This window comes from Achromobacter sp. SIMBA_011, assembly GCF_046535435.1.
Taxonomy (GTDB): Bacteria; Pseudomonadota; Gammaproteobacteria; order Burkholderiales; family Burkholderiaceae_B; genus Achromobacter; species Achromobacter dolens.
On the sequence record NZ_JAWRWN010000004.1, the window covers coordinates 394,982 to 452,426 of the forward strand.

The 57,445-nt window shown below is 66.5% G+C and carries 47 protein-coding genes (1 of these 47 only partly in view); 33 read left to right on the top strand and 14 right to left on the bottom strand.

The window, feature by feature from the left end:
* From SB816_RS17550 to SB816_RS17585, 8 genes are all read left to right on the top strand, one after another.
* A protein-coding gene (locus tag SB816_RS17550; protein ID WP_035360087.1) for a GntR family transcriptional regulator crosses the window boundary here: on the top strand, positions 1-714 show its 3' portion. 66 nt of this gene lie to the left of the window's left edge; the window shows 714 of its 780 coding nt (coding positions 67-780); the start codon falls outside the window, past its left edge; the stop codon is at positions 712-714.
* A gap of 121 nt (positions 715-835) precedes the next feature.
* Positions 836-1,252, top strand: coding sequence for a succinate dehydrogenase, cytochrome b556 subunit (sdhC, locus tag SB816_RS17555; protein WP_054501499.1), 417 nt, complete (start codon positions 836-838; stop codon positions 1,250-1,252).
* Complete coding sequence (sdhD, locus tag SB816_RS17560; RefSeq protein ID WP_054501498.1) at positions 1,253-1,636, top strand: succinate dehydrogenase, hydrophobic membrane anchor protein; 384 nt, start codon at positions 1,253-1,255, stop codon at positions 1,634-1,636. It begins immediately after the preceding gene.
* A gap of 15 nt (positions 1,637-1,651) precedes the next feature.
* Positions 1,652-3,418 carry a succinate dehydrogenase flavoprotein subunit gene (sdhA, locus tag SB816_RS17565; protein WP_208025194.1) on the top strand — a complete coding sequence of 589 codons (1,767 nt, stop codon included), beginning with the start codon at positions 1,652-1,654 and terminating at the stop codon, positions 3,416-3,418.
* 18 nt (positions 3,419-3,436) lie between these two features.
* Entirely contained in the window at positions 3,437-4,153 is a 717-nt protein-coding gene (locus SB816_RS17570) for a succinate dehydrogenase iron-sulfur subunit (RefSeq protein WP_054501497.1), read from the top strand.
* 26 nt (positions 4,154-4,179) lie between these two features.
* Entirely contained in the window at positions 4,180-4,440 is a 261-nt protein-coding gene (locus SB816_RS17575) for a succinate dehydrogenase assembly factor 2 (RefSeq protein WP_049077540.1), read from the top strand.
* A gap of 19 nt (positions 4,441-4,459) precedes the next feature.
* On the top strand, positions 4,460-5,770 hold the full coding sequence (locus tag SB816_RS17580) for a citrate synthase (protein WP_047992235.1): 1,311 nt from the start codon (positions 4,460-4,462) through the stop codon (positions 5,768-5,770).
* A 128-nt stretch (positions 5,771-5,898) separates the two neighbouring features.
* Positions 5,899-7,008, top strand: coding sequence for a hypothetical protein (locus SB816_RS17585; protein ID WP_410547333.1), 1,110 nt, complete (start codon positions 5,899-5,901; stop codon positions 7,006-7,008).
* 31 nt (positions 7,009-7,039) lie between these two features.
* Here the strand turns inward: SB816_RS17585 and SB816_RS17590 are convergent, their stop codons facing one another.
* From SB816_RS17590 to mdeB, 3 genes are all read right to left on the bottom strand, one after another.
* The gene (locus SB816_RS17590; protein ID WP_175167602.1) at positions 7,040-7,492 is read right to left on the bottom strand and encodes a DUF2214 family protein; all 453 of its coding nucleotides are present in this window, start codon (positions 7,490-7,492) and stop codon (positions 7,040-7,042) included.
* 148 nt (positions 7,493-7,640) lie between these two features.
* The gene (locus SB816_RS17595) at positions 7,641-9,938 is read right to left on the bottom strand and encodes an NADP-dependent malic enzyme (protein ID WP_049072257.1); all 2,298 of its coding nucleotides are present in this window, start codon (positions 9,936-9,938) and stop codon (positions 7,641-7,643) included.
* A 255-nt stretch (positions 9,939-10,193) separates the two neighbouring features.
* On the bottom strand, positions 10,194-12,881 hold the full coding sequence (mdeB, locus tag SB816_RS17600; RefSeq protein ID WP_410547334.1) for an alpha-ketoglutarate dehydrogenase: 2,688 nt from the start codon (positions 12,879-12,881) through the stop codon (positions 10,194-10,196).
* A 298-nt stretch (positions 12,882-13,179) separates the two neighbouring features.
* Here mdeB and SB816_RS17605 point away from each other — a divergent pair, with 298 nt between their 5' ends.
* Positions 13,180-15,237: an OPT family oligopeptide transporter gene (locus SB816_RS17605; RefSeq protein ID WP_269872774.1), complete on the top strand. Its 2,058-nt coding sequence runs from the start codon at positions 13,180-13,182 to the stop codon at positions 15,235-15,237.
* 59 nt (positions 15,238-15,296) lie between these two features.
* Here the strand turns inward: SB816_RS17605 and SB816_RS17610 are convergent, their stop codons facing one another.
* The 4 genes from SB816_RS17610 to SB816_RS17625 all read right to left on the bottom strand — a co-directional run bounded on the left by SB816_RS17610 (position 15,297) and on the right by SB816_RS17625 (position 20,431).
* Complete coding sequence (locus SB816_RS17610; RefSeq protein WP_064524455.1) at positions 15,297-16,529, bottom strand: M20 family metallopeptidase; 1,233 nt, start codon at positions 16,527-16,529, stop codon at positions 15,297-15,299.
* 3 nt (positions 16,530-16,532) lie between these two features.
* A complete protein-coding gene (locus SB816_RS17615) occupies positions 16,533-18,233 on the bottom strand; it encodes a hydantoinase/carbamoylase family amidase (protein ID WP_410547335.1) in 1,701 nt (566 codons plus the stop codon).
* Between the two features lie 11 nt (positions 18,234-18,244).
* Positions 18,245-19,189: an allantoinase PuuE gene (gene puuE / locus SB816_RS17620; protein ID WP_054416814.1), complete on the bottom strand. Its 945-nt coding sequence runs from the start codon at positions 19,187-19,189 to the stop codon at positions 18,245-18,247.
* Positions 19,190-19,414: 225 nt separating this feature from the next.
* On the bottom strand, positions 19,415-20,431 hold the full coding sequence (locus tag SB816_RS17625; RefSeq protein ID WP_020924636.1) for a 1-aminocyclopropane-1-carboxylate deaminase: 1,017 nt from the start codon (positions 20,429-20,431) through the stop codon (positions 19,415-19,417).
* Between the two features lie 192 nt (positions 20,432-20,623).
* Between SB816_RS17625 and SB816_RS17630 the strand changes: the two genes are divergently transcribed.
* The 13 genes from SB816_RS17630 to SB816_RS17690 all read left to right on the top strand — a co-directional run bounded on the left by SB816_RS17630 (position 20,624) and on the right by SB816_RS17690 (position 37,071).
* Positions 20,624-21,094 (top strand): Lrp/AsnC family transcriptional regulator, encoded by a 471-nt coding sequence (locus SB816_RS17630; protein WP_049072267.1) that lies wholly within the window; start codon positions 20,624-20,626, stop codon positions 21,092-21,094.
* 329 nt (positions 21,095-21,423) lie between these two features.
* Positions 21,424-24,291, top strand: coding sequence for a 2-oxoglutarate dehydrogenase E1 component (locus tag SB816_RS17635; RefSeq protein WP_049072268.1), 2,868 nt, complete (start codon positions 21,424-21,426; stop codon positions 24,289-24,291).
* A 103-nt stretch (positions 24,292-24,394) separates the two neighbouring features.
* Entirely contained in the window at positions 24,395-25,627 is a 1,233-nt protein-coding gene (odhB, locus tag SB816_RS17640) for a 2-oxoglutarate dehydrogenase complex dihydrolipoyllysine-residue succinyltransferase (protein ID WP_144654986.1), read from the top strand.
* Positions 25,628-25,747: 120 nt separating this feature from the next.
* Positions 25,748-27,175 carry a dihydrolipoyl dehydrogenase gene (gene lpdA, locus SB816_RS17645; protein ID WP_006389383.1) on the top strand — a complete coding sequence of 476 codons (1,428 nt, stop codon included), beginning with the start codon at positions 25,748-25,750 and terminating at the stop codon, positions 27,173-27,175.
* A 76-nt stretch (positions 27,176-27,251) separates the two neighbouring features.
* Entirely contained in the window at positions 27,252-28,343 is a 1,092-nt protein-coding gene (gene zapE, locus SB816_RS17650; protein WP_054501489.1) for a cell division protein ZapE, read from the top strand.
* A gap of 120 nt (positions 28,344-28,463) precedes the next feature.
* The gene (locus SB816_RS17655) at positions 28,464-28,997 is read left to right on the top strand and encodes a sigma-70 family RNA polymerase sigma factor (RefSeq protein ID WP_020924631.1); all 534 of its coding nucleotides are present in this window, start codon (positions 28,464-28,466) and stop codon (positions 28,995-28,997) included.
* A complete protein-coding gene (locus SB816_RS17660) occupies positions 28,990-29,940 on the top strand; it encodes a DUF4880 domain-containing protein (protein WP_410547336.1) in 951 nt (316 codons plus the stop codon). Before SB816_RS17655 ends, SB816_RS17660 begins: the two co-directional genes overlap by 8 nt.
* A gap of 90 nt (positions 29,941-30,030) precedes the next feature.
* Positions 30,031-32,532, top strand: a complete 2,502-nt coding sequence (locus SB816_RS17665) for a TonB-dependent siderophore receptor (protein ID WP_410547337.1) — start codon at positions 30,031-30,033, stop codon at positions 32,530-32,532.
* Between the two features lie 148 nt (positions 32,533-32,680).
* Positions 32,681-33,313: a DUF4198 domain-containing protein gene (locus tag SB816_RS17670; protein WP_410547338.1), complete on the top strand. Its 633-nt coding sequence runs from the start codon at positions 32,681-32,683 to the stop codon at positions 33,311-33,313.
* 23 nt (positions 33,314-33,336) lie between these two features.
* Positions 33,337-33,618: a DUF3649 domain-containing protein gene (locus tag SB816_RS17675; RefSeq protein ID WP_006389389.1), complete on the top strand. Its 282-nt coding sequence runs from the start codon at positions 33,337-33,339 to the stop codon at positions 33,616-33,618.
* Positions 33,615-35,324 carry a PepSY-associated TM helix domain-containing protein gene (locus tag SB816_RS17680; RefSeq protein WP_410547339.1) on the top strand — a complete coding sequence of 570 codons (1,710 nt, stop codon included), beginning with the start codon at positions 33,615-33,617 and terminating at the stop codon, positions 35,322-35,324. The genes SB816_RS17675 and SB816_RS17680 overlap by 4 nt, the downstream gene beginning before the upstream one ends.
* A gap of 6 nt (positions 35,325-35,330) precedes the next feature.
* A complete protein-coding gene (locus tag SB816_RS17685) occupies positions 35,331-35,654 on the top strand; it encodes a DUF3325 domain-containing protein (protein ID WP_054501485.1) in 324 nt (107 codons plus the stop codon).
* 64 nt (positions 35,655-35,718) lie between these two features.
* A complete protein-coding gene (locus SB816_RS17690) occupies positions 35,719-37,071 on the top strand; it encodes a tryptophan--tRNA ligase (protein ID WP_410547340.1) in 1,353 nt (450 codons plus the stop codon).
* A gap of 90 nt (positions 37,072-37,161) precedes the next feature.
* Here the strand turns inward: SB816_RS17690 and SB816_RS17695 are convergent, their stop codons facing one another.
* Complete coding sequence (locus SB816_RS17695) at positions 37,162-37,665, bottom strand: hypothetical protein (protein ID WP_054501483.1); 504 nt, start codon at positions 37,663-37,665, stop codon at positions 37,162-37,164.
* Positions 37,666-37,989: 324 nt separating this feature from the next.
* Positions 37,990-40,368 (bottom strand): RNA-binding transcriptional accessory protein Tex, encoded by a 2,379-nt coding sequence (gene tex / locus SB816_RS17700; RefSeq protein ID WP_064528685.1) that lies wholly within the window; start codon positions 40,366-40,368, stop codon positions 37,990-37,992.
* A gap of 228 nt (positions 40,369-40,596) precedes the next feature.
* On the opposite strand from tex, the gene SB816_RS17705 reads away from it, so the two are divergent.
* Positions 40,597-42,684 carry an ATP-dependent DNA helicase gene (locus SB816_RS17705; protein WP_054501481.1) on the top strand — a complete coding sequence of 696 codons (2,088 nt, stop codon included), beginning with the start codon at positions 40,597-40,599 and terminating at the stop codon, positions 42,682-42,684.
* Positions 42,685-42,804: 120 nt separating this feature from the next.
* Here SB816_RS17705 and SB816_RS17710 read toward each other — a convergent pair whose 3' ends face one another.
* The gene (locus SB816_RS17710) at positions 42,805-43,593 is read right to left on the bottom strand and encodes an outer membrane protein assembly factor BamD (RefSeq protein WP_054501480.1); all 789 of its coding nucleotides are present in this window, start codon (positions 43,591-43,593) and stop codon (positions 42,805-42,807) included.
* A gap of 107 nt (positions 43,594-43,700) precedes the next feature.
* Between SB816_RS17710 and SB816_RS17715 the strand changes: the two genes are divergently transcribed.
* From SB816_RS17715 to SB816_RS17760, 10 genes are all read left to right on the top strand, one after another.
* Positions 43,701-44,699, top strand: a complete 999-nt coding sequence (locus tag SB816_RS17715) for an RluA family pseudouridine synthase (protein WP_054501479.1) — start codon at positions 43,701-43,703, stop codon at positions 44,697-44,699.
* The gene (gene pgeF, locus SB816_RS17720; RefSeq protein ID WP_372414981.1) at positions 44,687-45,451 is read left to right on the top strand and encodes a peptidoglycan editing factor PgeF; all 765 of its coding nucleotides are present in this window, start codon (positions 44,687-44,689) and stop codon (positions 45,449-45,451) included. The genes SB816_RS17715 and pgeF overlap by 13 nt, the downstream gene beginning before the upstream one ends.
* 123 nt (positions 45,452-45,574) lie before the next feature.
* Entirely contained in the window at positions 45,575-47,212 is a 1,638-nt protein-coding gene (gene phaC, locus SB816_RS17725; RefSeq protein ID WP_054501477.1) for a class I poly(R)-hydroxyalkanoic acid synthase, read from the top strand.
* A gap of 91 nt (positions 47,213-47,303) precedes the next feature.
* Entirely contained in the window at positions 47,304-48,041 is a 738-nt protein-coding gene (locus tag SB816_RS17730) for a 3-ketoacyl-ACP reductase (RefSeq protein ID WP_054501476.1), read from the top strand.
* A 119-nt stretch (positions 48,042-48,160) separates the two neighbouring features.
* Positions 48,161-48,730, top strand: coding sequence for a polyhydroxyalkanoate synthesis repressor PhaR (gene phaR, locus SB816_RS17735; RefSeq protein WP_006393587.1), 570 nt, complete (start codon positions 48,161-48,163; stop codon positions 48,728-48,730).
* A gap of 222 nt (positions 48,731-48,952) precedes the next feature.
* The gene (locus SB816_RS17740) at positions 48,953-49,489 is read left to right on the top strand and encodes an iron transporter (RefSeq protein ID WP_006393588.1); all 537 of its coding nucleotides are present in this window, start codon (positions 48,953-48,955) and stop codon (positions 49,487-49,489) included.
* A gap of 62 nt (positions 49,490-49,551) precedes the next feature.
* Positions 49,552-49,845, top strand: a complete 294-nt coding sequence (locus tag SB816_RS17745; RefSeq protein WP_054445482.1) for a cupredoxin domain-containing protein — start codon at positions 49,552-49,554, stop codon at positions 49,843-49,845.
* A gap of 13 nt (positions 49,846-49,858) precedes the next feature.
* Positions 49,859-50,707 (top strand): FTR1 family protein, encoded by an 849-nt coding sequence (locus tag SB816_RS17750; protein ID WP_054501475.1) that lies wholly within the window; start codon positions 49,859-49,861, stop codon positions 50,705-50,707.
* Between the two features lie 48 nt (positions 50,708-50,755).
* Positions 50,756-52,153, top strand: coding sequence for a 4Fe-4S binding protein (locus tag SB816_RS17755; protein WP_175167611.1), 1,398 nt, complete (start codon positions 50,756-50,758; stop codon positions 52,151-52,153).
* 151 nt (positions 52,154-52,304) lie between these two features.
* On the top strand, positions 52,305-53,177 hold the full coding sequence (locus SB816_RS17760; RefSeq protein ID WP_269872791.1) for a PhzF family phenazine biosynthesis protein: 873 nt from the start codon (positions 52,305-52,307) through the stop codon (positions 53,175-53,177).
* A gap of 179 nt (positions 53,178-53,356) precedes the next feature.
* Here the strand turns inward: SB816_RS17760 and SB816_RS17765 are convergent, their stop codons facing one another.
* The 4 genes from SB816_RS17765 to cphA all read right to left on the bottom strand — a co-directional run bounded on the left by SB816_RS17765 (position 53,357) and on the right by cphA (position 57,390).
* A complete protein-coding gene (locus SB816_RS17765; protein ID WP_024068163.1) occupies positions 53,357-53,695 on the bottom strand; it encodes a BON domain-containing protein in 339 nt (112 codons plus the stop codon).
* Positions 53,696-53,776: 81 nt separating this feature from the next.
* Positions 53,777-53,941 (bottom strand): DUF1328 domain-containing protein, encoded by a 165-nt coding sequence (locus tag SB816_RS17770; protein ID WP_006389411.1) that lies wholly within the window; start codon positions 53,939-53,941, stop codon positions 53,777-53,779.
* Between the two features lie 25 nt (positions 53,942-53,966).
* Positions 53,967-54,167, bottom strand: a complete 201-nt coding sequence (locus SB816_RS17775; protein WP_006389412.1) for a CsbD family protein — start codon at positions 54,165-54,167, stop codon at positions 53,967-53,969.
* Between the two features lie 652 nt (positions 54,168-54,819).
* Positions 54,820-57,390 carry a cyanophycin synthetase gene (gene cphA / locus SB816_RS17780; protein WP_054501472.1) on the bottom strand — a complete coding sequence of 857 codons (2,571 nt, stop codon included), beginning with the start codon at positions 57,388-57,390 and terminating at the stop codon, positions 54,820-54,822.
* Positions 57,391-57,445: the final 55 nt, after the last annotated feature.

Sequence of the window (57,445 nt, forward strand, 5' to 3'; positions counted from 1 at the left end):
GCTTTCAGTCCGCTGTACCGCCAGATCAAGGACCTGCTCGTGCAGAGCCTGGACCGCGGCGAATGGAAGCCCGGCGAACTCATCCCCAGCGAAATCGATCTGGCCGCCCGTTTCCAGGTGAGCCAGGGCACGGTGCGCAAGGCGGTCGACGAGCTTGCGGCCGAGCATCTGCTGCTGCGCCGCCAGGGCAAGGGCACCTTCGTCGCCACCCATCATGAAGCCCGCGTGCGCTATCGTTTCCTGCGCCTGGCCCCCGACGAAGAGGGCGAGGCCGTGCGGGCGGAAAGCCGCATCCTCGAATGCCGCCGCTTGCGCGCGCCGGCCGAGATCGCCCGCGCGCTCGACCTGCGGGCCGGCGAAACCGTGATCTCGATCCGCCGGCTGCTGTGCATGGGGCAGGTGCCCACCGTGCTTGACGACATCTGGCTGCCCGGATCCATCTTCCGTGGCCTCACCCAGGAGCTGCTGACCGCCAACAAGGCGCCGCTCTATGGCCTGTTCGAATCCGAGTTCGGCGTCAGCATGGTGCGCGCGGACGAAAAGCTGCGTGCCGTGGCGGCGCCGGCCGAAGTCTGTACGTTGCTTAATGTTGCCGCCGGCGCGCCGTTGTTGCAGGTGGATCGCGTGTCGTACACGTATGGTGACCGCCCCATGGAAATCCGACGGGGTTTGTACTTGACCGATCGATACCACTACCGCAATAGTCTGAATTGATGAGCTTTTTACCTACGATTTGATACCGACCCGTTCTCTGGGCGAAAATACTGTGTTTGCCCGCAAGGGCCACGGCATTAGCGCCGTCACGATTCCCTAGTTCCGAAACACCGAGGCCGTCATGTCCGACACCGCTGCCAAGCCACGTCCGCAGTTTCGCAATATTGGGCTTGCCCAAGTTGCGTTCTCCTATCGCCTGCCCCTGGCCGGCAAGCTGTCCATCCTGCACCGCATCAGCGGCATATTGCTGTTCCTCTGTTTGCCCTTGGTCATCGTTCCGCTGTTCGCAGCGAGCGTGGCCGCGCCGCAGTCGTTCGCATGGATCGCTTCCTTCGCGGCCAACCCGATCGTCAAGCTTGTCTTCCTGGTCCTGATCTGGGGCTACCTGCACCATTTCTGTGCCGGCATCCGCTACCTGCTGCTGGATCTGCACCTGGGCATCGACAAGCTGTCGGCCAAGAAAAGCGCCGGCGTGGTCTTCGGTGTCAGCCTGGCGCTGACGCTGGTGTTCGGTCTCAAACTGTTCGGAGTGCTGTAAATGGCCGCCGCTAAAAACTACGGACCCAAGCGCCTGGTCGTCGGCGCCCATTATGGCGTCATGGACTTCATCATTCAGCGCGTCACCGCCGTCGTCATGGCCGTGTACACGCTGGTGCTGCTCATCGGCATCCTGACGATGCCCGCCTTCACGTACGAACACTGGGTCAAGCTGTTCAATTTCTACGTGGGCTTCATTCCGGTTGGCCAGATCCTGGCCTCCCTTGCCTTCTTTGCGTTGGCCTGGCATGCCTGGATCGGCGTGCGCGACATCTGGATGGACTACGTCAAGCCGGTGGGCCTGCGCCTGCTGTTGCAAGTGCTGACGATCCTCTGGTTGATCGGTACGGTCGTTTACTTCGCGCAAATCCTCTGGAGCATCTAAGCCGTGGTCTCTGTCATGAAATCCTTGCCGCGCCGCCAGTTTGATGTGGTGGTCGTTGGCGCCGGCGGAGCCGGCATGCGTTGTTCGCTGCAACTGTCCCAAGCGGGCCTGTCCGTTGCGGTGCTGTCCAAAGTGTTCCCCACGCGCTCGCACACCGTTGCCGCGCAGGGCGGCGTGAGCGCCTCGCTGGGCAACATGAGCGAAGACAACTGGTACTGGCACATGTACGACACCGTCAAGGGGTCTGACTGGCTGGGCGACCAGGACGCCATCGAGTTCATGTGCCGCGAAGCCCCCAACGCCGTGTACGAGCTCGAGCACTTCGGCATGCCGTTCGACCGCAACCCCGACGGCACCATCTACCAGCGTCCGTTCGGCGGCCACACCGCCAACTTCGGTGAAAAGCCGGTCCAGCGCGCCTGTGCCGCTGCCGACCGTACCGGCCACGCGCTGCTGCACACCTTGTACCAGCGCAACGTCGCCGCCCGCACCCAGTTCTTCGTCGAATGGATGGCGCTGGACCTGCTGCGCAACGAAGCCGGCGACGTCGTGGGCGTGACCGCCCTCGAAATGGAAACCGGCGAGATCTACATCCTGGAAGCCAAGACCACGGTGCTGGCCACCGGCGGCGCCGGCCGCATCTGGGCCGCTTCCACCAACGCCTTCATCAACACCGGTGACGGCCTGGGCATGGCCGCCCGCGCGGGCATCCCGCTGCAGGACATGGAATTCTGGCAATTCCACCCGACCGGCGTGGCCGGCGCCGGCGTGCTGATCACCGAAGGCGTGCGCGGCGAAGGCGGCATCCTGCTGAACAAGGATGGCGAGCGCTTCATGGAGCGCTATGCGCCCACGCTGAAGGACCTGGCCCCGCGTGACTTCGTGTCGCGCTCGATGGACCAGGAAATCAAGGAAGGCCGCGGCTGCGGTCCGGACGGCAGCTACGTGGTGCTCAAGCTCGATCACCTCGGCGCCGACGTCATCAACAAGCGCCTGCCCTCGATCCGCGAAATCGCCATCAAGTTCGGCAACGTCGACCCGATCAAGGAACCGATCCCCGTCGTCCCGACCATCCACTACCAGATGGGCGGCATCCCGGCCAACTATCACGGCCAGGTGCTGACGCGCGAAAACGGCGAGAACAAGATCGTCAACGGCCTGTACGCCATCGGCGAATGCGCCGCGGTGTCGGTGCACGGCGCCAACCGCCTGGGCACCAACTCGCTGCTGGACCTGATCGTGTTCGGCCGCGCCACCGGCAACCACATCGTCAATTCGCATCCGGAACGCCAGCACGCGCACCAGCCCGTGCCGCAGCAGGCCGTCGAATTCTCGATGGACCGCATCAACAAGCTGGAATCGCGCACCTCGGGCGAGAAGACCCAGGATATCGGCAACGCCATCCGCTTCTCGATGCAGCGCCACTGCGGCGTGTTCCGCACGCTGGAGTTGCTGAACGAAGGCGTGACCCAGATCGAAGACCTGGCAAAGCAAGCCGACAACATCTACTTCAAGGACAAGTCCAAGGTGTTCAACACCGCGCGCGTCGAGGCGCTGGAACTGGCCAACATGACCGAAGTGGCCCGCGCCACCATCAAGTCGGCCGCCAACCGCACCGAAAGCCGGGGCGCCCACGCGCTGGACGACCACCCGACCCGCGACGACGAGAACTGGCTCAAGCACACGCTGTGGTACTCCGAAGGCAGCCGCCTGGATTACAAGCCTGTGCAGATGAAGCCGCTGACGGTCGAGTCCTTCCCGCCCAAGGCGCGTACCTTCTAAGTCCGGATAGAGCCTACTATGAGCACCAAGAGAATCGTCAAGTTCGAAATCTACCGCTACGATCCGGACAAGGACGAGCGCCCGTACATGCAGAAGCTGGAGGTCGAACTCCAGCCGACCGACAAGATGCTGCTCGATGCGCTGGTGCGCATCAAGAACGACGTCGACGACAGCCTGGCCCTGCGCCGCTCGTGCCGTGAAGGCGTGTGCGGTTCGGACGCCATGAACATCAACGGCAAGAACGGCCTGGCCTGCACGACCAACCTGCGCGAGCTGAAGGAACCGATCGTGCTGCGCCCGCTGCCGGGCCTGCCGGTGATCCGCGACCTGATCGTGGACATGACGCACTTCTTCAACCAGTACCACTCGATCCGCCCGTACCTCATCAACGACACGCCGCCGCCCGAGAAAGAGCGCCTGCAGTCGCCCGAGGCGCGCGAAGAGCTGGACGGCCTGTACGAGTGCATCCTGTGCGCGTGCTGTTCCACTTCCTGCCCGTCCTTCTGGTGGAATCCGGACAAGTTCGTCGGCCCGGCCGGCCTGCTGCAAGCCTACCGCTTCATCGCCGACAGCCGCGACGAAGCCACCGGCAGCCGTCTGGACAACCTGGAAGATCCGTACCGCCTGTTCCGTTGCCACACCATCATGAACTGCGTCGACGTCTGTCCCAAGGGGCTGAACCCGACCAAGGCCATTGGCAAGATCAAGGAACTGATGGTCCGTCGCGCGGTCTAGTAGTTTGGTGTATTTAAGGTGTAATGATGAGCAGGCTTACTGAACTGGAACGGGCGCGTCTGCGTTGGCGGGCGCGCCGGGGCCTGCTCGAAAACGACTTGATCATCACCCGGTATCTCGACGCCTACGAGGCCGAGCTTACCGACGATGACGTGACGGCATTGACGCAGCTCTTCGAGTTGGGAGACAACGATCTTCTCGACCTGCTGCTGGCCCGCAAGGAGCTCGAGGGCGCGCTCGACACGCCCCGGCTCCGCGGCATCATCGGCCAGATGCGGTCGCTCTGATTAATTGAGAGGAAAAAACATGAACCTGTCTGACAAAAAAGCCACTCTGTCCTTCTCGGACGGCAGCGCACCCATTGAGTTCCCTGTCTACAAGGGCACGGTCGGTCCGGATGTGATCGACATTCGCAAGCTGTACGGCCAGACGGGCATGTTCACGTTCGACCCCGGCTTCATGTCGACCGCGGCCTGCGAATCGGGCATCACGTACATCGACGGCGACAAGGGCGAGCTGCTGTACCGCGGCTACCCCATCGAGCAACTGGCCGTCAATTGCGACTTCATGGACATCTGCTACCTGATCCTGAACGGCGAACTGCCGAACCAGGAACAGAAGGCCGACTTCGATTCGCAAGTGACCCATCACACGATGGTCAACGAACAGCTGCACTTCTTCCTGCGCGGCTTCCGTCGCGACGCCCACCCGATGGCCGTCCTGACGGGCCTGGTGGGCGCGCTGTCGGCGTTCTACCACGACTCGACCGACATCACGAACCCGCAGCATCGTCACATCTCGGCCATCCGCCTGATCGCCAAGATGCCGACGCTGGTCGCGATGGCGTACAAGTACTCGCAAGGCCAACCGTTCATCTATCCGCAGAACGACCTGTCCTACACGGGCAACTTCCTGCGCATGATGTTCGCCACGCCGTGCGAAGAGTACAAGGTCAACGAAGTCGTCGAGCGCGCGCTCGACCGCATTTTCATCCTGCACGCCGACCACGAGCAGAACGCCTCGACCTCCACGGTCCGCCTGTGCGGTTCGTCGGGCACCAACCCGTTCGCCGCCATCTCGGCCGGCGTGGCTTGCCTGTGGGGCCCGGCTCACGGCGGCGCCAACGAAGCTTGCCTGCAGATGCTCGAAGAGCTGCAAGCCAACGGCGGCATCGCCAAGGTCGGCGAGTTCATGGAGAAGGTCAAGGACAAGAACTCGGGCGTGCGCCTGATGGGCTTTGGCCACCGCGTCTACAAGAACTACGACCCGCGCGCCAAGCTGATGCAGGAAACGTGCAAGGAAGTGCTCTCGGCCCTGGGCCTGGAAAACGACCCGCTGTTCAAGCTGGCCATGGAACTGGAACGCATCGCCCTGGAAGATCCGTACTTCGTGCAGCGCAAGCTGTACCCGAACGTGGACTTCTACTCGGGTATCGTCCAGCGCGCCATCGGCATCCCGACCTCGCTGTTCACGGCCATCTTCGCGCTGGCCCGCACGGTCGGCTGGATCGCCCAGTGGAACGAAATGCTGTCGGATCCCGATTACAAGATCGGCCGTCCGCGCCAGTTGTTCACCGGTTCGGTCACGCGCGACGTGCCGCCGATGGACAAGCGTTGATACGCCGCCACGCTTGACCAGGAAACCGCCTTCGGGCGGTTTTTTGTTGTCCGCTCGCTCCTCGTCGTGCTCCGCCGATGGCCGCCCCGCCGTCGCGGTAATGCGGTTTGGCGTTTATCATCCCTGCCATGATTCCAATAGCGCTGCCCTCAGCGGGCTTCTACATTTTCGTTTCCCTGGGTTTTCTTGCCGGCCTGGTGCTGCTTGGCTGGGCGCTGGTGCTGGTCGCCAGCGGCGGCGCGCGCCGCACGGTTCGCAAATACTGGAAGACCTCCGGACTGCTGTTCGTGGTGCTGCTGGTCCCCTTTGCCTTCTATGCCTGGGTCCAGACGGTCATCTGGCAGATCGAGCGCGAAGGCGCGCGCCGCGAGGCCGCCCGCAACGTCACCCTGGAAGCGCCGACGACGGTAGGCGGCACCGCCATGCCCGCGGGCACGCGCCTCAAGCTGCAGGACGAGGGCAAGCTGGAAACCTACGTCGAAGCCGAGTTTCCGCAGCCCGTGGCCATGTACGGCGTGCAGGCGTCGCGGGCGCAACGCTATCTGGACGCCGAGTACGACAGCGAAACCTACGCCCTGCGCGGCCGGCATCCGCGCAGCGTCCTGCTGCGAGGCGCTGGCAGCCAGACGGTGCTGGGCTGGCAATGCGACGCCACCCAGGACATTGAATTCGACGTGGCGAAGGATGGCGCGATGATGGCGCTGAACAAGTGCGTGCTGGGGCCGGGCAACCGGGTCGACACGCTGGATCTTGCGCCCGGCTCCATCGTGTATGGATCGAGCGGCACCGTCTACACGGATGGCTCGCGCGATCCGGATCAATGGCGTATCGAGGTCAAGGACCCGGTGGCGGTCAAGGTGTTCGGGCTGCCGTTGAGCGAGCCCCGGCTCTACCTGGATGGCGAGCGGCGCCTGTTGCGCGTCAGCGATGCCGAGCTGGCCTGCCCGACGACGTTCGGCGGCGTCCGTTATGCCGCCGGCACCCAGGTGCAGTCGATGCGGCGCGGCCGCGGCGATGCCCGCGAGCCGTTTCCGGGTGTGCTGGTGCTGAGTCCCTGGAACGGCGATGTCGCCCGGCGCGATGGCCAGCCCGATGTGCCCGAAGGCATGTCGGTGAGGCAGACGCTGTCCGGCGAAGTGATCGACGTGGTCCGGAACGACGCCGTGGGCGTGTTCCACTTCGCGACCATCACCGTCGGCGACGACACGCCACGGCCGACCCGCGCGCGCTGTCCCTGAGACGGGCGGGCCGCGTGGATCGCGGCGCGCCCTACGCGCCGATGCCGCGCGCCATCAGCACCGCGAACAGCGGCAGCAAGATGAACAGGTGCGATTCGATCATCACCCACCGGCGCGCGCGCTTGATCTGCGCGGCGTCCGGCACGAAAGCGGGCTGCTGGCGCGCCTGTTTGGCCCAGCGCAGGAAGGCCAGCGTGGGCGGGATCGAACAGAGGCCGATGATGACGAACAGCGTGATCTTGGCGTGGAACCAAGGGTTGCCCATGTAGAACGCGGCCCCCTTGACCCCCAGTGTCAGGCGCAGCGCGCCGGTGGCCAGCACCAGGATCGCGCTCAGCAGATACAGGCGGTCATAGACCACCAGGCGCTTGAGCGTGGCCGGTGTCAGGTCGGGGCGCAGCAGCACCGCTTCGGCGGTCAGCACCACCACCAGGACGAATATGGCCAGGAAGTGAAACCAGGCCAGGAAGGCGTCGAGCAACATAGGGTCGGGCTCCGGTAGGGAAGGGTAGAGGGGAGTCGCTGCCCCGTTTTACCATTCGCCCGGCGCGGCGCACTATCGCGGCATCAAGCGGCCCAAAAAAAAGGACGCCCCGTGGGGCGTCCCTTGCGTGCCGATCAGCGCAGCGCGATCAACGGCGCTTCTTGGCGGCCTCGGCGGCTTCCTGCTGCGCATCGACCACGGCCAAGGCGGTCATGTTGACGATGCGGCGCACGGTGGCGCTTGTCGTCAGGATGTGCACCGGACGCGCGGCGCCCAGCAGGATCGGGCCCATCGCGACGCCATTGCTGCCCGTCATCTTCAGCATGTTGTACGTGATGTTGCCGGTGTCCAGCGTCGGCATGACCAGCAGGTTGGCGCGACCCTTCAGGGTGCTGTCCGGGTAGGCCAGCACGCGGATCTTTTCCGACAGGGCGGCGTCGGCGTGCATTTCGCCATCCACTTCCAGGTCGGGCGCGCGGTCCTGCACCAACTGGCGCGCGGCGGCCATCTTGCGCGACGACTCCGTGACGCGGCTGCCGAAGTTCGAGTGCGACAGCAGGGCGATCTTGGGCACCACGCCGAAACGCAGCATCTCGTCGGCGGCCTGGATGGTGATGTTGGCGACTTCCTCGGCCGACGGGTTCTCGTTGACGTGGGTGTCGGTGACGAACAGCGTCTGGTCGGGCAGCATCAGCACGTTCAGGGCGGCGTAGGTCTGGCCTTCCTTCCTGCCGATGATTTCGTCGATGTACTTGAGCTGGTTGTCGTACTTGCTGGCCACGCCGCACAGCAGCGCGTCGGCGTCGCCGCGGCGCAGCAGCATCGCGCCGATCAGCGTGTTGTGCTTGCGGATCATCGCCTTGGCGATGGCCGGGGTCACGCCTTCGCGGCCCTTGAGCTGGTAGTACGCGTTCCAGGTTTCGTTGAAGCGGCTGTCGTCTTCGGGATCGACGATCTCGAAATGCTGGCCGGCGACCAGGCGCAGGCCGAACTTCTTGATGCGCATCTCGATCACGGACGGACGGCCGATCAGGATCGGGAACGCCAGCTTTTCATCGGCCACGGTCTGCACCGCGCGCAGCACGCGCTCGTCTTCGCCGTCGGCGTAGATGACGCGCTTGGGCGCCTTCTTGGCCTGGGCGAACAGCGGGCGCATCAGTTGGCCCGAGTGGTAGACGAAGCCCATCAGCTTCTGGCGGTAGGCCTCAATGTCCTCGATCGGACGGGCGGCCACGCCGGAGTCGGCGGCGGCCTGGGCCACGGCCGGGGCGATCTGCACGATCAGGCGCGGGTCGAACGGCTTCGGGATGATGTAGTCGGGACCGAACGACAGCTCCTGGCCGGCGTAGGCGCGGGCCACTTCATCGTTCTGCTCGGCCTGGGCCAGCTCGGCGATGGCCTTGACGCACGCCAGCTTCATTTCCTCGGTGATGCGCGAGGCCCCGGCATCCATGGCGCCGCGGAAGATGAAGGGGAAGCACAGCACGTTGTTGACCTGGTTCGGGTAGTCCGAACGGCCGGTGGCGATGATGCAGTCGGGGCGCGCGGCCTTGGCGACTTCCGGGCGGATCTCCGGCTCCGGGTTGGCCAGCGCCAGGATCAGCGGACGGTCGGCCATGGTCTTGACCATGTCGGCGGTCAGCACGCCGGCGGTCGAGCAGCCCAGGAACACGTCGGCGCCGTTGACCACGTCGGCCAGCGTGCGCGCGTCGGTCTTCTGCGCGTAGCGCTTCTTGTTGGCTTCCATGTTTTCATCGCGGCCGTCCCAGATCACGCCGCGCGAGTCCACCACGTAGATGTTCTCGCGCTTGACGCCCAGGTGCACCAGCAGGTCCAGGCAGGCGATGGCGGCGGCGCCGGCGCCCGAGCAGGCCAGCTTGACCGTGCCGATGTCCTTGCCCACGACCTTCAGGCCGTTCAGGATGGCGGCCGACGAGATGATGGCGGTGCCGTGCTGGTCGTCGTGGAAGACGGGGATCTTCATGCGTTCGCGCAGCTTCTTCTCGATGTAGAAGCACTCGGGCGCCTTGATGTCCTCGAGGTTGACGCCGCCGAGCGTGGGCTCGAGCGCGGCGATGATGTCGACCAGCTTGTCGGGGTCGTTCTCGGCCAGTTCGATGTCGAACACGTCGATGCCGGCGAACTTCTTGAACAGGCAGCCCTTGCCTTCCATGACCGGCTTGGCGGCCAGCGGGCCGATGTTGCCCAGGCCCAGCACGGCGGTGCCGTTGGTGATCACGCCCACCAGGTTGCCGCGCGAGGTGTACTTGGACGCGGCGTCGTCGCCCTGGTCGAAGATGGCCATGCACGCGGCGGCCACGCCGGGCGAGTACGCCAGCGACAGGTCGTCCTGGTTGGCGAGGGTCTTGGTCGGGGTGACCGAGATCTTTCCGGGGGTGGGATAGGCGTGGTAATCCAACGCCAGTTTGGTGAGGGTTTCGTCCATGGGATACAGCCTTTTCGGCGCTAACTGGAGATAAAAGCGAGAAGGTAAATCGGAAAGCAAAAAGCGGGCTCGCGGCCCGCCGTATTCTTTGGGAAATGCTTAGGGAACACCCGTATTTCAACAGAAAGCGGCGCGAATTGGTTGCTGCAGCGCAGCGATCGTCCGATTTTGATCAAGCCGGCGTACTTTCACGCCGCCTGTGCGCAAAAGGAAAAATCCCCGGCCGTCGGGGCTTTTTCCTTTCCTTTCAGTGCGTTATTGCGCCCAGGGTGGCGTGGCGCGGGTCGCGGCGCCGAGCTTCTGGCGCAAGGTGTCGGCTTGCTCCTGCCGGCCCAGGCTGTCCAGGGCGTGCAGCACGATCCAGTCGGCGCTGACTTCGAAGAAGTCGCGCAGGCGAGCGCGGGTGTCGCTGCGGCCGAAGCCGTCGGTGCCCAGCGTGCGGTAGGGCGCGGGCACCCAGGCGCGGATCTGTTCGGGCACGGCGCGCACGTAGTCGGTGGCGGCCACCACCGGCGCATCGCTGCCGCCCAGGCAGGCGCGCACCCAGTCCGCGTCCGGCGCGGAGGGCAGGCCGAGCGCGCGCGCGCGTTCGGCCTCGCGGCCATCGCGCGCCAGTTCGGAGAAGCTGGTCACGCTCCAGACCTCGGCATCCACGCCGTATTCCGCGTGCAGGCGCTCGGCGGCGATTTCCGCTTCGCGCAGCATGGGGCCGGCGCCCAACAGGCGCACCGCCGCCTGCTGGCGCGCCGGGCGCAGGCGGTACATGCCGCGCAGGATGCCTTCGGCCGCCGCGCCGTCCTGCGGCAGGTCGGGCTGCGCCAGGTTCTCGTTGGTGACGGTCAGGTAGAAGAACTCGTCGCGCTGCTCGTCCAGCATGCGGCGCATGCCGTACTCGACGATCACCGCGACTTCGTAGGCGTAGGCGGGATCGTAGGCGCGGCAGTTGGGCACGGCCGCGGCCATGATGTGGCTGGAGCCGTCCTGGTGCTGCAGGCCTTCGCCGCCCAGCGTGGTGCGGCCGGAGGTGGCGCCGATGAGGAAGCCGCGCGTGCGCTGGTCGGCCGCGGCCCAGATCAGGTCGCCGATGCGCTGGAAACCGAACATCGAGTAATAGATATAGAAAGGCAGCATCGGCAGGCCGTTGACCGAGTAGCTGGTGCCGGCCGCCGTCCACGACGAGATCGCGCCCGCCTCGGTGATGCCTTCTTCCAGGATCTGGCCGTCGCGCGCCTCGCGGTAGTACAGCACCGACCCAATGTCCTCGGGTTCGTACAGTTGGCCTTGCGCCGAATAGATGCCGATCTGGCGGAACAGGTTGGCCATGCCGAAGGTGCGCGCTTCGTCGGCCACGATGGGTACGATGCGCGGGCCGACCTGCGGGTCTTTCAGCAGCGCCGTCAGCATGCGCACGATGGCCATGGTGGACGACATCTCCTTGCCGTCGGCGCTGAGCGCGAAGCGCGCCCATTGGTCCACCGCCGGCGGCGCCAGGCGCGGCGCCTGGGTCTGGCGGCGCGGGATGTGGCCGCCCAGCGCGGCGCGGCGCGCCTGCAGGTGGCGCAGCTCGGCGCTGTCTTCGGCTGGGCGATAGAACTTGAGCGCCAGGCAATCGGCATCGGAGATCGGCAGGGCGAAGCGGTCGCGGAACGCCAGCAGCGCCTCGTCGTCCAGCTTCTTCTGCTGGTGGGTGGTCATCTTGCCCTGGCCGGCCGTGCCCATGCCAAAGCCCTTCTTGGTCTGCGCCAGGATCACGGTGGGCTGGCCGCGATGGTGCGCGGCGCGGTGGTACGCGGCATGGATCTTGACCATGTCGTGGCCGCCGCGGTGCAGGCGGTCGATGGCCTCGTCGGTCCAGTCGGCCACCAGCGCCGCCAGTTCCGGATTCTGGTTGAAGAAGTGGGCGCGGTTGAAGGCGCCGTCGTTGGCGGCGAAGGTCTGGAACTGGCCGTCCACCGTGTTGGCGAAGGCGCGCGCCAGGGCGCCGTTGGTGTCACGGCGCAGCAGGGCGTCCCAGTCGCTGCCCCAGACCAGCTTGATGACGTTCCAGCCGGCGCCCGCGTACAGGGTTTCGAGTTCGTCGATGATGCGGCCGTTGCCGCGCACCGGGCCGTCCAGGCGCTGCAGGTTGCAGTTGACGACGAACACCAGGTTGTCGAGCTTTTCGCGCGCGGCCAGGGTCAGCGCGGCGATCGACTCCGGTTCGTCCATCTCGCCGTCGCCGAAGATGCCCCAGACCTTGCGGTCGCTCGCGGGCACCAGCGAGCGGTGTTCCAGGTAGCGCATGAAGCGCGCCTGGTAGATCGCGTTGATGGGACCGATGCCCATCGAGCCGGTGGGGAACTGCCAGAAGTCGGGCATCAGCCAGGGATGCGGATACGACGACAGCCCGCGCAGGCCGCGCGCGGTGGCGGTGATTTCCTGGCGGAAGTGGGCCAGGTCGTCGTCGCTGAGGAAACCCTCCAGGTAGGCGCGGGCATAGACGCCGGGCGCCGAGTGCGGCTGCATGTAGACCAGGTCGCCCGGGCCGTCGGCCGTGGCTGCGCGGAAGAAGTGATTGAAGCCGACCTCGAACAGGTCGGCGGCCGAGGCGTAGCTGGCGATGTGGCCGCCCAGTTCGCCATGGGCCTGGTTGGCGCGCACCACCATGGCCAGGGCGTTCCAGCGGTTGATGCGGGCGATGCGTTCCTCGACCGCCAGGTTGCCGGGAAAGGGCGGTTCCTGGTCGGCGGGGATGGTGTTCAGGTAGGCGGTGCGCGTCTGGCTGTTGGCGCGCAAGCCCAGGGCGGCGGCGTGCCCCAGCAGGTTGTCCAGCACATAGCCCGCCCGTTCGGCGCCCGAGGCCTCGACCAGGGATTGCAGGCCGTCGCGCCATTCGGCGGTTTCGGCGGGATCGGCATCATGCCGGGGGGCGGTCCCGGCGGGGGAATGGCTGGCGTCGCACATGATGGTTTTGTCTCCTTTGTAAGCGCCATGCTAGTCCTGTCGCTGGGGCATGGGTAATCAAAATGCCGGGAGGAAATCGTGGTTTTCAGCATAATCATTTGACGATTGGCGTGTCGGCGGCAGGATCTGCCGCCTTCGGCCGCTTACCGGTGGTGACCACCTGCTGGACGCCAAGGCGCTAGAATTCGCGCTTCACAAAAAACAAACCGGCAACCAGACAGGGCGGCAACGCCCTGATAGCCGGGGCCGTCCCGCCCCAGCGGCGGGCTCGTGTCCCGGCCAGTAAAGGGAGACTTCAATGACTCAACCTACCAGCGTCCCGGCAGAGGTCACGCTACCGGAACTGACATTCCGCGGCGTGCTGCTGGGCGCAGTCATCACCATTATCTTCACCGCCTCCAACGTGTTCCTGGGGCTCAAGGTCGGCCTGACCTTCTCGTCGGCGATCCCGGCGGCGGTCATTTCCATGTCGGTGTTGCGCCTGTTCAAGGACGCCAACATCCTCGAGAACAACATGGTGCAGACGCAGGCCTCGGCTGCCGGCACGCTGTCGGCCATCATCTTCATCCTGCCCGCGCTGGTCATGATGGGCCACTGGCAGGGCTTTCCGTTCTGGCAGACCCTGGGCATCTGCGCGGCCGGCGGCATGTTGGGCGTGATGTTCACGATTCCGCTGCGCCACGTGATGGTGGTGCAGAGCGACCTGCCGTACCCGGAGGGCGTGGCGGCCGCCGAGATCCTGCGGGTGGGCAGCGCCGAGCGCGCCCAGGACGCGGCCGAGGATTCCGCTCGGGCGCCGGCCAGGCCGGCGGCCACCGGCATGGGCGACATCGTCAGCGGCGGCGTGGTGGCGGCGGCAGTCAGCTTCGCGGCCAGCGGCCTGCGGGTGTTGGGCGACGGCGTCAGCGGCTGGTTTTCGTTGGGCGGCGCGGTGTTCCGGCTGCCGATGGGTTTTTCGCTGGCGCTGCTGGGCGCGGGTTACCTGATCGGCATCGTGGCGGGCCTGGCCATGCTGACGGGGCTGGTGATCTCGTGGGGCATCGCGGTGCCGATCCTGACTTCGGTGGCCCAGATTCCCGCGGACATGTCGCTGGCGAAATTCGCCACCGGGCTGTGGTCGTCGCAGGTGCGGTTCATTGGAGCAGGCGTCATCGGCGTGGGCGCCATCTGGACGCTGGCGACGCTTTTCATGCCGATGGCGCGTGGCGTCAAGGCCTCGTTCTCGGCGTTGACGCGCACCGGCGCGGCGCGCGCGGGCAAGGCGCCGCGCACCGAGCGCGACCTGTCGGCGGGCTGGATCTCGGTCGTCACGCTGGTGCTGGTGGCGGTGCTGGTGATCACGTTCCAGGTGTTCCTGGCGGACGCGCCGCTGACGGCCGCCGCGGTCTGGAAACTGGTGGCCTACGCCGTGCTGTTTGCTTTCGTCTTCGGTTTCCTGGTGGCGGCGGCCTGCGGCTACATGGCGGGTCTGGTGGGCACCTCGACCAGCCCGATCTCGGGCGTGGGCATCGTTGCCATCGTGCTGGTGTCGCTGTTGCTGCTGGCGCTGGGCGGCGACCTGCTGGCGGTGCAGAACGGCGTGCAGATGACCATCGCGCTGGCGATCTTCAGCACGTCGGCGGTGGTGGCGGTGGCCTCGATCTCCAATGACAATCTGCAGGATCTGAAGACCGGCTGGCTGGTCGGCGCGACCCCGTGGCGCCAGCAGGTTGCGCTATTGATCGGTTGCGTCCTTGGCGCGGCGGTGATCTCGCCGGTGCTGGACCTGCTGTACAACGCCTACGGCTTCGCCGATGCGATGCCGCGCGCAGGCATGGACCCGTCCCAGGCGTTGTCGGCGCCGCAGGCCACGCTGATGCTGGCGATCGCGCGCGGCATCTTCACGCATCAACTGAACTGGACCATGATCCTGATCGGCATGGCGGTGGGCGTGGGCCTGATCGTGGTGGACGAGATCCTCAAGCGCACCTGCAAGGTCGCCCGCATCCCGGTGCTGGCGGTGGGCATCGGCATCTACCTGCCGCCGACGGTGGCGGCGCCGATCGTGGTCGGCGCGCTGCTGGCCTGGCTGCTGGAGCGCGCGCTGCGCCGCCGCGCCGCGGCCGCCGGCAAGGACTATGAATCGTTCGCCGACGCCGCCAACCGGCGCGGCGTGCTGATCGCCTCGGGCCTGATCGTGGGCGAGAGCCTGGTGGGCGTGGTGATGGCCGCCATCATCGGCGCCGCCGGCACCGATGCGCCGCTGGCGATCGCGGGCGAGGAATTCGCGCGCACCGCCTCGTTCCTGGGGCTGGCGGTGTTCGCGCTGGTGGCGGTGCTGTTCTGGCGCCGCGTGACGCGGCTGGCGCGGCCATAGGCCAGGCGTTGCGCCAGGCACGGATCGAAAGGGCATGACGCGTGCGTCATGCCCTTTTTTCATGCCGGCCGCAGCAGGTCGGCCAGGGTTCGGGCGATGACCTTGGTGGCCCGCCGCAGGTCTTCCAGCACCACGCGTTCGTCGTTGCGCTTGGCGTGCGACTCCAGCACGGTGCGCGGGCCGGCTCCGTAGATCACGCCGGGAATGCCGGCCTCGGCGTACAGGCGCACGTCGGTGTAGAGCGGCGTGCCCATGGCGGGGATCGGCTCGCCGAACAGGTCCTGGCCATGCTTGCGGATGGCGTCGACCAGCGGCTGGTTGCCGGGCAGCGGCCGCATGGCGTTGGCCAGCAGCAGGCGCTTGATCTCGACCCGCAGGCCGGGCGTGGCGGCCGCGCCTTCTTCGATGATGCGGCGGATGTCGGCCTCGACCTCGGCCGCGTTCTCTTCCGGGATCATGCGGCGATCCAGCTTGAACACCACCTTGCCGGGCACCACGTTGGTGTTGGTGCCGCCTTCGATGCGGCCGATGTTCAGATAGGGGTGGCTGATGCCCTCGACCCGCGAAGTGATCTCGCGATAGCGCGCGTTCTGCGCGTACAGCGCGTTCATGATCGCGACCGCGCCCTGCAGCGCATCCACGCCGGTGGCGGGAATAGCGGCGTGCGCCATCTTGCCGTGCACCGTGACCTCCATTTGCAGGCAGCCATTGTGGGCCGTCACGACTTCATAGCTGAAGCCGGCTGCGATCAGCAGGTCGGGTTTCGTCAGGCCCTGGCGCAGCAGCCAGCCGGGACCGAGCAGGCCGCCGAATTCCTCGTCGTAGGTGAAGTGCAGTTCGACCGCGCCATGGCTCGGGCGCGCCACCGCTTCCAGCGCGCGCAGCGCGAAGGTGAAGCTGGCGAAATCGCTCTTGCTGACCGCGGCGGCGCGCCCGTAGAGGCAGCCGTCCTCGATCTCGGCGCCATACGGATCGTGCTCCCAGCCGTCGCCCGGCGGCACCACGTCGCCGTGGGCGTTGAGGGCGATGCGCCGGCCGCCAGCGCCGTATTCGCGGCGCACGATCAGGTTGGTGATGGACTCCATGCCGTAGGCGCGCACTTCGTCGGCGGGCACGGGATGGGACTCGGCCGGCAGGCCGAAACCTTGCAGCAGTTCGGCGGTGCGGACGGCGTGCGGGGCGTTGTTGCCCGGCGGCGTGTCGGTCGGCACGCGCACCAGTTCCTGCAGGAAGCGCACTTCTTCATCGAAGTGGGCGTCCACCCAGGCGTCGAGTCGGGCGTAATCGGTCATGGTTCAGCTCGTTGCTTCGTTGGCGAGATCGTCGAGCAGCCGCTGCATTGCCTGCGCGGCCAGCTGCATGTCGTGGTTGGTGGTGGATTCGAGCGGGTTGTGGCTGATGCCGGCGTTCTGGCCGCGCACGAACAGCATGGCCTGCGGCATGATCTCGTGCAGCTTCATGGCATCGTGGCCGGCGCCGCTCGGCATGCAATGGACCGGCACGCCCAGGGCCTGCACCGCGCGTTCCCAGCGCTGCTGCCAGGCCGGCGCGCTGGGTGCGGCGGCGGCGCGCATGGTTTCCTCGAGCGTGTAGCGCAGGCCGCGGCGCTGGCAGATCGCCTCCAGTTCGGCCAGCACGTCCTTGGCCAGCGCATCGCGCTGCGGATCGCTGGGCGCGCGCAGGTCGAGGCTGAAGCGGCATTCGCCGGGCACCACGTTGATCGAGCCATTGGGCACTTCCAGCATGCCGACGGTGCCGACCGAATCGCCGTCGCGCGCGGCGCGGCCTTCGACGAACACGATCAGCTCGGCCGCGGCCACGGCGGCGTCGCGGCGCCGGTCCATCGGCGTGGTGCCGGCATGGCAAGCGGTGCCGTGGATCTGAACGCGGTAGCGCACGCAGCCGTTGATCGACGTGACCACGCCGAGCGGCAGGCCGATTTCGTTCAGCACGGGGCCCTGTTCGATATGCACTTCGATGAAGCCCAGATAGCGGGCCGGGTCGCGCTTGAGCTTGGGAATGTCGTCCACGCACAGCCCCGCGTGCGCCATGGCGTCGCGCATGCTGATGCCGTCAGCGTCCCGCTGTTCGAGCCAGCGCGGCTGGAAGTCGCCGATCAGCGCGCCGGAGCCGAGGAAGGTGGCCGGATAGCGCTGGCCTTCCTCTTCGGAAAAAGCGACGACTTCGATCGCGTAGGGCAGGCGCCGACCCTGGCGGTGCAGCGCGCGCACGCAGGCCATCGGCACGAAGATGCCGAGGCGGCCGTCGTATTTGCCGGCGTTGCGCACCGTGTCGTAATGGCTGCCGCTCATCAGGATGGGCGCGTCGGCGCGGTTGGCGTGATAGCGGCCGACCACGTTGCCGACTGCGTCAATGCCGACTTCGTCGAAGCCGCAATCGCGCATCCAGTGCGAGATGCGCTGGGCGCAGGCGCGGTGCGCGTCGGTCAGGTAGGTGACGGTGAGCTGGCCGTTCTCGGCGTAGCCCGGATCGCTGTGCGCGCTGAGCTTTTCCTGCCAGTCCCAGATGTCGTTGCCCAGGTCCGGTTCGACGCCGAAACGGTCGTAGAGCCGCACTTCGGCGTCGCGGTGCAATTGGCGCAGGGCCTCGCGACGTTCGTCGTCCGGCGCGTTGTGGCGGCGGCGTTCGAGCGCCTGGCGCCATTGCCCGTCTTGCGGGCCGGCGCCGCGCGGGCCGTATTGGGACAGGATGAAGGGAAAACCGAAACGCGCGGCATAGTCGGCGGCCAGCGCGGCGGCGTCCGCCGCCGCGTCGAGCATGGCGACGGGCTGAGCGCGCAGCAGCGCCAATTGCGCGGCGGCGTCAGTGTCGTCCACCGCGCGCTGCAGGGCCAACTGCAACTGCGCCACGCTGTGCACCGGGCGCGCCCGCACCGCCTGTTCGGCGGCCCAGGGCGCGTGGGGATACAGGTCGGCCAGCATGGCGGCGGCGTCTTGCGGCGCGGCGTCGTTGAATCGGGCGAGGGTAGGGGCCATGGTTGCGCGGTTCAGGCAGCGGGTTGATAGGGATGGCGCGCCTGCCAGTGCCGGGCGATGTCCAGGCGGCGGCAGACCCACACGCGGTCATGGCGCGCGATGTGATCCAGGAAGCGTTGCAGGGCGACGATGCGGCCGGGCCGGCCCAGCAGGCGGCAATGCATGCCGATACTGAGCATCTTGGGCGCCTCGTCGCCTTCCGCGTAGAGCGCGTCGAAGCTGTCCTTCAGGTATTGGAAGAACGGATCGGCGTGCGAATAGCCCTGCGGCAGCGCGAAGCGCATGTCGTTGCAGTCCAGCGTGTAGGGCACGATCAGTTGCGGCGCCACGCTGCCGTCGCTCTTTTGCACGCGCATCCAGAACGGCAGGTCGTCGCCGTAGTAGTCGCTGTCGTATTCGAAGCCGCCGTAGTCCGCCACCAGGCGGCGCGTGCGCGGGCTGTCGCGGCCGGTGTACCAGCCCAGCGGGCGGGCGCCGGTCAGTTGCGTGATGGCCTCCATGCCCAGGCGCATGTGCTCGCGTTCGGTGGCTTCGTCCACGTTCTGGTAGTGCACCCAGCGCCAGCCGTGACAGGCGATCTCGTGGTCCAGCTCGACCAGCGCCGCGGCCAGCTCGGGGTGGCGTTGCAGCGCCATGCCGACGGCGAACACCGTCAGCGGCAGGCCGCGCTTTTCGAATTCACGCAGGATGCGCCAGACGCCCACGCGCGAGCCGTACTCGTAGATGCCTTCCATGCTCAGGTGGCGTTCCGGGTAGCTGGCCGGGTTGAACATCTCGGACAGGAATTGTTCGGATCCCGCGTCGCCATGCAAGACGCAGTTTTCGCCGCCTTCCTCGTAATTGAGCACGAACTGCACCGCGATGCGGGCGTTGCCGGGCCATTGCGCATGCGGCGGGTTGCGGCCGTAGCCGATCAGGTCACGCGGGTAGGGCTGGGTTGAGTCGTAGGTGCTCATGACAAGGCGGGCGTGGACATCGTGTTCGACACGATAAGGTAAACCGCATTGTCTGTATACAATTTATGTACATCATTAGTGATGACCCTAATACGTCAGGCAAATCCGATCGCCATGAAGCGAACCACCCGCCGGCGTGCGCCGCCGGCGGGTGGTTCCTGGGTATCGGCAAGAGCGGTTCAGCGCAGGTCGCCGCAGGGCCACCCGCTGGCGCCATAGCCGCCGTCAGCCGTTGCGGTAGAGAAAGCTGTAGGCGTTGATCGCCGGCACCCCCCCAAGATGCGCATACAGCACCCGGGAACCGGCGGGGATTTCCCCGCGCCGCACGATGTCCATCATGCCCTGCATCGATTTGCCCTCGTAGACCGGGTCGGTCATCATCCCTTCGAGCCGCGCGCACAGGCGGATCGCCTCGTTGGTCTCGGCCGATGGCAGCCCATAGGCCGGGTAGGCATAGCGCGTATCCAGCACCACGTCGCCGTCCGTGATGGGGCGCTCCAGGCCCACCATGTCGGCGGTGCGGCGCGCGATGCGCAGGATCTGCGCGCGGGTCTGGTCCGGCGTGGCCGAGGCGTCGATGCCGATGACGCGGTCGGCGCGGCCGTCGGCGGCAAAGCCCACCACCATGCCGGCCTGCGTGCTGCCAGTGACGGCGCAGACCACGATGTAGTCGAACTTGAAGCCCAGCTCGGCCTCCTGCCGCCGCACTTCCTCGGCGAAGCCGACATAGCCCAGCCCGCCCAGCTCATGGTCGGAGGCGCCGGCCGGAATCGCGTACGGCTTGCCGCCGCGCTTGCGCACGTCCTCCAGCGCCTCTTCCCAACTGCGGCGGAAACCGATGTCGAAGCCCTGGTCCACCAGGCGCACGTCGGCGCCCATCAGCCGGCTCATCATGATGTTGCCGACCCGGTCATAGACCGCATCCGAGTAGTCCACCCAGTTTTCCTGCACCAGCACGCAGGCCAGGCCGAGCTTGGCGGCCACGGCCGCCACCATGCGGGTGTGGTTGGACTGGATGCCGCCGATGGTGACGAGCGTGTCGCAACCCTGTTCCAGCGCCTGGGGAATCAGGTATTCCAGCTTGCGAAGCTTGTTGCCGCCGAACGCCAGGCCGCTGTTGCAGTCCTCGCGCTTGGCGTAGATCTCGACCTTGCCGCCGAGGTGGGCGGACAGGCGCTCGAGCTTTTCGATGGGGGTGTCGCCGAAGGTCAGGCGGTGGCGGGGAAAGCGTTGCAGATCCATGCGGGCTCCTGGGGGAAGGGGGATCCGGGCGGGCCGCCGCGGATGGAAAAATCATAGGAATCCGCCAGATTGTTGGTCAATTGTGTATTTTCTTGGTTTCTTCCTTTTAAATTTTTAGGAAATTCGATTTTTGGATTTAATATTTATGAATAAAAAATAAAAACCAAATTAAATTTTATAGGGACATATTAGATGGCCGCCATCGCCGGGCTGGATCGCATCGACCGCCAGATCCTGCGCCTGCTGCAGCAGGACGCCCAGATCACCAACCTTGATCTGAGCGCGCGCGTGCATCTCAGTCCCGCCGCCTGCCTGCGGCGGGTGGAAAAGCTCAAGGCCGAGGGCATCATCAGAAAGACGGTGGCGCTGCTCGAACCGGCCGAGGTCGAGATGGCCACGCTGGTGATCGTCGGCGTGGTGCTGGATCGCTCCACGCCGGAGTCCTTCACCGACTTCGAGCAGGCCGCGCGCGGCATCAGCGGCTGCCTCGAGTGCCATCTGGTGGCGGGCGAGTTCGACTACTTCCTGATGCTGCGCATCCGCGACCTGGAGCGCTTCAACAAGCTGCACGCGGGCGAGATCATCAAGCTGCCCGGCGTGCGCCAGATCCGCACTTTTTTCGTGCTGAAAGAGATCCTGTCGACCACCGAACTGCCGCTCTGACGAGGCAATTGCGCAACACCTCGCGCACGGATCGAAAAAAATGCCGCAATGCGGCATTTTTCGTTCGCGGAATTTGCGGGCGCGTAGACGGCGTAATTGCAGGGGTTGCATGGACATTCCAACGCCGCATGAAACCATTCCTGGCGCGCTTTTGCGTCACGCAATCGCAAAAAGACGCCCGTAAACTCAAAGGGTTATACTTTCATGCATACGGCTTTCAAGGCTTGTACGCGCCTTCTGCCCCTGCTATCCGCTAAACGGGAAGCCCGTGTCGCGGAAGGTTTTCCTGCATCGTAATCGAGTGAAGCACTCGTAAAGGTGAAGCGATTATGTCTTCGGAAATAGAATCCCTATCCACGTCTTACTTGTTTGGGGGAAACGCCCCCTACGTTGAGGAGCTTTACGAAGCCTACCTCGACAACCCCGGTTCGGTACCTGACAACTGGCGCGAATACTTCGACCAGCTGCAGCACGCTCCCGCCACCGACGGCCAGGAATCCACCCGCGACCAGGCCCACGCTCCCATCGTCGAATCGTTCGCCCAGCGCGCCAAGGCCAATGCCTTCGTGCAACGCGCCGCCGAACCCGACCTGAGCGTCGCCTCCAAGCAAGTCTCGGTGCAATCGCTGATCGCCGCCTACCGCTCGCTCGGTTCGCGCTGGGCCGACCTGGATCCGCTCAAGCGCCAGGAACGTCCGCCGATCCCCGAACTCGATCCGGCCTTCTACGGCCTGACCGAAGCCGACCTGGACCAGACCTACTCGGCCACCAACACCTACTTCACGACCGCCAGCACCATGACGCTGCGCGACATCCTGAAGGCGCTGCGCGACACCTACTGCCGCAGCATCGGTGCCGAATTCACGCACATCTCCGACCCCGCCGCCAAGCGCTGGATCCAGGAACGCCTGGAAACCACGCTGGGTGCGCCGACCTACACGGCCGAAGAAAAGCGCCACATCCTGCAGCAACTGACCGAGTCCGAAGGCCTCGAGCGTTTCCTGCACACCAAGTACGTCGGCCAGAAGCGCTTCTCGCTGGAAGGCGGCGAAAGCTTCATCGCCTCGATGGACGAAGTGGTGAACCACGCCGGTGAAAACGGCGTCCAGGAAATCGTGGTCGGCATGGCCCACCGCGGCCGCCTGAACCTGCTCGTGAACATCATGGGCAAGATGCCCGGCGACCTGTTCGCCGAGTTCGAAGGCAAGCACGCCGAAGGCCTGACCGACGGCGACGTGAAGTACCACAACGGCTTCTCGAGCGACCTGTCGACCCGTGGCGGTCCGGTGCACCTGTCGCTGGCGTTCAACCCGTCCCACCTGGAAATCGTCAACCCCGTGGTCGAAGGCAGCGCGCGCGCTCGCCAGGAACGCCGCGGCGACGCCGAAGGCAAGCAAGTGCTGCCGGTGCTGGTGCACGGCGACGCGGCCTTCGCCGGCCAGGGCGTGGTGATGGAAACCCTGAACCTGGCCCAGACCCGCGGCTACGGCACGGGCGGCACGCTGCACATCGTCATCAACAACCAGATCGGCTTCACCACGTCGGATCCGCGCGACTCGCGTTCCACGCTGTATTGCACCGACGTCGTCAAGATGATCGAAGCGCCGGTGTTCCACGTCAACGGCGACGATCCCGAAGCCGTCGTGTTCGTGACCAAGCTGGCCCTGGACTACCGCCTGCAGTTCCGCCACGACGTCGTGGTCGACATCGTCTGCTTCCGCAAGCTGGGCCACAACGAGCAGGACACCCCGTCGCTGACGCAGCCGCTGATGTACAAGCGCATCGGCCATCACCCCGGCACGCGCAAGCTGTACGCCGACAAGCTGACCACGCAGGGCGTGCTGTCCGAGGGCGAAGCCGACCAACTGGTCAAGGACTACCGCCAACTGATGGAAGACGGCCAGCGCACCATCGAACCGGTGCTGACCGACTACAAGAGCAAGTACGCGATCGACTGGTCGCCGTTCCTGGGCGCCAAGTGGACCGACCAGGCCGACACCGCCGTGCCGCTGGCCGAGCTCAAGCGCATCGGCGAGCGCATCACCACCGTGCCGGAAGGCTTCACGGTGCACCCGCTGGTCGCCAAGCTGCTGAACGACCGCCGCACCATGGCCAAGGGCGAAATGAACCTGGACTGGGGCATGGGCGAACACCTCGCCTTCGCCACGCTGGTGTCCTCGGGCTACGCCATCCGCATCACCGGCCAGGACTCGGGCCGTGGCACGTTCACGCACCGCCATGCCGTGCTGCACGACCAGAACCGCGAGCGCTGGAACGACGGCACCTACATTCCGCTGCAGAACGTCTCGGAAGGCCAGGCCCCGTTCACCGTGATCGATTCGGTGCTGTCCGAAGAGGCCGTGCTGGGCTTCGAATACGGCTACTCGAGCGCCGAACCCAACACGCTGACCATCTGGGAAGGCCAGTTCGGTGACTTCGTCAACGGCGCCCAGGTCGTGATCGACCAGTTCATCAGCTCCGGCGAAGCCAAGTGGGGCCGCCAGTCGGGCCTGACCCTGATGCTGCCGCACGGCTACGAAGGCCAGGGCCCCGAGCACTCGTCGGGCCGCATCGAGCGCTTCCTGCAGCTTTGCGCCGACAACAACATGCAAGTGATCCAGCCGACCTCGGCCTCGCAGATCTTCCATGTGCTGCGCCGCCAGATGATCCGTCCGTTCCGCAAGCCCCTGGTGCTGTTCACGCCCAAGTCGCTGCTGCGCAACAAGGACGCCGGCTCGCCCCTGACCGAACTGGCCGGCGGCAGCTTCCGCCCGGTGATCGGCGAGGTCGACGAGGCCATCGACGCCGCCAAGGTCAAGCGCGTGCTGGCTTGCTCGGGCAAGGTCTACTACGATCTGGTCAATGCCCGCCGTGAACGTGGCGCCGACAACGTCGCCATCGTCCGCGTCGAGCAGTTGTACCCGTTCGCGCACAAGTCGTTCGAAGCCGAACTGCGCAAGTACCCGAAGGCCACCGAAGTGATCTGGGTCCAGGACGAGCCGCAGAACCAGGGCCCGTGGTTCTACGTTCAGCATCACGTGTACGAGAACATGGTCGAAGGCCAGAAGCTGGGCTACGCCGGTCGCGCCGCGTCGGCTTCGCCGGCCGTGGGCTACCTGGCCAAGCACCAGGAGCAGCAGAAGGCGCTGATCGAAGCGGCTTTCGCGCCCAAGTTCAAGGCCATGCTGACCAAGTAACCCAACCCGATGCACGCGCGGCGTGCGGCAAGTTGCAGAAATCCAATTTCGAACTTTGCCCGCGCCGCGCGGTCCAGAACACACACTCTACGGAATAAACAAAATGGCTATCACCGACGTCGTCGTCCCCCAACTCTCCGAATCCGTTTCCGAAGCGACCCTGCTGACCTGGAAGAAGCAGCCCGGCGCTGCCGTCGAAGCGGACGAAATCCTGATCGAAGTCGAGACCGACAAGGTCGTGCTGGAAGTGCCGGCCCCCGCCTCGGGCGTGCTGGCTGAAATCGTCAAGGGCGATGGCAGCACCGTGACCTCGGGCGAAGTCCTGGCCCGTATCGACACCGCCGGCAAGGCCGCCGCCACCCCGGCCACCGCCCCCGCCGCCGAAGCGCCCAAGGCCGCCGCGCAAGCCGCCGCCGCCCCGGCCGCTCCCGCCTCGACCGCCGCCGCCGGCGTGGCTTCGCCCGCCGCCGCCAAGATCCTCGCCGAAAAGGGCGTGGACGCCGCCAGCGTCGCCGGCACCGGCCGTGACGGCCGCGTCACCAAGGGCGACGCCCTGAACGCCAGCGCCCCCGCCGCCAAGGCCGCCCCGGCCAAGGCCCCGGCCGCCCCCGCCCCGACCACGCTGTCGCTGGACGGCCGTCCGGAACAGCGCGTGCCGATGAGCCGCCTGCGCGCCCGCATCGCCGAGCGCCTGCTGCAATCGCAACAGGAAAACGCGATCCTGACCACGTTCAACGAAGTGAACATGCAAGCGGTCATCGATCTGCGCAACAAGTACAAGGACAAGTTCGAGAAGGAGCACGGCATCAAGCTGGGCTTCATGTCGTTCTTCGTCAAGGCCGCCGTTGCCGCGCTCAAGAAGTTCCCGCTGATCAACGCCTCGATCGACGGCAAGGACATCATCTACCACGGCTACTTCGACATCGGTATCGCTGTCGGCAGCCCGCGTGGCCTGGTGGTGCCGATCCTGCGCAACGCCGACCAACTGTCGATCGCTGAAATCGAAAAGACCATCGCCGACTTCGGCCGCCGCGCCGCCGACGGCAAGCTGGGCATCGAAGAGATGACCGGCGGCACGTTCTCGATCTCCAACGGTGGCGTGTTCGGCTCGATGCTGTCGACCCCGATCATCAACCCGCCGCAATCGGCCATCCTGGGCGTGCACGCCACCAAGGATCGCGCCGTGGTGGAAAACGGCCAGATCGTCATCCGTCCGATGAACTACCTGGCCCTGTCCTACGACCACCGCATCATCGACGGCCGCGAAGCCGTGTTGGGCCTGGTCGCCATGAAGGACGCCCTGGAAGATCCGCAGCGCCTGTTGCTGGACCTGTAATCTCGGCGCCCTGAGCCCGGCGCCCGCGCGACCTGTGTGTCGGCGGCGCCCGGCCGGCCCCACGGGCCGGCTTGCGCGGGCCGGGGCGAGTTTCACTCCCTCCTCATTCGCGAGAACACTATGTCCAAACAATTCGACGTCGTCGTCATCGGCGCGGGCCCCGGCGGCTACATCGCCGCCATCCGCGCCGCGCAGCTCGGCATGTCGGTGGCTTGCATCGACGCCTGGCAGAATGGCCAAGGCGGCCCGGCTCCCGGCGGCACCTGCACCAACGTCGGTTGCATCCCGTCCAAGGCGCTGCTGCAATCGTCCGAACACTTCGAGCAGGCCAACCACCACTTCGCCGAGCACGGCATCGAAGTCAAGGGCGTCAGCCTGAAGCTCGACACGCTGATCGGCCGCAAGAACTCGGTGGTCAAGCAGAACAACGACGGCATCCTGTACCTGTTCAAGAAGAACAAGGTCACCTTCTTCCATGGCAAGGGCGCGTTCGCCGGCCAGGTCGAGGGCGGCTGGGCCATCAAGGTCACCGGCACCGCCGAGGAAGACCTGGTTGCCAAGCACGTGGTGGTCGCCACCGGTTCGTCGGCGCGCGAGCTGCCCGGCCTGCCGTTCGATGAAAAGGTCGTGCTGTCCAACGACGGCGCGCTGAACATCGGCGCCGTGCCGAAGACGCTGGGCGTGATCGGCGCCGGCGTGATCGGCCTGGAAATGGGCAGCGTGTGGCGCCGCCTGGGCGCGGAAGTCACCATCCTGGAAGCGATGCCGGAGTTCCTGGCCGCCGCCGACCAGCAAGTGGCCAAGGAAGCCCTGAAGGCCTTCACCAAGCAAGGCCTGAACATCCAGATGGGCGTCAAGATCGGCGAGATCAAGGCGACCGCCAAGTCGGTGACCGTGCCCTACGTCGACGCCAAGGGCGCCGAGCAGAAGCTGGTGGTGGACAAGCTGATCGTCTCGATCGGCCGCGTGCCCTACACCGGCGGCCTGAACGCCGATGCCGTGGGCCTGAAGCTCGACGAGCGCGGCTTCATCGCCGTGGACGGCGACTGCAAGACCAACCTGCCTAACGTCTGGGCGGTGGGCGACGTGGTGCGCGGCCCGATGCTGGCGCACAAGGCCGAGGAAGAGGGCGTGGCGGTTGCCGAGCGCATCGCCGGCCAGCACGGCCACGTCAACTTCGACACCGTGCCGTGGGTGATCTACACCTCGCCGGAAATCGCCTGGGTCGGCAAGACCGAGCAGCAGCTCAAGGCCGAAGGCCGCGAGTACAAGGCCGGCAGCTTCCCGTTCCTGGCCAACGGCCGCGCCCGCGCGCTGGGCGACACCACCGGCTTTGCCAAGGTGATCGCCGACGCCAAGACCGACGAGGTCCTGGGCGTGCACATCGTCGGTCCGATGGCCTCGGAACTGATCTCGGAAGCCGTGACCATCATGGAATTCCGCGGCGCCGCCGAAGACATCGCCCGCATCTGCCACGCGCATCCGACGCTGTCGGAAGCCGTGAAGGAAGCCGCCCTGGCCGTCGACAAGCGCGCCTTGAACTTCTGATCCGCCACGCTGCGGCTCTGCCAAAGGGGGCGGGTTTTCGGACCCGCCCTTTTTTTCTTTTGCCTGTGTCATCTCCATGAACGTCCGCGAATACTACGAACACGCCCTGGCCGAACGCGGCTACAAGCCCGATGAAGCCCAGAAGAAGGCGATCGACCGGCTGCAGCGCTATTACGACGAGTGGGTCAAGTTCAAGGCGATGCGCTCGAACGCCCTGAAGAAGCTGCTGAACCGTCCCGATGTGCCGCGTGGCGTCTATCTGTGGGGCGGGGTGGGGCGCGGCAAGAGCTTCCTGATGGACGCCTTCTATGCCACCGTGCCGGTGGTGCGCAAGACGCGCCTGCACTTTCACGAATTCATGCGCGGCGTGCATCGCGAACTGGAGGAGGTGAAGGGCATGCAGGATCCGCTGGACGAAGTGGCCAGGCGCGTGGCCAAGCGCTACCGCCTGATCTGTTTCGACGAGTTCCACGTGTCGGACGTGGCGGATGCGATGATCCTGCACCGCCTGCTGTTCAAGCTGTTCGAGTACGGCACTTCGTTCGTGATGACCTCCAACTACGAGCCGTCGACGCTGTATCCCGACGGCCTGCACCGCGACCGCGTGCTGCCGGCGATCGAGCTGATCCAGGCGCGCATGGACGTGATGAACGTGGACGCCGGCGTCGACTATCGCCGCCGCTCGCTCGAGCAGGTGCAGTGCTACCACACGCCGCTGGACGAGAGCGCGCAACAGGCCTTGCAGCAGGCCTTCGACAGCCTGGCCGACACGCCACCGCAGGAGCCGCTGCTGCATATCGAGCATCGCGAGATCCGCGCGCTGGCGCTGGCCGGTTCGGTGGTGTGGTTCGACTTCGCCACGCTTTGCGGCGGTCCGCGTTCGCAGAACGATTACCTGGAGCTGGCCAATCGCTTCCATGCGGTGATCCTGTCCGGCGTGCCGCGCATGGGGCCGCGCCAGGCTTCCGAGGCGCGCCGCTTCACCTGGCTGATCGACGTGTTCTACGACCATCGCGTCAAGCTGATCATGTCGGCCGAATGCGAACCGGAAGAGATCTACACCGAGGGCGCGCTCGCCAACGAGTTCCATCGCACGGTATCGCGCATCCTGGAAATGCAGTCGCGCGAATACCTCGAGTCGGAACGCCGCCTGACCGCAACGTTGTAGTTATGCCGCAAGCGTCCGCGCGCGGGGCGGACGTGGCGCAATTTGCGGCATTTGCGTTGGTAATGCAAGTCATTATCAATTAACATCCGAAGACTTCTGGTCCCGCGCCGCAGTCTTCCCGTGTCCTCCCCCCTCCTTTCGTCTCCGGCCTCCTGCGCCGATGCGCCCGCCACGCAGGTCGACGGCCTGTACCGGGACCATCGGCCCTGGCTGTTCGGCTGGCTGCGCCGCAAGCTCGGTTGCGCGCATCGCGCGGAGGACCTGGCGCAGGACGTGTTCGTGCGCGTGATCCAGGGCCGCAAGACGGTGCGGGCCGGCGAGGCTCGGGCGCTGCTGACCACCATCGCCAAGGGGCTGGTGATCGATCATCAGCGCCACGCGGCGCTGGAACATGCCTACCTGGCCTATCTGGCCGACCTGCCCGAGGCCCATGCGCCGTCGCCCGAGACACAGGCCGAGCAGATGCAGGCCCTGATGCAACTTGACCGCCTGCTCGACAGCCTTCCGCCCAAGGCGCGCTCGGCGTTCCTGCTGTCGCAGCTGGACGGCCTGACCTATCCCGAAATCGCCCAGAGGCTGGGCGTGTCGCTCAGTTCCGTGCAGCAGTACATGGTGCGCGCCATGTCGGCCTGTTATGCCGCGCTTTATGACTAGCGCCGCCACGCAGCCCGATGCCGTGGTGCGCCAGGCCATCGCCTGGTGGGCGCGCCTGCAGTCGGGCATAGCCGATGCCGGCGAGCGCGAGGCCTGTCAGGCCTGGCTGGCGCAGGATCCGGCGCATCGCAAGGCCTGGGAGCGGTTGGAAACGATCGGCCGCGATGCGCGCCGCGTGCCGGCGGCGCTGGCGCATACGGCGCTGGACGGCCCGGCGACGCCCGACCGCCGCGTGGCCCTGCGCAATTTGCTGACGCTGGCTGGGGTGGGCGTGGCGGGTTGGGCTGGCTACCGGCATGCGCCGTGGCAGCGCCTGGCCGCCGATGTCAGCACCGGCATCGGCGAACGGCGCGCGGTGGCGGTGGCCGACGGCCTGCACGTCACCCTGAACAGCGACAGCGCGCTGCGGCTGGCAAGCGGCGCGCGCGGCATCCACCTGTTGCGCGGCGAGATCCTGGTGAGCGCGCAGGCGCGACCAGGCGCCGCCCCGGTGCGCGTGGACACCGGCCATGGTGTGCTGCTGGCGGACAACGCGCGTTTCGACGTGCGCCGCACGCCGGGTGGCGCACAGTTGGGTGTCTACGAGGGCAGTGTCGCCTTGCTGCGCGATGGCGCGTCGACGCAGGCTGCCGAAGCGGGCGAACGCCTGAGCTACGACGACCTGGGCGGGGTCGAGCGGCAGGCGGCCGATCCGGATCGCCTGGCCTGGGTCGACGGTCTGGTGGTGGCCAAGGACTGGCGCCTGGACCATTTCGCCGACTACCTGGCGCGCCAGCGAGTCGGCGTGATACGGGTGGACCCGGCAGTGGCGGGCCTGCGGCTGTCGGGCGTGTTCCCGCTGGACGACGCCGAGCGCGCGCTCCGGGCGCTGGAGCCGGCGCTGCCCATCGTGGTGACGCGCCACACACAGTACTGGCTGCAGGTCGGGCCACGCGCGGCCTGAGCGTTACAAATTTCCTGATCGATGCATTGCAGGTTTTCCTTCCTGGTACGGAAAGGCAGAGATAGAGACCTACGTACAAGGGAGTTTTTCGTGTCCGCTTCATCTTGCCCGCGCCTGGGCGCATCCTTGACCGCCGGCCGTCTGGCCGTGCTCGCCGCCACTTGCGCCGGCGCCTGGCTGGCCGCCGCGCCCGCCGCCTGGGCGCAAGCCTCGCCCGCCGCGGCCCAGGCGCCGCGCACCTATCAGATCGCCGCTGGCCCGCTGGGCGATGCGCTGACCCAATTCGCGCGCAGCGCGGGCGTGGTGCTGTCGTTCGATCCGGCGCAGGTGCGCGGCTTGCGGTCCGAAGGCCTGAACGGCGCCTATCCGGTGGGCGCCGGCTTCGCCCGCATCCTGGCTGGCAGTGGTCTGCAGGCGCGGGCCCAGGCCGGCAATTCCTGGACGCTGGTGGCGGCGCCCTCCGGCGACACGCTGACGTTGGCGCCGGTGACGGTGTCGGCCAGTTCCCTGAGCGCCTTTGCGCCGACCGCGGGCTACGTGGCCGGCGCCAGCGTCAGCGCCACCAAGACCGACACCCCGCTGATCGAGACGCCGCAATCGGTGTCCGTGGTCACGCGCGAGCAGATTGCGGAGCAGGGCGCGCAGACGCTGAACCAGGTGTTGCGCTACACGCCCGGCGTGGCGACCGAAACGCGCGGCGCGACCGCCACGCGGCTGGACCAGTTCAGCGTGCGCGGCTTCTCCGCATCGACCTACCTGGACGGCCTGCGTGTGTTCGGCGGGCGCGATGCCTTGCCGCAGGTGGACGCCTATCGTCTGGAGCGGGTCGACGTGCTGAAAGGGCCGGCCTCGGTGATGTACGGGCAGGGCGGCCCCGGCGGCGTGGTCAACCAGGTCAGCAAGCGGCCGCTGGAAGAAGCGCTGCATGAAGTCGAGCTTCAGGTTGGCAACTACGATTACCGGCGCGCCAACTTCGACTTCGGCGGCCCGCTGGACGCAGAGGGCAAGTACCTGTACCGCCTGGTGGGATCGGGCTACATGTCAGACGGCCAGATCGACCACACCAAGGAGCGCCGCTACTTCGTCTCGCCGGCCTTCACCTGGAAGCCCAACGGCGACACCTCGCTCACCGTGCTGACGAACTTCCAACGCGATCCCGACATGGGGTCGTATGGCGCCGCGCCGCCGATGCGCACGCTGCTGTCGGCGCCGGACGGCATCCGCCTGTCGCCACGCTACTACGACGGCGACGCCAATTTCGAGAAGAGCGACCGCAAGAGCTATTCGCTCGGCTACGTGCTGGACCACCGCTTCAGCGATGCCCTGAAGGCGACGCAGAGCCTGCGCTGGACCCATTCCGACGCCAAATACCGCAGCATCTATGGCGCGTCCAGTCGCTTCTACGGCTACACCGACAGCCGTTACCTGTACCAGCAGCGTGCCGCGATCGCGACCGACGTCGAGGTCGGCGCGCTGACCATCGACAACAACCTGCAGGCGCGCTTCGATACCGGCGCCTTCGGCCACACGGTGCTGCTGGGCTTCGACTACCAGCATGTCAAGACCGACACGCTGTCCGGCTTTGGCAGCGCGCCCGCGCTGAACGTGATGAACCCGGACAACCACCAGGACATCCCGGTGCCGGCGTTCTCCACCGACGCCACCACCAAGCAGTACCAGACCGGCCTGTACTTCCAGGACCAGATCAAGATCGACCGCCTTTCGGTGCTGCTGGGCGGACGCTACGACTGGTCGCGCAACGTCGGCGAGAGCACCGCCATCGCCACCGGCCGCACCACGCCCTCGTCGTTGCGCGCGGAGGCCTTCACCGGCCGTTTCGGCGTGATCTACAACTTCGACAACGGCGTGGCGCCGTACTTCAGCTACTCCGAATCGTTCGAACCGCAGTCGGGCACGGGCTGGAACAACGCGCCCTTCAAGCCGATCGAGGGCAACCAGTACGAGGTCGGCATCAAGTACCAGCCGCCGGGCAGCGCGACGTTGCTGTCGGTGGCCGCGTTCGACATCCGCCGCGAAAACATGCTGACCACCGATCCGGACCCGACGCATCTGTGCGGCACGTCCAACGCGCGCTGCCAGATCCAGTCCGGTGAGTTGCGTACGCAGGGCATCGAGCTGGAAGCCAAGACCGAACCGCTGCGCGGGCTGACACTGATGGCGGGCTATTCGCTGCTCGATAACGCCTATTCCAAGGCCAATCCAAGCACCTCCGGGCTGAACCTGAAGGGCAAGGCGCCGGTGGGCGTGCCCTCGCAGCAGGCTTCGGCCTGGGCCCGCTACCAGTTGCAGGGCGGTGCGCTGGCCGGCCTGGGCGTGGGCGGCGGCGTGCGCTACATCGGGTCGTCGTACGGCGACGAGGCCAACACCATGAAGGTGCCGTCAGTCACGTTGTTCGACCTGATGCTGGACTACGACCTGGGCCGCGTGTCGCCGTCGCTCAAGGGCATGCAGGTGGCGCTGAACGTGCAGAACCTGTTCGACAAGGAATACATCGCTTCTTGCTCGGGCGATTCCTGGTGCTGGTACGGCTACCAGCGCTCGATCAAGGCCAGCCTGCGTTATCGCTGGTAGGCCGGACGGCCCGTTCGCGGCGTAGCCGTGGACGGGCAGGCACGCAAAGCCTCACATCGTAGTGAGAATGGTTATAATTCAGACCCTTGCCGAGAGAGAGTCGTCGCGGGGCGGTTCCAGACCGGCATTCACAACAGGAAGATCGACAATGAAATTCGCAAGGACTTTGGCAGCCATCGCGCTGCTGGGCAGCGCCGGCGCGGCGCAGGCGCACTTCGTCTGGCTCGAGCGGGCCGACCAGGGGGCGGCAAAGGCGTACTTCGGCGAATGGGCGGACGACCTGCGTGAAAAGCGCGACGGCCTGCTGGGCAAGGTCCTGGTGGCGCCGGTGGTGACCGGTGCCGACGGCAAGGCGCTCAAGGCGTCGGCCGAGGGCGCGGATTTCGTCGAGTTCGCCGCCAGCGGCAAGGGCGACGTGCGCCTGTCGCAGCCGATCCAGTTCAAGGACACGCTGATGCAGTACGGCGCCAAGGCCGGCCGCGAAGACACCCAGGGCAAGCTCGACCTGGAACTGGTGCCGGCCGCCGCGGGCAGCAACACCTTCGTGCTGCAGTTCAAGGGCAAGCCGCTGGCCAAGACCGAGGTCACCGTGTTCGGCCCGCCCAAGTGGGAAAAGCGCTTGCGCAGCGACGAGAACGGCCGCATCGAGATCACCACGCCGTGGCCGGGCCAGTACGTGCTGGAAGCCGCCCACGTCGAGGACAAGGCCGGCGAGGCCGATGGCAAGGCCTACGCCAAGATCCGCTACGTTTCCACCCTGACCTTCAACGTGACCAAGTGAAAGCTCCCGCAGCCGGCGCAGGCATGATGCGCTACCGTCTGGCCGTGGCCTCGCGGGCCCTGGCCGCCATCCTCGGCGGCTACGGCCTGGCCTCGGCGGCCGCGGCCTGCCTGGCCGTCTGGCTGCCCATGCAGCGCGCCGACGCCGTCGTCACGGCGCAGATGTCGGCCTTCGTGGTCTACACCTGTGGCGTCATCTGGGTGTTCGCCACTCGCAACGCCTGGCGCGCCTGGGCCGGCATCCTGTTGCCGGCGGCGCTGTTCGGCGGCCTGTTCCTGATCGGTCGCATGGTGGGGGGCGCATGAAACCCAGCACCGGAAAAGCGCAAGGCGAAGAGGGCCTGCGCCAATCCATGTCGTGGCTGCACACCTGGTCGGGCCTGATCTTCGGCTGGGTGCTGTTCCCGATGTTCCTGACCGGCACGCTGTCATTCTTCCGTCCCGAGATCACCCGCTGGATGCAGCCCGAGATCCAGGCGCAGGCCGCGCCCACGCTCGAATCCGTGGCCATGGCGCAGCGCTACCTGGCCGAGCACGCGCCCGACGCCAAGCGCTGGTTCATCACGCCGCCAACCGATCGCGAACCGCTGATCCAGCTGCTGTACCAGGTGCCCAAGCCCAAGCCGGGCGAACGCGGCTTCGTGCGCGCCAAGCTTGATCCGCGGACCGGGCTGGCCGTCAGCGGGCGCGAAACGCGCGGCGGCGACTTCTTCTACCGCTTCCATTTCGAACTCGAGATGGCGTTCCCGTGGGGACGCTGGCTTGCCAGCATCGCCGGCATGTTCATGCTGGTGGCCATCATCAGCGGCATCATCACGCACAAGAAGATCTTCGCCGACTTCTTCACCTTCCGCCCCAAGAAGGGCGGCCAGCGGGCCTGGATGGACGGCCACAATGCGCTGTCGGTGCTGGGGTTGCCGTTTCACCTGATGATCACCTTCAGCGGCCTGGTGCTGTTCATGGCCATGCTGATGCCCGCCGGCATCATGGCGGTCTATGAAAACCCGCGGCAATATTCGGATGACGTGTTCGCGGCATTCAAGGTCACGCCGCCGCGCAACGAGGCGGCGCCCCTGACGGCGCTCGCACCGTTGGTGGAGCAGGCGCAGCAGCGCTGGCATGGCCGCGTGGGCCGCGTCACGGTCAACAATCCCGGCGATGCCGGCGCCACGGTCACCGTCACCCGCGATGCGGCCGATGGCGTGTCCTACGGCCGCCTGGCGCCCTACATGCGATTCGATGGCGTCAGCGGCGCCTACCAGGAAGGGCAGGACGAACTGAGCCCCACCGTGCGCACCGCCGGCGTGGTCGTCGGCCTGCACCTGGGCCTGTTCGCCGAGCCGCTGCTGCGCTGGTTCTATTTCCTGGTCAGCCTGGCGGGCACGGGCATGGTCGGTTCCGGCCTGGTGCTATGGATCGCCAAGCGCCGCCAGAAGGCGCGCCCCGGTGCGCGCGAGGCCTTCTCGCTGCGCCTGGTGGACGGTTTGAATGCCGGCACCATCGCCGGCCTGTTCATCGCGGTCGCCGCGTTCTTCTGGGCCAACCGGCTGGTGCCGGCCGAGCTCCCGGGTCGCCAGTTGTGGGAAGTGCGCGCGTTCTTCGCCGCCTGGGGCCTGTCGCTGGCATACGCGTTCCTGTTCCCGAAGCGCAAGTGGGTGGATCTGCTGAGACTGGCCGCCGTTTCGCTGGCGCTGGTGCCGGTGGTCAATGCCTTGACCACTTCGCGTCACCTTGGCGTGTCGCTGGCGGCGGGCGACTGGGTCATGGCGGGATTCGACCTGACCTGCCTGGCGGGCGCGTTGCTGCTGGGCTGGATAGCGCGCAAGGCTGCCCGGGCGCGCAAGGCGCCGGCCAGGGGCGCTGCCAAGACGCCCGTCCGTGCTCGCGCCGCCACGGCCGCTGAAGCGTCCGCGCCCGCCGCGGCGCAAGTGCAGGCCCGGACCCGTCCCGCCGAGTCATCCGTCCCGACGCCGCCGCATTCCCCTTCCGAAGCCGCCTATGAATCGAGGTGATACGCCATGACGCTCGCCGCCTTCTGCCTGGCCTATGCGGGGTTCTCCGCCCTGTGCCTGGGCATGGACCGTCACTACGAAGACCTGTTCGACCGCGCTTTGCCACGCCGCCATCGCGTGCCGTTGCGGGTCTTCGGCTGGCTGGCGCTGGCCCTGTCGCTGTGCGCCTCGGCCGCAGTCTGGGGTTGGAGCTATGGCACGGTCGAATGGATCGGCATCCTCAGCATCGCCGGCCTGCTGCTGATCTGGTTCCTGACCTTCCGGCCGCGCGCCGCGCTGACGGCCGGCGGGGTGTGCGCGCTGGCCGCGCCGCTGCTGGCCGTCCTGTAACCACGGCGTCGCCCGCGCGGCACGTTACACTGGGCGTTTCACCAAGCAAACGCCTGCATCGTCCATGAACACCCGCGTCCTTACTGGCATCACCACCTCCGGTACCCCCCACCTCGGCAACTACGCTGGCGCGATCCGCCCGGCGGTCCAGGCGAGCACGCAACCGGGCGTCGACGCGTTTTTCTTCCTGGCCGATTACCACGCCCTGATCAAGTGCGACGACCCGGCCCGCGTGGCCCGTTCGCGGCTTGAAATCGCCGCCACCTGGCTGGCGGTCGGGCTCGATCCCGAGCGCGTGACCTTCTACCGCCAGTCGGACATCCCGGAGATCCCCGAGCTGAGCTGGCTGCTGACCTGCGTCACGGCCAAGGGCCTGATGAACCGCGCGCACGCCTACAAGGCCTCGGTCGACCAGAACGTGGCCAAGGGTGTGGATCCCGATGACGGCGTGACCATGGGCCTGTTCTCGTATCCGGTGCTGATGGCGGCGGACATCGTCATGTTCAACGCCAACAAGGTGCCGGTGGGCCGCGACCAGATCCAGCACCTGGAAATGGCGCGCGACATCGCCCAGCGCTTCAACCACCTGTACGGCCGCGAATACTTCACGCTGCCCGAGGTCGCCATCGAAGAGGACGTGGCCACGTTGCCGGGCCTGGACGGCCGCAAGATGTCCAAGAGCTACAACAACACCATCCCGCTGTTCGAGGGCGGCGCCAAGGCGCTGCGCGCCTCGATCATGCGCATCGTCACCGACTCGCGCGAACCGGGCGAACCCAAGGACGCCGAAGGCTCGCACCTGTACACCATCTACCGCGCCTTCGCCACGCACGAACAGGCCGCGGCCTTCCGCAAGCAACTCGAGGAAGGCCTGGGCTGGGGCGAGGCCAAGCAGGCGCTCTACGATCACCTGGAGAACCTGCTGGCGCCGATGCGCGAGCGTTACTTCGACCTGATGGCCAACCCCGGCCGCATCGAGGACGTGCTGCAGGCCGGCGCCGCCAAGGCGCGCAAGCTGGCGGTGCCGATGATGCGCGAGCTGCGCGAGGCCGTGGGCCTGCGCAACCTGAACGCGCAGGCGCCGGGCAAGGACGCGCCGGCCAGGAAGGAAAAAGGCAAGGGCGCGCGTTTCGTCAGTTTCCGTGACGAGGACGGCGGCTTCCGTTTCCGCTTCCTGGCCGCCGATGGCGAGGAGCTGCTGTTGTCGCAACGCTTTGCCGATCCGAAGCAAGCCGGCGTGCTGATGCGCCGCCTGCAGGCGGAGTCTCCCGAGGCTCTGTTGCAAGCCACGGCTGAGGGCCTGACTGCGGTACTGGACGGCGTCACCGTGGCGACGGCGCCGGCCGGCGCCGTCGGCGACGCCCAGGCGCAATTGGCGAAGACGCGCGACGCGTTACGCTCGATGGCTCAGGAATAACGCCGCGCAGGCGGCAAGACGAGGGCGGCGCCATTGCGCCGCCCTTGTCGTTTTTGTTCTCCAGGAAAGGCTTGCCGCGCGTCGTCGCCGTTAGCGCGCGTTGGCGGAAACGATGCGGCCGTCGCGCACCTGGAATCGTTGCGCGCTGCCCTGGCCCGCGATTTCCAGCATGTCGCCTTCGGAATAGCCTGTCACGTTGGGGCAGTCGAGCCACTCGGGGTTGATGAACGGAAAATACTTGAGCGTGCCGCTGCCCTGGCTGACGAAATCGAACGTGGTGTTGGCCACGACTTCCGGATCCCATTGGCTGGCATCGAAGGTCAGCGCACAGCCGGCGCCGATGCGGTAGGTGATGCTGGCGCCCATGCTGGCGAATCCCAGCGCGCCCACGTGCAGTTGCGCGCCGTTGGCCAGCTCGATGACCCGGTTGCCCAGGCGTTCCAGCGTGATGTGTTTGAAGGTGACTTCGGCGCCATCCACGGTCAGGTGGGCATATTGGCCGAGAGTGACCTCGTTGTAGGCGCCGCTCGGGCTGGCTTCCTTCTTGGTGATGATTGCCGTTTCGTTGGCGGCAAGCGTAATTGTGTTGCGCATGGCGGGACGGATCTCCGGTGTCTCTGGTATGGCGCTGTTTTTCTTGTGCTTCGACCTGATAGACGTTTGCGCCGCAGCTCGCCTGATCATGGGTTTGCTTCCGCCGTGCGTGCCCGATCCGCCGGCTTATTATTTAGACACAATTCGATATTTTCTCTTATTTTTGTTGCGTCCGGCTTGAGACAACGCAAGGAGGGGCGGACTCTGAGGGAAAGTCCTTAGTTGAATGACAACCGTGAATGACAACCGGCGCATGTGCGCCGGTTGGTGAGACTTGGGCAGGCCGCCTGGCCGGCTCCTGCGGGGAGCGGCCAGGGGAGGGGCTCAACGCTTGAGCTTGGCGAATGCGTCGGCCATGGCGCTGTTCATTGCGCCGCTGCCGCCGGCGTTGCCGCGGCCGCCGTCGCCCTGCGGGCGGCGGCCGCCACGATCGCCGCCCTTGGGGGCGTCAGCGCCGCGCCGGGCGGGCACGGCGGCGTCGTTCATGCGCATGGTCAGGGCCACGCGCTTGCGCGCCACGTCCACTTCCAGCACCTTCACGCTGACGGTCTGGCCCACGCGCACCACGTCGCGCGGATCCTTCACGAACTTCTCGGCCAGCGCCGAGATGTGGACCAGCCCGTCCTGGTGCACGCCGATGTCGACGAACGCGCCGAAGTTGGCGACGTTGGTCACCACGCCTTCGAGCACCATGCCGGGATACAGGTCATTGAGCGTCTCGACGCCTTCCTTGAACTGGGCGGTCTTGAACTCGGGACGCGGATCGCGGCCGGGCTTTTCCAGTTCGGCGAAGATGTCGCGCACCGTCGGCAGCCCGAAGCGCTCGTCCGTGAAATCAGAGGGCGACACGCCCTTGAGCGCGTCGCGCTGGCCGATGATCTGCTTCACCTCGGCCTTGATCTTGGCCACGATGCGCTCGACCACCGGATACGCCTCCGGGTGCACCGACGAGGCATCCAGCGGATTGTCGCCGTTGGGAATGCGCAGGAAGCCCGCGGCCTGCTCGAAAGCCTTGTCGCCGAAGCGCGGCACCTTGCGCAGTTGTTCGCGGGTGGGGAAGGCGCCGTTCTCGTCGCGCCAGGCCACAATGTTCTTGGCCAGCAGCGAGTTCAGGCCCGACACGCGCGCCAGCAGCGCGGCGGAGGCCGTGTTGACGTCCACGCCGACCGCGTTCACGCAGTCCTCGACCACCGCGTCCAGCGAACGCGCCAGCTCGCGCTGGTTGACGTCGTGCTGGTATTGGCCGACGCCGATGGCCTTGGGATCGATCTTGACCAGCTCGGCCAGCGGATCCTGCAGGCGGCGCGCGATCGACACGGCACCGCGCAGCGTCACGTCGAGATCGGGGAATTCCTGCGCGGCGGTTTCCGATGCCGAGTACACCGAGGCGCCGGCCTCGGATACCACCACACGCGTGACCTTCAGGTCGGGGAAGCGTTCCTGCATGTCGCCCACCAGCTTCTCGCTTTCGCGCGATGCCGTGCCGTTGCCGATCGCGATCAGGTCGACCTTGTGGCGCGCGACCAGCGCGGCCAGGGTGTTGATGGTGCCCTCGCGGTCGCGGCGCGGCTCGAACGGGTAGACAGTGGTGGTGTCGACCACCTTGCCGGTACGGTCGATCACGGCCACCTTGCAACCGGTGCGGATGCCAGGGTCCAGGCCCAGCACGGCCTTGGGGCCGGCCGGCGCGGCCAGCAGCAGGTCTTTCAGGTTGGCGGCGAATACGCGGATGGCCTCGGCCTCGGCGGTCTCGCGCAGGCGGCCGATCAGTTCGCTTTCGAAAGCCGTCACCAGCTTGACGCGCCAGGTCCAGCGGCAGACTTCGCCCAGCCAGCGCGCGCGCGGCGAGGCGTCGAGGGCGAACAGGCCATTGCCCAGCTTCAGGAAGCTGGCGATGCGCGCCACGCAGGGATGCGGGGTTTGCGCTTCGAGTTCTGCTTCCAGTCCCAGGCGGATTTCCAGCACGCCTTGCTGGCGGCCGCGCAACAGCGCCAGGATGCGATGGGACGGCAGCGTGCGCAGCGGCTCGTTGAAGTCGAACCAGTCGCGGAAGTTGGCGCCTTCGGTTTCCTTGCCGTCGACCATCTTGGAATACAGATAGCCGGTGGACCAGAGGTGCTCGCGCATGTCGGCCAGCAGGTCGGCGTTCTCGGCGTAGCGCTCGGCCAGGATGTCGCGGGCGCCGTCCAGCGCCGCCTTGGTGTCGTTGATCGAGGCTTCGGGATTCAGGTACTGCGCGGCCAGCGCGGCCGGGTCGCAGGCCGGGTCGGCCAGGATGGCGTCGGCCAGCGGCTCCAGGCCGGCCTCGCGGGCGATCTGGGCGCGCGTGCGGCGCTTGGGCTTGTACGGCGCGTACAAGTCTTCCAGGCGCTGCTTGGTGTCGGCGCTGGCGATTTCCTGCTGCAGTTCGGGCGTCAGCTTGCCTTGCTGCGAGATCGATTCGAGGATCGCGCCGCGGCGTTCTTCGAGTTCGCGCAGGTAGCCCAGGCGCACTTCCAGGTTGCGCAGGACGGTGTCATCCAGGCCGCCGGTGGCTTCCTTGCGGTAGCGCGCGATGAACGGCACGGTGGCGCCGTCGTCAAGCAGTTCCACCGCCGCGGCGATCTGGGAGGCGCGTGCGCCGAGCTCGGTGGCGAGCTGGGCAACGATGCGGGCATTGTCGACGCCGGCGGCGACGTTCGTGATAACGGAAGTTTCAGACATCTCGATACGACGGCAAAAAAGGAAAAACAAGGGGCGGATTGTGCCATAAGCCGTTGTTACAGAACGTGCCAGGGTGGACACATCCGTCCCCATGGGACGGGACGTTTGCGACGCGTTGGGCGGAAAAGCGCAGCGCCAGCGGGTATCATTTGGTCCTTTCCCACCCATTCTGGGTCTGGCGCCCCGACCGTCCACCGGCACGGTCGCCTTCGACGCCAGGCTGTATCCATGCTGGACCTGGACATCTCCGAATTCTTCGCCGAGGACGGCCCGCTCGCGTCGGCCTTGCCCGGCTACAAGCCGCGCCCTTCCCAAGTGGAACTGGCCCAGGCCATCGGCCAGGCCATTCAGGACCGCGCCACGCTGGTGGCCGAGGCCGGCACCGGCATCGGCAAGACCTGGGCGTATCTTGTACCCGCCTTCATCCAGGGCGGCAAGGTGCTGATTTCCACCGGTACCCGCACGCTGCAGGACCAACTGTTCACGCGCGACCTGCCGCGGGTACGGGCGGCGCTGGCGGCCCCGGTGACGGCCGCGCTGCTCAAGGGGCGCGGCAACTACGTCTGTCACTACCATCTTGATCGCCTGCAGGGCGACGAACGCGCCTTGAAGTCGCGCACCGAAATCCAGCAACTGCGCCAGATCCAGGTGTTCGCCGGCATTTCCAAGACCGGCGACCGCGGCGACCTGGCCCAGGTGCCCGAAGACGCCGACATCTGGCAGCGTGTCACCTCGACCCGCGAGAACTGCCTGGGCCAGGAATGCCCGCGCATCCGCGACTGTTTCGTGGTCAAGGCTCGCCGTCAGGCGCAGGAAGCCGACGTGGTGGTGGTCAACCACGCCCTGTTCATGGCCGACCTGGTGCTGCGCGAAGAGGGCGTCACCGACCTGCTGCCGGAGGCCGACACCGTCATCTTCGACGAAGCGCACCAGTTGCCCGACACGGCCACCCGCTTCCTTGGCAGCAGCGTGTCGACGCACCAGTTGCTGGATTTCGGCCGCGCGCTCGAAGCCGCCGGCCTGGCCTATGCGCGCGAAGCCACCAAATGGAGCGACGTCGCGCGGCACCTGGAAACCGCCACGCGCGAATTGCGCCTGGTCTGTGCGCCGCTCGAGCGTCTGCCGGGCCGCAAGGCCACGTTCGAGGCCATTCCCAACGCCGATGAGTTCGATGCCGCGTTCGCGGTGTTGCGCGAGGCGGTGGACATCGCCACCAACGCGCTGGGTTCGGTCGCCGAGCGCCATCCCGACCTGGTGGCCGCCGCCCGCAGCGGCGCTGAAATCGCCGTGCGCCTCAAGCGCTGGGCCACGCCGGGCCGCGACGGCGCCGGCTTCGACGACGAGGGCTGGGGCCGCGACGACCAGGCGCCGGCATCGGCCCCGCAACCGGCGCTGGGCGATGGCCTGTCCACGCCTGCCGCGATCCTCGAAGGCGCGGCCGCGGCGGTGGAATGGACCGGCCCGGCGGTGCGCTGGGTCGAGCATGGCCAACACCATGTGCGGCTGCATTCGGCGCCGCTGTCGGTGGCGCAGGCATTCTCCAAATACCGCAAGCCGGGCCAGGCCTGGATCATGACTTCGGCCACATTGTCGGTGAATGGCGAGTTCACGCACTTCACCGGCCAACTGGGCCTGGATCGCGCCCGCACCGGCAAGTGGGAATCGCCCTTCGATTATCCCGAGCAGGCGCTGCTGTTCGTGCCGCGCGGCATGCCCGAGCCGCAATCGCCGCAGTTCCTGGACCGCTTCGTGCAGACGCTGCTGCCGTTGCTGGAAGCCAGCCCGGGCGGCACGCTGGTGTTGTGCACCACGCTGCGCGCCGTGGACAAGGTCGCCAACCTGCTGGCCGACGCCTTCGACGACGCCGGCCACGACTGGCCGCTGCTCAAGCAGGGCGAGGGCACGCGCCGCGACCTGCTGGACCGTTTCTGCAAGCTGACGCACCCGGTGCTGGTGGGCAGCGCCAGCTTCTGGGAGGGCATCGACCTGCCGGGCGACGTGCTGACGCTGGTGGCGATCGACAAGCTGCCGTTCGCGCCACCGGACGATCCGGTGATCGAGGCGCGGCTGCGGGCCTGTCGCGCCCACGGCGGCAATCCGTTCTCGGAATACCAGTTGCCCGAGGCCGCGATCTCGCTCAAGCAGGGCGCTGGCCGCCTGATCCGCACGGAATCGGACTGGGGCGTACTGATGGTGGGCGATGCCCGCCTGGTCGAGAAGCCCTATGGCAAGCGCCTGTGGCGCGGCTTGCCGCCATTCGCGCGGACGCGCGAACTGGAAGAGGTGCTGGCTTTCTACCGCCGCAAGCAGGAATAGGGCGGGCTGGCCAGGCAGAAGCGGACCGTCCTGACTCGCACCGCGCGAATAGGACCCAAGGACGTCGCCGGACAAAAAAAGCCCCTCGAGAGATCGAGGGGCTTCCCATACTGTCGGTGTTCAGTTGAACGGATTCCACCAGCTCTTGTCGGCCTTCAGGCCCTTGTCCTTGAACGAGCTGTTGGGAAAGTTCTTGTCGAGCACGCGCTGCGCGTCGTTTTTCAGTTCGGTCATGCCGAGCTTGTCGTAGGACTGCACCATCAGGTAGAGCGCTTCCTCGGTGGCGGGGGCGCCCTCGAAGTCGGTGATGACGGTCTGCGCGCGGTTGGCGGCGGCGATGTAGGCGCCGCGCTCGTAGTAGTAGCGGGCCACGTGTACTTCGTTCATGGCGATGGTGTTGACCAGCCAGGCCACCCGCTTGATGGCATCCGGGGTGTACTTGCTGTCCGGGTAGCGCTTGATCAGGTCATTGAACGCGTCATACGAGGCGCGCAGGCCCTTGGGGTCGCGTTCGGCCGGATCCTGGCCGGTGATGTTGCTCATGAAGGCGCTGGCCGGCGTGAAGTTGATCAGGCCCTTCAGGTACAGCGCGTAGTCGGTGCCGGGATGGTTGGGGTAGAGCTGCTGGAAGCGGTCGATCGCGGCCAGCGCCTGTTCGTTTTCGCCATCCTTCCAGTTGACGTAGGCCAGCTCGAGCAGGGCCTGCTGGGCGTAGACGCCGAAGGGATAGCGGCTCTCGATGGCGGTCAGGCGCTCGCGCGCTTCTTTCCAGCCGCCCGAGGAGATTTCGGCCTTGGCGTCGGCGTAGAGCTGCTCGGCGCTCCAGTTCGTGGTCTTGTCGTACTTGCTGTTGGTCGAACCGCAACCGGCGATCGCGATGACGGCAAATAGCGCGATAACCACGCGCAAAACCGACCCGCTTCGGGAGGCGGGGTTCAAGGGAGCTGCGGAGTGGTGAATCACGAGAATCGTATCCTTGGTGTTAGCATGGCAGGCTGATTATATGATTTGTCTCCATGTCCGATACAGCCATCAGCGCAGATCTCGTTTCCGACGATGAGCTCCTGAGCCTTTCCGGCGAAAACCCGCGCGGCGAACCGCAATTTGTAACGGTGCCCGCGGGCACCCGCGCCGACCGGCTGGACAAGGTGCTGGCCGGACTGTTGACGGACCATTCCCGCAGCCGGCTGCAGGGCTGGATCGAGGCCGGCAACGTCCACGTCAACGGCGCGCCCGGCAAGGTCCGCCAGACGGTGGGGCCGGGCGACGAAATCACGGTCTGGGCCCAGCCGGCTCCCGAGACGCTGGCTTTCGCCCCCGAACCCATCGATTTCCCCGTGGTCGATGAAAGCGCCGACTGGATCGTGGTGAACAAACCCGCCGGCCTGGTGGTGCACCCCGGCGCCGGCAACTGGAGCGGCACGCTGCTCAACGGCCTGCTGCACCGCTATCCCGAACTGGCGCAGGTGGCCCGCGCCGGTATCGTTCACCGGCTGGACAAGGACACTTCGGGGCTGATGGTGGTGGCGCGCAATGAAATCGCGCAGACCCATCTGGTGCGCCAGTTGCAGGCGCGCAGCATGGGGCGTGAATACGTCGCCCTGGCGCACGGCTGGCTGGTCCGCGCCGGCAAGGTGGACCGCCCGATCGGCCGCGACCCGCGCGTGCCGGTGCGCATGAGCGTCGAGCGGCCCGTGGCGCCGAAACCCGCCATCACCCACTATGCCCCCGCGCGGTGCGGCCAGGTCGATCCCGGCGGCCGCGTCACCGAGGTGGTGTGCCGCCTGGAAACCGGCCGCACCCACCAGATCCGGGTGCACCTTGCCAGCCTCGGGCATCCGCTGCTGGCGGATGCGATCTACGGCGGCAAGAACATCGCGGGCGCGCAGCGGCAGATGCTGCACGCCCGCGCCCTGCATTTCGATGATCCGGGCGGTCGCGGCGAGGTTCAGTTCGCCGCCCCCGTGCCGGCGGACATGACCCTGGTCCAGGAAGCGATCGCATGGAACGCATGATTGAAGGCTTGCCCGTGGTGACCGGCCCGGCGTGGGCCGGCGTCAACTATTTCTGCACCACCCGCGCCGGCGGCGTGGGCGTGGCGCCGCACGACACCCTCAACCTGGGCCGCCGCGCCGGAGACGATCCCGATACCGTGGCCGAGAACCGCCGCCGCTTGCGCGCGGCGCTTCCGGCCGAGCCGCTGTGGCTGCGGCAGGTGCATGGCAGCGACGTGGTCGACGCCGACGCCGCCGACCTGCCCGACGAGCCGGCGCTGGACGCCAGCGTCACCGCGCGCCCGGGCCGCGTGCTGGCCGTAATGGTGGCGGACTGTCTGCCGGTGGTCATCGCCGACGCCGACGGCAGCGTCCTGGGCGCGGCCCACGCTGGCTGGCGCGGCCTGTCCGGCGGCGTATTGGAAAACACCCTGGCCGCCATGCGCGCCAAGGCCCCGGCCGCTACCGCCTGGCGCGCCTGGGTCGGCCCGGGCATCGGGCCGGAAGCCTTCGAGGTCGGTCGCGACGTGCTGGACGCCTTCCTGGCGGACGATCCCGCCACGGAAACCTACTTCCGGCCGCGTCCGGGCGTTTCGGGCAAATGGCTGGCCGACCTGGCCGGCCTGGCCGAATTCCGCCTGCGCCGGGCCGGCGTGCAGGATGTCACGCTGAGCGGCCTGTGCACCGTGGCGGACGCCGGACGCTTCTTTTCCTACCGTCGCGACAGCGAGACCGGCAGGATGGCTTTGCTGGCCTGGCTCGACCCGGTCTGATCCAGCGCAAAGCGGCCGCGCCCGCGGGCGGCTAGGCTTGCTGGCCTCATTGAATACCCGCATTGACAGTGCTGAACCCGACATGCAACATCAATCGGGAAGTCTCGATAACAAGGTGTCGAAGTGAATGCCAATCTCTCCGCCTCAGGGCCCCTTCCGGTGAGCGTGGCTCCGGACGTCCTGGCCGATATCCAGGCTGAATTCTCGCGCGAATGGCAGCGCCTGTGCGACGACGCCCGTCGCGGCGCGCTGGCTCCGCCGGCCGACCGGCGTTTCGCTGGCCAGGCCTGGGCCGCCAATGGCCAGCACCTGCTGATGGCCCATACCTATCTGCTGTCGGCCCGCGCCATGTCGCGCATGGTCGATGCCGCGCAGGTCAGCGAGCCGATGCGCGACCGGCTGCGTTTTTCGATCATGCAGTGGGTAGACGCGCTGTCTCCCTCGAACTTCCTGGCCCTGAACCCCGACGCCCAGCAGTCCATCGTCGAAAGCGCCGGCCGCGCCCTGAACGAGGGCCTGGCCAATCTGCTGGGCGACGTCAAGAAAGGCCGCATCACCCAGACCGACGAGACGCAGTTCGAGATCGGCCGCAACGTGGCGGTGACGCCCGGCGAAGTGGTGTTCGAGAACCGGCTGTTCCAGCTGATCCAGTATGCCCCCGCCACGGCCACGGTGCACGAGGTGCCGCTGGTGATCGTGCCGCCGAACATCAACAAGTTCTATATCCTCGACCTGCAGCCCGATAACTCGTTCGTGCGCCATGCGGTCGAACGGGGTTTCACCGTTTTCCTGATCTCCTGGCGCAACCCGCTGGCCAGCGATACCGACGGCGTCGATCGCGCCACCTGGTCCGACTATCTCGACGACGCGGTGCTGCAGGCGCTGCGCGTGGCCAGCGACATCACGCGCCAGCCGCAGGTCAACGCCCTCGGTTTCTGCGTCGGCGGCACCATGCTGGCCTCGGCGCTGGCGTTGGCCGAGGCGCGCGGCGAACATCCCGTCGCGGCGTTGACGCTGCTGACCTCGCTGCTCGATTTCCATGACACCGGCATCCTGAGCGTGTTCGTCGACGAGACCCACGCCTTGCTGCGCGACCACCAATTGGGCGCCGGCGGACTGATGCCGGGCCGCGATCTGGCCACCACCTTTTCGTTCCTGCGGCCAAACGAGCTGGTCTGGAACTACGTGGTCGGCAACTATCTCAAGGGCCAGAAGCCGCCGGCCTTCGATCTGCTGTTCTGGAACGGCGACAGCACCAACCTGCCGGGGCCGTTCTTTTCCTGGTACTTCCGCAACACGTATCTCGAGAACAATCTCAAGGTGCCGGGCCGCGCCCAGGCGGCGGGGCTGCCACTGGACCTCACGCGACTGTCGATGCCGGCGTATATTTTCGGTTCGCGCGAAGATCACATCGTGCCGTGGGTCTCGGCCTATGCCTCGACCCAGGTGCTGCGCGGTCCGCAGCGTTTCGTGCTGGGCGCGTCGGGCCACATCGCCGGGGTGGTCAACCCGCCGGCCAAGAAGCGCCGCAGCTATTGGGTGGCCGAAGGCGCCGGCGCCGAGGGCCGCCCCCTGCCGGGCGATCCCAACGCCTGGCTGGCGCAGGCGCAGGAAAAACCAGGAAGCTGGTGGCCCGACTGGGCGGACTGGCTGGCCGGGCATTCCGGCAAGCAGGTCAAGGCTCGGGCAAAATCAGGTAACGCCAGATACCGGCCGATCGAGCCGGCGCCTGGCAGGTATGTGAAGGTCAGGGCCACCTGAAACCGCGCTTGCGGTGGGCCCCGGGCCAATAAGAAGTAGAAGAAGTAGAAGTCAATCAACGAGGCGTCCGTCGCACACAGGAGGAAGTCCAATGAGCGGAAAACTGGCTTACGTTACAGGCGGGATGGGCGGGATCGGCACCTCTATTTGCCAGCGCCTGGCCAAAGAGGGCTTTCGCGTCGTGGCAGGCTGCGGCCCGAGCCGCAATTACCAGCAATGGCTGGATGAGCAGGCGGCGCAGGGATATACCTTCCATGCTTCCGTCGGCAATGTGTCCGACTGGGATTCCACCGTCGCCGCCTTCGAGCGCGTCACGGCGGAACTTGGCCAGGTCGATGTGCTGGTCAACAACGCGGGCATCACCCGCGATGGCCTGTTCCGGAAAATGACCGCCGACGATTGGCGCGCGGTCATCGACACCAACCTGAACAGCCTCTTCAACGTGACCAAGCAGGTCATCGACGGCATGGTCGAGCGGCAGTGGGGGCGCATCATCAACATCAGTTCGGTGAACGGCCAGAAGGGCCAGTTCGGCCAGACCAACTACTCCACGGCCAAGGCCGGCATCCATGGCTTCACCATGGCGCTGGCCCAGGAAGTCGCGAGCAAGGGCGTCACCGTCAACACCATCTCGCCCGGCTACATCGGGACCGACATGGTGCGCGCCATCCGCCCCGACGTGCTCGAGAAGATCGTCGCCACCATCCCGGTGCGTCGCCTCGGCACGCCCGAAGAAATCGCCTCGATGACGGCATGGCTGGCTTCCGATGAATCCGGCTTTTCCACCGGCGCGGACTTCTCGCTCAACGGCGGCCTGCACATGGGCTGACGCATCGCGGGCTGCCCTCGGGCGGCCGTTCCAGGCCGCGGCGCTTCGGGGAGAAGGCGCCGCGGCATTACACTTCACCCTATTCGAAGTCTTAGAGATCGCCCGATCCGGGGACAACCATGACGCAAGCACAAACCGGCGCCAGCCTGCGCCTGATTAAAAAGTACCCCAACCGTCGCCTGTACGACACCCGGACCAGCACCTACATCACCTTGGCGGATGTCAAGCAACTGGTCCTGGCCAACGAAGAATTCCAGGTTGTCGACGCCAAGAGCGCCGAGGACCTCACCCGCAGCATCCTGCTGCAGATCATCCTCGAAGAGGAGAGCGGCGGCATGCCCATGTTCTCATCGAACATGCTGTCGCAGATCATCCGTTTCTACGGCCACGCGATGCAGGGCATCATGGGTTCCTACCTGGAAAAGAACATCCAGGCCTTCATGGAAATCCAGCAGCGCATGGCCGAGCAGTCCAAGGGGCTGTACGGCAGCCAGTTCGGCCCCGAGGCCTGGACCCAGTTCATGAACGTGCAGACGCCGATGCTGCAGAACATGATGAACAACTACATCGACCAGAGCAAAAACCTGTTCGTCCAGATGCAGGACCAGATGCAAGACCAGACCCGGGCCATGTTCTCGAACTTCCCGTTCACGCCGGGCGGTTCGCAAGGCGGCGGCCGCAAGCCGTAGCGGATCCTCCGGACTCGCGGCCTGGCCGCGGTCGAGAAAACCAGCCAGCCGGCGGCGCGATTGCCCGCCGGCTTTCTTTTGGCTTGACGGTACGCAAGCATCCTCTTGTTTCGGACCATTCCGATTCAGGGTGATGTCAGATTTTTTCGTTACATTAATGCAAACGGTTCTTGTTTATGTTTTGAACACCGTCGTTTCAATCGAGCTTTGAGGATGACCCACATGATGAAGAAAGCCTTGGCGCTGGCCATTGTCGCTTTGAGCGTGTCCGCCGCCCAAGCGGCCGAATACCCCATCGGCAAGCCCGTTGAAAAAGGCGGCATGGAAATCGGCGCGGTCTACCTGCAGCCGATCGAAATGGACCCGCCGGGCATGATGCGTCCCGCCAAGGATTCCGACGTCCACCTGGAAGCCGATATCCACGCCACCGCCGGCAACCCCACCGGATTCCCGGAAGGCGAGTGGATGCCCTACCTGGTCGTGAACTACGAGATCCAGAAGGTCGGCAGCCAGAACGTGCAAAAGGGTGAGCTCATGCCCATGGTGGCCAACGATGGCCCGCACTACGGCGAGAACATCAAGCTCGAAGGCCCGGGCAAGTACAAGCTCAAGTACACCATCCTGCCGCCGACGGCCAACAAGATGAACCACTTCGGTCGTCACATTGACAAGGAAACCGGGGTGGGCGACTGGTTCAAGCCGATCGAACTCGAATACGACTTCGTCTACGCCGGCACCGGCAAGAAGGGCGGTTACTGATCGTGCGTCGCCTGTCTCGCGTCATCTGCGTGCTGCTGGTTGGCCTGGCTGGCATCGCCGGCATGGCGCCCGCGCAGGCGGACGAACTGCCTACCTTCACGTTGACGTTCAAGCCCAATGGCACCTTTGAGCCGGCCACGCTGGAAGTGCCGGCCGGCCGCTTCAAGATCGAACTGATCAACGAAAGCAACGAGCCGGTGGAGTTCGAGAGCATTCCGCTGCGCAAGGAGAAGGTGCTCGGCCCCGGGGTCAAGTCGTTCGTGGTCATCACCATCTCGCGCCCCGGCGAGTATCCATTCTTCGATGATTTTCACCAGGCGGTCAAAGGCACCCTGATCGTCAAGCCCAAGGAATAGGCGGCCGCACCACATGGAACAGGTTCTTTTCATCGTCTGGCGCGAAAGCGTCGAAGCCATGCTGGTGGTGGGCATTCTGTACACCTGGCTGCGCGCGACGCCGGAAGGCAAGCGCGGACTGAAGTATCTGTGGGGTGGCGTTGGCGCGGGGCTGGCCCTGGCAATCGCGCTGGCGCTGGTGCTGCTGGGCGTATCGTCGTGGCTCAGCGACGAAGGCCAGGAATGGTTCCAGGCAATCATGTCGCTGGCGGCCTGCGTGCTGGTGGTGCAGATGGTCGTGTGGATGAAGAAGCACGGTCGCACCCTCAAGAGCGAGCTCGAAAGCGGCGCCCGCTCCTCGGTGGCCCACGACAACTGGTGGGGCCTGTTCGTCCTGGTGGCCATCGCGGTGGCCCGCGAAGGCAGCGAAACCGTGGTGTTCCTGTACGGCACCGTCGCGGCGGGCGATGGCGGCAGCGACATGCTGATGCTGGCGCTGGCCGGGGTGGCCGGTTTCTTGGTGGCGCTGCTGACCTTCTGGCTGCTGCAACTGGGTGGCAAGCTCATCACCTGGCGTCGTTTTTTCCGCGTGACCGAAATCCTGTTGCTCTTGCTGGCCGGCTCGTTGCTGGTGGGCGGCCTGGATCACCTGATTTCGCTGGACGTGCTGCCGACCCTCGTCGACCCGGTCTGGGACAGCTCGTGGCTGTTGAGCGACAGCACCGGCGTTGGCAAGATTCTGGCTGATTTCGCGGGCTATCGCGCCTTGCCCGCCCTGATTTCGGTACTGTTGTGGGTTGCGTACTGGATCGTGGTGTGGACGTTGCTGCGCTGGGTGGGCGGCAAGTCCGCGCCGGTCGCGGTCACCCGCGCCGCCTCTTGAGCGCCGATTCCAACGTGTCTATCGGACTGAATTAATGAAGGTTTGACCATGGCAGCTGCACTCGGGAGGGCAACCTCCCGTATCGCCGACTTTCTTCGAGACCATGCCCCTCTGTTGCGCAAGCTGCAGTGGGGCATTGTTGCGATATACGCGTTCCTGCTGATCGTGCCGGCCATCATGCCGCTGCCGGACAATTCGGCCTCGGTATTCAACAACCTGACCATCGTGGCGCAGTTCGCCTTCTGGGGCGTGTGGTGGCCGTTCGTGCTGATCTCCATGCCGATCCTGGGACGCGCCTGGTGCGGCTGGTTCTGTCCGGAGGGCATGCTCACCGAATGGGCCAGCGAACGCGGCCAGGGGCATGCCATTCCCAAGTGGATGCGCTGGGGCGGCTGGCCCTTCGTGGCCTTCGCGCTCACCACCATCTACGGCCAATTGGTCAGCGTCTACCAGTATCCGCTGGCGGTGCTGGCGGTGCTGGGCGGTTCGACGGTGGCGGCGATGATCGTCGGTTGGCGCTATGGCCGCAGCAAACGGGTCTGGTGCAAGTACCTCTGTCCGGTCAACGGCGTCTTCAACCTGCTGGCGAAGCTGGCGCCGTGGCACTTCAAGGTCGACGAGGAAAAGTGGCGCCATCCGGTCATCCGGATCGAACCCATCAACTGTGCGCCGCTGGTGCCTTTGCGTCACATGAAGGGTGCCGGCGATTGCCACGTGTGCGGCCGGTGCAGTGGCTATCGCGGCGCCATTGCGCTGACGCCGCGCTCGCCCGAGGAAGAGGTCGTCAGCGTCACCGATGGCGAACCGTGGCAGACCGCGCTGCTGTGCTTCGGCCTGATGGGCATTGCCATGGGCGCCTTCCTCTGGAGCGCCAGTCCGTGGTACGTGACCGCCAAGCAGTGGGCCGCGACCTGGCTGGTCGAGCATGACATCATGTGGCCTCTGATGGACAACGCGCCGTGGTTCATCCTGACCCACTATCCGGAAGTGAACGACAGCTTCTCCTGGCTCGACGGCGCCGGCATCATGATGTTCGTGGTGGGCGCGACGATCTGCATCGGCGGCGCCAGCTTCCTGTCGCTGTGGATCGCCGACCGGTTGGCGCCAGCGGCGCCAGTGGAGGGACAGCCCGCGGGCGGCTGGTTCCGCCCCGGATTGCACAAGTTGGCGCAGGGCCTGATTCCCTCGGCCGGCATCGGCGTGTTCCTGGGCTTGTCGGCCACCACCATCAACCTGCTCAAGCACGAGGGCGTGCGCGCCGCGTGGGCGGCGCCGGTGCGCTTTACGCTGCTGACGCTGGCCGTGCTGTGGACCCTGCGCCTGTTCGCGCGGTTGCTCAACCAGCGCCCGGTAAGCCTGGCGCGCAAGGGCGCGGCGTGGCTGGTGCTGGCCGCCGGCCTGGCGCCGTTCTGCTGGGCCTGGGTGCTGTTCTTCGCCATCTGGTGACAGTGGCAGGGATGCGATGCGGCCGTTGGGGGGGGCCGGTGCCGGGGGCCGGCGCGGCATTATCCCGGCCGCGGGAGCGTCCCTTGGCCCGGCGTGGTGCGATAAAGTGGAGGGTCTATTTTCCTCCCCACGGCAACCTTCCCTCCAGCCCATGGCCACCTACGCATTCCGTCTTCTCAACGTCTTCGCCTCCAGCACCTTCACCGGCAACCCCCTCTGTGTATTCGAAGACGCGCGTGGCATGGACGATGCCACCATGCGCGAGCTGGCGGCGCAGTTCAATCTTTCCGAAACCACTTTCATCCTGCCGTCCGACGTGGCCGATGCGCGGGTGCGCATTTTCACGCCTGGCTTCGAGATGGGTTTCGCGGGCCATCCGACCATCGGCACGTCGCAGGTGGTGCGCGACCTGCTCAAGCGCGGCGATGCATTGACATTGGAATTCAAGGCCGGCGTCGTGCCGGTCACCGCGCAGGGTGACGCCTGGACTTTCACCGCGCCTTGCCCGAATGGCGTGCGCACGGCGGCGCCGACGCTGCCGGCCGCTGATATTGCCGCACTGTTGGGGCTGGACATGGACGATCTGGCGGATGATCCCCTCTGGGTGGATACGGGCGCGGACCAGCTACTGGTGCCGCTCAAGAACGTCGACGCGTTGCGGCGCGCGAATCCGGATGCCTCGCGGCTGGATCGCTGGCAGGCCAACAGCCTGGGACGCAAGGTCTGCTATCTGTTCGCCTTCGACCAGAGCCGCCGGCAGGATGGGCGCGACGTCGTGGTGACGCGTTATTTCTACGCCAAGCCCGGCGGCGGGGTGCAGGAAGATGCCGGGACCGGATCGGCCTGTGCCAACCTGGGTGGCTGGCTGCGGCATCGGCAGCATGCGCTCCCCGCCAGTTTCCTGGTGGAGCAGGGCGATCAGATGGGCCGTCCTTGCCGGTTGCTGCTGGACGTGCAGGCCGATGGCCGCATCCAGGTGGGCGGCCGCGCGCTGGAGATCGGGCGCGGCACGGTGGACGTCTGAGTGTGCGCGCGGGTCCGGCATGACCGGGCTGTGCCTGTCACGCGGGCCGTGGCGCCGCTGGCGGCAAAGCGGTCCGGTGCGGGCTCTGGGCTGCCGGCTTCCCGCGCGCAATGAAAAACGGCGCCTGTGTGTGAGCACAGGCGCCGTTTTTCATTGCATGGCCATCAAGGCCCGGCGGGTTACTTCTTGTTCTTGGCCGGGTCGACCTTGATGTTGTTCATCACCTGCTTCACGCCCTCGACGCCGCGGGCGACGGTGGCGGCGTGGTCGGCTTCGGCGGCGGTGCCGACGGTGCCGGTCAGCTTGGCCACGCCATCGGTGGTTTCAACGGCGATGTCCAGCGCGCTCAGTTGCTTGTCGGCCACAAAGGCGGCCTTGACCTTGGTGGTCACGGTCGCGTCGGAGGCGTATTCGCCCACGGATTGCTTGGGCTTGCCGTCATTGGCGGCAAAGGCCATGGAAGTGAAGACAGCGCCCGTACCCAGTGCGGCGGCGGCGATCAGCTTGCGAAATTCCATAGTTGTGCTCCTTGTGTATGTGGTTTTCAGCGCGTTCAGGACGCAACGGCTAAGCGAAAGTTCTTTGGGTGCGATGTTCTTCTATTTCTTGCGGAATGCGCCGCCCAGGATGGACAGCAGCGCCAATACCAGGAAGACAAAGAACAGGATCTTGGCGATGCCCGCGGCGCCGGCGGCGATGCCGCCGAAGCCCAGGACCGCCGCGATGATCGCAATGACGAAGAAAACTACGGCGTAGTGCAACATGTCGGCTTCTCCTGGAGGTACGGGATCAGGGGTTGCGATCAAAGAAATCGCGCACTTCCTTCTCCGCCTGTTCCTTGGTCTTGCCGTAGCGCTCCTGGATCAGGCCAGCGAGGCGTTCGGCGTTGCCTTCGGTGCGGGTCAGCTCGTCGTCGGTGAGTTCACCCCAGGCCGCCTTGGCCTTACCGGTCAGTTGCTTCCACTTGCCAGCGATGATGTCGTTGTTCATGGTGACCTCTCTTCGTTAGTGGCGAACGCAGCGGCTTATGGCCGATAAGCTCTGTATTCGCGGTTGAGTTGGGCACTGATCAGCTTGGATTCAAGGTACAGGGCGGCGACGAGGGCTGTCAAAGGGGCGCTGTGGGTAAATGTAACGGCCGGGGACGGGGCAAACCGTGCGTCTTATGACGGTCAGGTAGCGCAGGCGTACCAGAGCGGGAGTTACATCTGAGCAACCTATTGAGCCCTTTTGAGCGGGGCTGGTAACGGGACCTGTACGGCCGATTCGCATAAAAGCGGTGGCGCGTGATGCCTCGCGACGGGTCACCGACGCTGGCCCCATGCCCGCTGGATCGGTATAGTCGGGGCAGGCTCCGCGGCCGGTTCCGAGACCGGCGCGGTCTGGCGACATCACTCACGAGAGGGCACGCATGACCCGACGATTCCTTGGCACGATTCTGCTGGCGCTGGCCACGATGGCCGCGCTGGGATGCGCCCATGTGACGGACCACTATCAGGCCGCGGCGCCCGTCTCGGAGCCGCACGGCTAGGGCCAGGGCTACGATCGGGCGCCAGGTCCGGTGGGGCGGCGACCCGCCGCGGCCATCCAAAAGAAACGGGGCGCTTTCGCGCCCCGTCTTCATGCGATTTCCGGATCGGGATCAGCTTTCGCGGATGCGTTGGGCGATGTGTTCCAGCGCCTCTTCCACCTGGTCCACGAGGATCAGGCAAAGATCGCCCGCCTGCAGGCGAGCCAGCGCCGTGTCGATCGCCAGGAACTCGCCGTGAATCTCCTCGATGTGGCGGGCGCGGCTGGCGTTGACCAGGCCTTGCTGTAGCAGGGCCAGCACTTCGCCGTCGGCGCGGCCGCGTTGGCATTGGTCCTGATACAGCAGCACGTCGTCGAAGGCTTCCCCGAGGATCTCGGTCTGCATGCGGATGTCTTCGTCACGGCGGTCGCCGGCGCCGCTGATGACCACCGCGCGGCGCTTGGCGGGCATTGCATCGACCGCGCGTACCAGCGCCTGGATCGCATCGGGGTTGTGGCCGTAGTCGGCAATCACGGTGGCGCCGCGATAGTCGAACACGTTGAAGCGGCCGGGCGCGGTCTGGGCGTCGTTGACAAAGGTGGCCAGGCCGCGGCGGATGATGCTCCAGTCCAGATTCAGCGCCCAGGCCGCGGCGATCGAGGCCATGGCGTTCTCGACCTGGAACACGATGGTGCCGTTGCGCGTGAGCGGGATCTCGGCCAGCGGGAAACGGGTTTCCTCGCTGCCCTGGGCCGCGACGATCGCGTCGCCGTCGCGGTACACCACGCGCAGGCCCTGGGCCCGGTGCGTCGACATGATCGGGTGGTTGCGGTCTTCGGCGAAGTAAGTAATGGAGCCGGGGCAACTGGAGGCCATCTCCGCCACGATGGGGTCGGCCGCGTTTAGCACGGCGGTGCCGCTCGGATGCACATGCTGCACGATCACGCGCTTGACCACAGCCAGGTCCTCGACGGTGCTGATGTAGCCCAGGCCGAGGTGGTCGCCCATGCCGATGTTGGTGACGATGGCGACGTTGCAGCGATCGAAGGCGAGGCCCTCGCGCAGGATGCCGCCCCGCGCGGTTTCGAACACCGCGGCATCGACGTCCGGATGCATCAGCACGCTGCGGGCGCTGCGCGGGCCGCTGCAGTCGCCGGTGTCGATGCGCAGGTTGTCGACGTAGACGCCGTCGGAGTTGGTCATGCCGACGCGGTTGCCGGCCACGCCGAGGATATGGGCGGTCAGGCGCACCGTGGTGGTCTTGCCGTTGGTGCCGGCCACCGCCACCAGCGGGATGCGGCCATCCTCGCCATCGGCGAACATATTGGCGATGATGGCTTCGCCCACCGCGCGGCCCTTGCCGAACGAGGGATTCAGGTGCATGCGCAGGCCGGGCGCGGCGTTGACTTCGACCACGCCGCCGTTCTGCTCTTCGAGCGGGTAGTGCACGCTTTCGGCCACTACGTCGACGCCGCAGATGTCCAGGCCGATCATGCGCGCGGCCGAAACGGCGCGCGCCGCCATCTCCGGATGGACCTCGTCCGTGACGTCCGTTGCCGATCCGCCCGTGCTCAGGTTGGCGTTGTTGCGCAGGAAGATCAGGGTGCCCGGCGCCGGCACGGAGTCGGCGTCGAAGCCCTGCTTTTTCAGCGTCGCGAGCGCGATGTCATCGAAGCGGATCTTGGTCAGCGAAGTGGCATGGCCATCGCCACGCAGCGGGTCGGCGTTGACTTGCTCGACCAGTTGGCGGATGGTGTGCACGCCGTCGCCGGTGACCTGCGGCGGATCGCGGCGCGAGGCCGCGACCAGCGCGCCGCCCACCACCAGCAGGCGGAAGTCGTGACCGGGGATGTAGCGTTCGACGATGACTTCGGAACTGATTTCCTCGGCCACTTCAAAAGCCTGGATCACGCGTTCACGCGTCTCGATATTGACCGCCACCCCGCGGCCCTGGCTGCCGTCGCGCGGCTTGACCACCACCGGGCCGCCCAGCTCCTGGGCCGCGGCCCAGGCGTCTTCGGCGGTGGTGACCGAGCGGCCCAGCGGCACAGGCACGCCGGCGGCGTCCAACAGCATCTTGGTCAGGTCCTTGTCCTGCGCGATCGATTCGGAGATGGCGCTGGTCAGGTCGGTCTCGGCGGCCTGGATGCGGCGCTGCTTGCTGCCCCAGCCAAACTGCACCATGCTGCCTTGCGTCAGGCGACGGTACGGAATGTTGCGGGCGGTGGCGGCGTTGACGATGGAGCCGGTACTGGGACCGAGGCGCACGTCCTCGTCCAGCTCGCGCAGGCGCTTGAGGGCGTCGGCCAGGTCGAACGGCGTGTCGTCCAGCGCGGCCTGCACCAGTTGCTGCGCCAGGTCCATGGCGAGGCGGCCGACTTCTTCCTCGCTGTATTCCACCACGACCTGGAACACGCCGGGTTCGGTGGTGGGCGAGGCGCGGCCGAACGTGACCGGGCAGCCGGCGTAGGCCTGCAGCGTCAGCGAGACGATCTGCAGCACGTGCGCGATCGAGACCGCGCCCTGGTGGCCTTCGGGGCGCAGCAGGCCAGTCTGCGGCAGGCGCGCGCGCAGGCGGGCTTCGAAGTCGGGCAGGTTGTCGATCGAGCATTCGGCGTCGGCGCACGACACGATGGCCTCGATCGCCGTGTTCTTGCTCCACAGGTTGGGGCCGCGCAGCGCTCGGATACGGGAAACTTCCATGGCAGGTATTCCTGTCTAGCTTGCGCGCGCCGCGGCGGGCCGCCGCGGCGCGCGC

What these genes read in the sequence shown, in the direction of transcription:
- sdhC (WP_054501499.1), top strand. Translation starts at nt 836, where the DNA reads ATGTCCGACACCGCTGCCAAGCCACGTCCGCAGTTTCGCAATATTGGG.
- sdhD (WP_054501498.1), top strand. Translation starts at nt 1,253, where the DNA reads ATGGCCGCCGCTAAAAACTACGGACCCAAGCGCCTGGTCGTCGGCGCC.
- sdhA (WP_208025194.1), top strand. Translation starts at nt 1,652, where the DNA reads ATGAAATCCTTGCCGCGCCGCCAGTTTGATGTGGTGGTCGTTGGCGCC.
- SB816_RS17570 (WP_054501497.1), top strand. Translation starts at nt 3,437, where the DNA reads ATGAGCACCAAGAGAATCGTCAAGTTCGAAATCTACCGCTACGATCCG.
- SB816_RS17575 (WP_049077540.1), top strand. Translation starts at nt 4,180, where the DNA reads ATGAGCAGGCTTACTGAACTGGAACGGGCGCGTCTGCGTTGGCGGGCG.
- SB816_RS17580 (WP_047992235.1), top strand. Translation starts at nt 4,460, where the DNA reads ATGAACCTGTCTGACAAAAAAGCCACTCTGTCCTTCTCGGACGGCAGC.
- SB816_RS17585 (WP_410547333.1), top strand. Translation starts at nt 5,899, where the DNA reads ATGATTCCAATAGCGCTGCCCTCAGCGGGCTTCTACATTTTCGTTTCC.
- SB816_RS17590 (WP_175167602.1), bottom strand. Translation starts at nt 7,492, where the DNA reads ATGTTGCTCGACGCCTTCCTGGCCTGGTTTCACTTCCTGGCCATATTC.
- SB816_RS17595 (WP_049072257.1), bottom strand. Translation starts at nt 9,938, where the DNA reads ATGGACGAAACCCTCACCAAACTGGCGTTGGATTACCACGCCTATCCC.
- mdeB (WP_410547334.1), bottom strand. Translation starts at nt 12,881, where the DNA reads ATGTGCGACGCCAGCCATTCCCCCGCCGGGACCGCCCCCCGGCATGAT.
- SB816_RS17605 (WP_269872774.1), top strand. Translation starts at nt 13,180, where the DNA reads ATGACTCAACCTACCAGCGTCCCGGCAGAGGTCACGCTACCGGAACTG.
- SB816_RS17610 (WP_064524455.1), bottom strand. Translation starts at nt 16,529, where the DNA reads ATGACCGATTACGCCCGACTCGACGCCTGGGTGGACGCCCACTTCGAT.
- SB816_RS17615 (WP_410547335.1), bottom strand. Translation starts at nt 18,233, where the DNA reads ATGGCCCCTACCCTCGCCCGATTCAACGACGCCGCGCCGCAAGACGCC.
- puuE (WP_054416814.1), bottom strand. Translation starts at nt 19,189, where the DNA reads ATGAGCACCTACGACTCAACCCAGCCCTACCCGCGTGACCTGATCGGC.
- SB816_RS17625 (WP_020924636.1), bottom strand. Translation starts at nt 20,431, where the DNA reads ATGGATCTGCAACGCTTTCCCCGCCACCGCCTGACCTTCGGCGACACC.
- SB816_RS17630 (WP_049072267.1), top strand. Translation starts at nt 20,624, where the DNA reads ATGGCCGCCATCGCCGGGCTGGATCGCATCGACCGCCAGATCCTGCGC.
- SB816_RS17635 (WP_049072268.1), top strand. Translation starts at nt 21,424, where the DNA reads ATGTCTTCGGAAATAGAATCCCTATCCACGTCTTACTTGTTTGGGGGA.
- odhB (WP_144654986.1), top strand. Translation starts at nt 24,395, where the DNA reads ATGGCTATCACCGACGTCGTCGTCCCCCAACTCTCCGAATCCGTTTCC.
- lpdA (WP_006389383.1), top strand. Translation starts at nt 25,748, where the DNA reads ATGTCCAAACAATTCGACGTCGTCGTCATCGGCGCGGGCCCCGGCGGC.
- zapE (WP_054501489.1), top strand. Translation starts at nt 27,252, where the DNA reads ATGAACGTCCGCGAATACTACGAACACGCCCTGGCCGAACGCGGCTAC.
- SB816_RS17660 (WP_410547336.1), top strand. Translation starts at nt 28,990, where the DNA reads ATGACTAGCGCCGCCACGCAGCCCGATGCCGTGGTGCGCCAGGCCATC.
- SB816_RS17670 (WP_410547338.1), top strand. Translation starts at nt 32,681, where the DNA reads ATGAAATTCGCAAGGACTTTGGCAGCCATCGCGCTGCTGGGCAGCGCC.
- SB816_RS17675 (WP_006389389.1), top strand. Translation starts at nt 33,337, where the DNA reads ATGATGCGCTACCGTCTGGCCGTGGCCTCGCGGGCCCTGGCCGCCATC.
- SB816_RS17680 (WP_410547339.1), top strand. Translation starts at nt 33,615, where the DNA reads ATGAAACCCAGCACCGGAAAAGCGCAAGGCGAAGAGGGCCTGCGCCAA.
- SB816_RS17685 (WP_054501485.1), top strand. Translation starts at nt 35,331, where the DNA reads ATGACGCTCGCCGCCTTCTGCCTGGCCTATGCGGGGTTCTCCGCCCTG.
- SB816_RS17690 (WP_410547340.1), top strand. Translation starts at nt 35,719, where the DNA reads ATGAACACCCGCGTCCTTACTGGCATCACCACCTCCGGTACCCCCCAC.
- SB816_RS17695 (WP_054501483.1), bottom strand. Translation starts at nt 37,665, where the DNA reads ATGCGCAACACAATTACGCTTGCCGCCAACGAAACGGCAATCATCACC.
- tex (WP_064528685.1), bottom strand. Translation starts at nt 40,368, where the DNA reads ATGTCTGAAACTTCCGTTATCACGAACGTCGCCGCCGGCGTCGACAAT.
- SB816_RS17705 (WP_054501481.1), top strand. Translation starts at nt 40,597, where the DNA reads ATGCTGGACCTGGACATCTCCGAATTCTTCGCCGAGGACGGCCCGCTC.
- SB816_RS17715 (WP_054501479.1), top strand. Translation starts at nt 43,701, where the DNA reads ATGTCCGATACAGCCATCAGCGCAGATCTCGTTTCCGACGATGAGCTC.
- pgeF (WP_372414981.1), top strand. Translation starts at nt 44,687, where the DNA reads ATGGAACGCATGATTGAAGGCTTGCCCGTGGTGACCGGCCCGGCGTGG.
- SB816_RS17730 (WP_054501476.1), top strand. Translation starts at nt 47,304, where the DNA reads ATGAGCGGAAAACTGGCTTACGTTACAGGCGGGATGGGCGGGATCGGC.
- phaR (WP_006393587.1), top strand. Translation starts at nt 48,161, where the DNA reads ATGACGCAAGCACAAACCGGCGCCAGCCTGCGCCTGATTAAAAAGTAC.
- SB816_RS17740 (WP_006393588.1), top strand. Translation starts at nt 48,953, where the DNA reads ATGATGAAGAAAGCCTTGGCGCTGGCCATTGTCGCTTTGAGCGTGTCC.
- SB816_RS17745 (WP_054445482.1), top strand. Translation starts at nt 49,552, where the DNA reads ATGGCGCCCGCGCAGGCGGACGAACTGCCTACCTTCACGTTGACGTTC.
- SB816_RS17750 (WP_054501475.1), top strand. Translation starts at nt 49,859, where the DNA reads ATGGAACAGGTTCTTTTCATCGTCTGGCGCGAAAGCGTCGAAGCCATG.
- SB816_RS17755 (WP_175167611.1), top strand. Translation starts at nt 50,756, where the DNA reads ATGGCAGCTGCACTCGGGAGGGCAACCTCCCGTATCGCCGACTTTCTT.
- SB816_RS17760 (WP_269872791.1), top strand. Translation starts at nt 52,305, where the DNA reads ATGGCCACCTACGCATTCCGTCTTCTCAACGTCTTCGCCTCCAGCACC.
- SB816_RS17765 (WP_024068163.1), bottom strand. Translation starts at nt 53,695, where the DNA reads ATGGAATTTCGCAAGCTGATCGCCGCCGCCGCACTGGGTACGGGCGCT.
- SB816_RS17770 (WP_006389411.1), bottom strand. Translation starts at nt 53,941, where the DNA reads ATGTTGCACTACGCCGTAGTTTTCTTCGTCATTGCGATCATCGCGGCG.
- SB816_RS17775 (WP_006389412.1), bottom strand. Translation starts at nt 54,167, where the DNA reads ATGAACAACGACATCATCGCTGGCAAGTGGAAGCAACTGACCGGTAAG.
- cphA (WP_054501472.1), bottom strand. Translation starts at nt 57,390, where the DNA reads ATGGAAGTTTCCCGTATCCGAGCGCTGCGCGGCCCCAACCTGTGGAGC.